At 46.9% G+C, this 57,671-nt stretch carries 37 protein-coding genes, 1 tRNA gene and 3 pseudogenes (1 of these 41 running past the window's edge); 5 read left to right on the plus strand and 36 right to left on the minus strand.

All coding sequences use genetic code 11. The features are described 5' to 3' along the window. Positions 1-86: 86 nt before the first annotated feature. The 8 genes from PPA03S_RS30100 to fabD form a co-directional block, all read right to left on the minus strand. Positions 87-608, minus strand: coding sequence for a MarR family winged helix-turn-helix transcriptional regulator (locus PPA03S_RS30100; RefSeq protein ID WP_062329524.1), 522 nt, complete (start codon positions 606-608; stop codon positions 87-89). Between the two features lie 57 nt (positions 609-665). Beyond that, positions 666-1,475 (minus strand): alpha/beta hydrolase, encoded by an 810-nt coding sequence (locus PPA03S_RS30105; protein ID WP_157284429.1) that lies wholly within the window; start codon positions 1,473-1,475, stop codon positions 666-668. A gap of 237 nt (positions 1,476-1,712) precedes the next feature. Further along, positions 1,713-2,957 (minus strand): macrolide family glycosyltransferase, encoded by a 1,245-nt coding sequence (locus PPA03S_RS30110; protein WP_062329526.1) that lies wholly within the window; start codon positions 2,955-2,957, stop codon positions 1,713-1,715. A gap of 33 nt (positions 2,958-2,990) precedes the next feature. Then, positions 2,991-4,250 carry a macrolide family glycosyltransferase gene (locus PPA03S_RS30115; RefSeq protein WP_167666120.1) on the minus strand — a complete coding sequence of 420 codons (1,260 nt, stop codon included), beginning with the start codon at positions 4,248-4,250 and terminating at the stop codon, positions 2,991-2,993. Between the two features lie 88 nt (positions 4,251-4,338). Next, positions 4,339-11,301: a non-ribosomal peptide synthetase gene (locus PPA03S_RS30120; protein ID WP_062329530.1), complete on the minus strand. Its 6,963-nt coding sequence runs from the start codon at positions 11,299-11,301 to the stop codon at positions 4,339-4,341. A 22-nt stretch (positions 11,302-11,323) separates the two neighbouring features. Continuing rightward, a complete protein-coding gene (locus PPA03S_RS30125; protein ID WP_062329532.1) occupies positions 11,324-22,846 on the minus strand; it encodes a non-ribosomal peptide synthetase in 11,523 nt (3,840 codons plus the stop codon). A gap of 18 nt (positions 22,847-22,864) precedes the next feature. Then, entirely contained in the window at positions 22,865-25,450 is a 2,586-nt protein-coding gene (locus PPA03S_RS30130) for an AMP-binding protein (RefSeq protein WP_062329535.1), read from the minus strand. Continuing rightward, entirely contained in the window at positions 25,443-26,681 is a 1,239-nt protein-coding gene (gene fabD / locus PPA03S_RS30135) for an ACP S-malonyltransferase (protein WP_217998979.1), read from the minus strand. The genes PPA03S_RS30130 and fabD overlap by 8 nt, the downstream gene beginning before the upstream one ends. A gap of 213 nt (positions 26,682-26,894) precedes the next feature. On the opposite strand from fabD, the gene PPA03S_RS30140 reads away from it, so the two are divergent. Further along, positions 26,895-27,545, plus strand: coding sequence for a TetR/AcrR family transcriptional regulator (locus PPA03S_RS30140; protein WP_062329539.1), 651 nt, complete (start codon positions 26,895-26,897; stop codon positions 27,543-27,545). Continuing rightward, positions 27,546-28,811: an MFS transporter gene (locus tag PPA03S_RS30145; protein WP_062329541.1), complete on the plus strand. Its 1,266-nt coding sequence runs from the start codon at positions 27,546-27,548 to the stop codon at positions 28,809-28,811. It begins immediately after the preceding gene. A gap of 101 nt (positions 28,812-28,912) precedes the next feature. On the opposite strand, the pseudogene PPA03S_RS34305 reads toward PPA03S_RS30145, so the two are convergent. From PPA03S_RS34305 to nrdR, 4 genes and pseudogenes are all read right to left on the minus strand, one after another. Continuing rightward, positions 28,913-29,309: pseudogene (locus tag PPA03S_RS34305) on the minus strand (FAD-binding protein); the annotation flags it as partial. Between the two features lie 40 nt (positions 29,310-29,349). After that, positions 29,350-29,818, minus strand: a pseudogene (tnpA, locus tag PPA03S_RS30155) (IS200/IS605 family transposase). Between the two features lie 188 nt (positions 29,819-30,006). After that, positions 30,007-30,079: transfer RNA gene (locus PPA03S_RS30160), tRNA-Ala, on the minus strand. Positions 30,080-30,251: 172 nt separating this feature from the next. Beyond that, complete coding sequence (nrdR, locus tag PPA03S_RS30165) at positions 30,252-30,719, minus strand: transcriptional regulator NrdR (protein WP_024629154.1); 468 nt, start codon at positions 30,717-30,719, stop codon at positions 30,252-30,254. A gap of 114 nt (positions 30,720-30,833) precedes the next feature. On the opposite strand from nrdR, the gene PPA03S_RS30170 reads away from it, so the two are divergent. Beyond that, complete coding sequence (locus PPA03S_RS30170) at positions 30,834-31,055, plus strand: alpha/beta-type small acid-soluble spore protein (RefSeq protein ID WP_017689472.1); 222 nt, start codon at positions 30,834-30,836, stop codon at positions 31,053-31,055. Between the two features lie 144 nt (positions 31,056-31,199). On the opposite strand, the gene PPA03S_RS30175 is transcribed toward PPA03S_RS30170, so the two are convergent. The 12 genes from PPA03S_RS30175 to PPA03S_RS30230 form a co-directional block, all read right to left on the minus strand. Beyond that, the gene (locus PPA03S_RS30175; protein WP_062329545.1) at positions 31,200-31,763 is read right to left on the minus strand and encodes a lytic transglycosylase domain-containing protein; all 564 of its coding nucleotides are present in this window, start codon (positions 31,761-31,763) and stop codon (positions 31,200-31,202) included. Further along, complete coding sequence (coaE, locus tag PPA03S_RS30180; protein ID WP_062329547.1) at positions 31,760-32,356, minus strand: dephospho-CoA kinase; 597 nt, start codon at positions 32,354-32,356, stop codon at positions 31,760-31,762. Before coaE ends, PPA03S_RS30175 begins: the two co-directional genes overlap by 4 nt. A gap of 9 nt (positions 32,357-32,365) precedes the next feature. Next, complete coding sequence (locus tag PPA03S_RS30185) at positions 32,366-33,139, minus strand: manganese efflux pump (RefSeq protein ID WP_062329549.1); 774 nt, start codon at positions 33,137-33,139, stop codon at positions 32,366-32,368. A gap of 153 nt (positions 33,140-33,292) precedes the next feature. Further along, entirely contained in the window at positions 33,293-34,123 is an 831-nt protein-coding gene (mutM, locus tag PPA03S_RS30190) for a DNA-formamidopyrimidine glycosylase (RefSeq protein ID WP_062329551.1), read from the minus strand. Positions 34,124-34,239: 116 nt separating this feature from the next. Further along, positions 34,240-36,894: a DNA polymerase I gene (gene polA, locus PPA03S_RS30195; RefSeq protein WP_062329553.1), complete on the minus strand. Its 2,655-nt coding sequence runs from the start codon at positions 36,892-36,894 to the stop codon at positions 34,240-34,242. 216 nt (positions 36,895-37,110) lie between these two features. Next, positions 37,111-37,770 carry a phosphate signaling complex protein PhoU gene (gene phoU, locus PPA03S_RS30200; RefSeq protein ID WP_062329555.1) on the minus strand — a complete coding sequence of 220 codons (660 nt, stop codon included), beginning with the start codon at positions 37,768-37,770 and terminating at the stop codon, positions 37,111-37,113. Between the two features lie 63 nt (positions 37,771-37,833). Next, complete coding sequence (pstB, locus tag PPA03S_RS30205) at positions 37,834-38,589, minus strand: phosphate ABC transporter ATP-binding protein PstB (protein ID WP_062329557.1); 756 nt, start codon at positions 38,587-38,589, stop codon at positions 37,834-37,836. Between the two features lie 232 nt (positions 38,590-38,821). Next, positions 38,822-40,000: a methyl-accepting chemotaxis protein gene (locus PPA03S_RS30210; protein ID WP_062329559.1), complete on the minus strand. Its 1,179-nt coding sequence runs from the start codon at positions 39,998-40,000 to the stop codon at positions 38,822-38,824. 152 nt (positions 40,001-40,152) lie between these two features. Beyond that, positions 40,153-40,881, minus strand: a complete 729-nt coding sequence (locus PPA03S_RS30215; RefSeq protein ID WP_062329560.1) for a response regulator transcription factor — start codon at positions 40,879-40,881, stop codon at positions 40,153-40,155. Positions 40,882-40,998: 117 nt separating this feature from the next. Beyond that, a complete protein-coding gene (gene pnpS, locus PPA03S_RS30220) occupies positions 40,999-42,828 on the minus strand; it encodes a two-component system histidine kinase PnpS (protein WP_062329562.1) in 1,830 nt (609 codons plus the stop codon). A 28-nt stretch (positions 42,829-42,856) separates the two neighbouring features. Continuing rightward, the gene (locus PPA03S_RS30225; RefSeq protein ID WP_245683768.1) at positions 42,857-43,204 is read right to left on the minus strand and encodes a cupin domain-containing protein; all 348 of its coding nucleotides are present in this window, start codon (positions 43,202-43,204) and stop codon (positions 42,857-42,859) included. A gap of 272 nt (positions 43,205-43,476) precedes the next feature. Then, entirely contained in the window at positions 43,477-44,346 is an 870-nt protein-coding gene (locus tag PPA03S_RS30230; RefSeq protein WP_062329565.1) for an SDR family oxidoreductase, read from the minus strand. A 416-nt stretch (positions 44,347-44,762) separates the two neighbouring features. Between PPA03S_RS30230 and PPA03S_RS30235 the strand changes: the two are divergent. After that, positions 44,763-45,953, plus strand: a pseudogene (locus PPA03S_RS30235) (sensor domain-containing diguanylate cyclase); the annotation flags it as partial. Between the two features lie 231 nt (positions 45,954-46,184). Here the strand turns inward: PPA03S_RS30235 and PPA03S_RS30240 are convergent. From PPA03S_RS30240 to citZ, 4 genes are all read right to left on the minus strand, one after another. Continuing rightward, entirely contained in the window at positions 46,185-46,610 is a 426-nt protein-coding gene (locus PPA03S_RS30240) for a hypothetical protein (protein ID WP_157284431.1), read from the minus strand. 140 nt (positions 46,611-46,750) lie between these two features. Next, positions 46,751-47,692, minus strand: coding sequence for a malate dehydrogenase (gene mdh, locus PPA03S_RS30245; protein WP_062329570.1), 942 nt, complete (start codon positions 47,690-47,692; stop codon positions 46,751-46,753). 15 nt (positions 47,693-47,707) lie between these two features. After that, a complete protein-coding gene (icd, locus tag PPA03S_RS30250) occupies positions 47,708-49,000 on the minus strand; it encodes an NADP-dependent isocitrate dehydrogenase (RefSeq protein ID WP_062329572.1) in 1,293 nt (430 codons plus the stop codon). Positions 49,001-49,150: 150 nt separating this feature from the next. After that, the gene (citZ, locus tag PPA03S_RS30255) at positions 49,151-50,263 is read right to left on the minus strand and encodes a citrate synthase (protein ID WP_062329574.1); all 1,113 of its coding nucleotides are present in this window, start codon (positions 50,261-50,263) and stop codon (positions 49,151-49,153) included. A 478-nt stretch (positions 50,264-50,741) separates the two neighbouring features. On the opposite strand from citZ, the gene ytvI reads away from it, so the two are divergent. Continuing rightward, positions 50,742-51,860 carry a sporulation integral membrane protein YtvI gene (ytvI, locus tag PPA03S_RS30260; RefSeq protein WP_062329576.1) on the plus strand — a complete coding sequence of 373 codons (1,119 nt, stop codon included), beginning with the start codon at positions 50,742-50,744 and terminating at the stop codon, positions 51,858-51,860. Between the two features lie 129 nt (positions 51,861-51,989). Here the strand turns inward: ytvI and PPA03S_RS30265 are convergent, their stop codons facing one another. The 8 genes from PPA03S_RS30265 to PPA03S_RS30300 all read right to left on the minus strand — a co-directional run. Then, positions 51,990-52,391 carry an FxsA family protein gene (locus PPA03S_RS30265; RefSeq protein ID WP_062329578.1) on the minus strand — a complete coding sequence of 134 codons (402 nt, stop codon included), beginning with the start codon at positions 52,389-52,391 and terminating at the stop codon, positions 51,990-51,992. Positions 52,392-52,397: 6 nt separating this feature from the next. Continuing rightward, the gene (locus PPA03S_RS30270; protein ID WP_062329580.1) at positions 52,398-52,904 is read right to left on the minus strand and encodes an acyl-CoA thioesterase; all 507 of its coding nucleotides are present in this window, start codon (positions 52,902-52,904) and stop codon (positions 52,398-52,400) included. A 129-nt stretch (positions 52,905-53,033) separates the two neighbouring features. Continuing rightward, on the minus strand, positions 53,034-54,461 hold the full coding sequence (pyk, locus tag PPA03S_RS30275; RefSeq protein WP_062329582.1) for a pyruvate kinase: 1,428 nt from the start codon (positions 54,459-54,461) through the stop codon (positions 53,034-53,036). Between the two features lie 104 nt (positions 54,462-54,565). After that, positions 54,566-55,597: an acetyl-CoA carboxylase carboxyltransferase subunit alpha gene (locus tag PPA03S_RS30280; protein ID WP_062329584.1), complete on the minus strand. Its 1,032-nt coding sequence runs from the start codon at positions 55,595-55,597 to the stop codon at positions 54,566-54,568. Continuing rightward, on the minus strand, positions 55,598-56,491 hold the full coding sequence (accD, locus tag PPA03S_RS30285; RefSeq protein ID WP_062329586.1) for an acetyl-CoA carboxylase, carboxyltransferase subunit beta: 894 nt from the start codon (positions 56,489-56,491) through the stop codon (positions 55,598-55,600). 2 nt (positions 56,492-56,493) lie between these two features. Then, positions 56,494-56,691, minus strand: coding sequence for a hypothetical protein (locus PPA03S_RS33125; protein ID WP_167666122.1), 198 nt, complete (start codon positions 56,689-56,691; stop codon positions 56,494-56,496). A 208-nt stretch (positions 56,692-56,899) separates the two neighbouring features. Continuing rightward, positions 56,900-57,088 (minus strand): hypothetical protein, encoded by a 189-nt coding sequence (locus PPA03S_RS30295; RefSeq protein ID WP_017689496.1) that lies wholly within the window; start codon positions 57,086-57,088, stop codon positions 56,900-56,902. 286 nt (positions 57,089-57,374) lie between these two features. Then, a protein-coding gene (locus PPA03S_RS30300; RefSeq protein WP_024629130.1) for a phosphatidylglycerophosphatase A family protein crosses the window boundary here: on the minus strand, positions 57,375-57,671 show its 3' portion. It continues 195 nt past the right edge of the window; the window shows 297 of its 492 coding nt (coding positions 196-492); the start codon falls outside the window, past its right edge; its stop codon occupies positions 57,375-57,377.

A 57,671-nucleotide genomic window follows, 5' to 3' on the forward strand; every position in this document is an offset into this window, starting at 1 on the left:
TCACCCTCAGGCTTTTCAGCCTGAGGGTGACTCTTTCGGTCGTGCGATAATGATAATGATATAAGCTTGTAAATTCAAAAATGAATTCAGTTATTACTATCATCCATTTTAATAAGCTTGCGTGGTTCCTGTTCTTTTTCACCATACCAGACGAGCACATCTGCGAGCAGATCCATAATGCGAATAAAACTCTCCTTGTTTGTCTCTGAGATTTGGTCTGCCTGCTTAAAAATGTCGTCAAAACAAAGCTTGCGGACAAATTCAGTGTAATTCGCATATACCTCACGGCCTTTGGCTGAAGGTTTTACGTAAATGTCTTTGCGGTTACCGCTTAAATGATATTTCTCAAGCAAGCCTTTTCCCATCAAGTTTTTCACGTTTTTGGAGAATGTACTGCGGCTAACACCGAGTCGTACAGCCATCTCCGACATTTTCTCTTCTTGATCCTCCGCTTCCAGAATATATTCGAGCGTCTGAATCTGTGAAGCAGAGAACGTCATATCTGTTCCGTAACTTCGCTGCAGCTTATAAGTGTTTGAGTATGCGTTGCCGTACTTGATGATCTTCTCAATAAGATCCCGATGGTCACCCATCCAATCTAATTTCATGCGTAATCCCTTTCACCTTCATATTCTCACGAGTTTTTCTCTTCTAATGTACTGAAATCAGATACGTTTTTCAATCCATACGATAGCTTCTTCGATGACTTCATCGCGACTGGGTTCGTTAAAGATCTCATGCATGAGATGCGCGTAGATTTTCAATGTTTTATCAGTTGAAGCGATATCCCCGTAAAAGTCACGAGAATCCTGTTCGCTCACCAGCCCGTCATTGGCTCCGTGCAGGACAAGTACCGGATCGACGAATTGTGTTGCATGTTCTTTCAGCCACGTTATCCCGCAGCCCAAACTATTAAACAGATCTACGGATATCTGTTTTTCTACCAATGGGTCGTTTGCGTAAGCGGATACAACTTCAGGATCACTGCATACGCCGCTCCCAAGTTCATTCGGAAAATACGTACCAGGCGGAAGATCAAGCGGTAGTTCACCAGCAACTTTTGTATGATAACGGGTAAGTGCTCCTGATAAAACAATGCCTTTCACTTTGCCTGGATATTTGGTTCCGAATGATGAAGTAGCAAAGCCTCCCATACTATGTCCGATGACATAAAGAGGGATGTTAGCGCTCTCTTGCAATGCCGCTTCGACAATAACATTCACATCTTCAATGATCTGATGAAAATCACTGTAAAACGCGCGCTGTCCTTCCGATCTGGCATGCCCCCGATGGTCAAAACGATATACGTTAAATCCGCGCTGGTTCAGCTTCTCAGTCAAATAATCGTAGCGGCTGGCATGTTCAGCTAATCCGTGTACAATAACGACAGCGGCCTTTGCATTGTCCACAGTATCCTTACTGAAATAAAGCTTCGTACCGTCAAAGGATTTGATCATTGTTTCGATGCTGTTCATAGTACATCCCATCCCTTAATCGTTTTTTTGATATTCGTTATGAACAATATTGTTTCTTGCAGAAACAATATATCATTCATCCGATACGTTTGTCTACGGTTCTTTTAAAGCGTTTACATTTTTTTGTAGGTATATAAATACGGAATCGGAATGCAGCATTTTTTTGTCGGACACAGCAAAACCTGTTAACACGTAAAATGCTTGTGTTAACAGGTTTTTAGATGAAGAACTTTTATGTCAAGAATGGTCGACGTACTCCAGAATTTTGCTCACCCCTTCTGACATACCTCCCGTTTCGAAAAAGCTGCTCCCCAACTTCACCGCTTGTGCTTTCATCTTCTCATTGTTCATCGTTTCAAACGTAATGCCACTCAGCTCCGAAGCGGAGATATTCATGTCTCTTACATACACCCCGACACCCAATTCTTCCAGCCTGGAAGCGATGGCAAACTGATCCGCCCCTTGGGGAAACAGAATCATCGGTACGCCAAATACAAGCGCTTCAGATACACTGTTATAACCGGCATGAGAGATAAAAACATCCGCTTTGCTCAAAATTTCCAACTGAGGTACAAACTCATGAACGGTCATATTTTCCGGAATTTCGCCTAAGGACGATGGGTGAATGCTTTTCCCTACAGACATAATGATTTGGGCTTCGCTAGATCTAAAAGCTTCGATGCATTTCCGGTAGAAATCCGGGCGATCTGTATAGATGGACCCAAAAGAAATATAAATCAGAGGAAGCTCATGATCCTGTTTCGTTCTTATCATCATGGATTGCAGCTTTTCAGCGCTGACATTAGGAAACTGGGGACCTATAAACATAAAGCGATCGTCAAACACATCCGAATGTGGCTGGAATGCTTTTGACGTATACACGAGATTTAATTCTTCATTCCCACTAAACGCATCAACCAGGCCGAAGCCTTGAATATGATGCTTTTCTGCCAAAGCTGCCGCAATACGGTTTAATTCGCTGGCCGTCGGTTCTACCTTCGCATAGCCTTCTTTGATTTTGAACACCTTGTGCATGAGAAAATCATGGTCTTTCTCTAGGAGTGCCTGATTAATTGCAAAAGTTAGGACATAACAAGCCACTGGCACTTCGAGCAGTTCTCCAATCAGTTTGCCCCAATGAGCGTCGCTGTCCCTGACAATGTAGTCGGGTTGCTCAGCCATAACATCAGCCAAAATCGCATTGAGAACCAGCCTGCTTTTCTGGATAACTCCAGGGACTAAATACTCAAGCATCGTCTGCGGGTTGCTCAGATAAAGGCCCAGGTCATTTTCGTCAACAAACAGCTCTCTCATATTTCCGTAGCTTCGAAAAGTCACATCAAAATCGGCAAACATTGCTCTATATTGTTCATCCGAATAATAAATCACTCTCTCTCCACGTGCCAGCAACTCTGCAACCAGAGGCAATGTTGGTTTAACATGGCTGAAAAATGGAAGGCTGAATATCATTACAGTAGCCATAGCGGACTCCCTTCATCATGTCCTACACAAGTATCATTCATTGGCAGCGCTTATCAGGGCTCCATCGATAAGATACGCAAATATAACATCAACGCCCAGCTTTACTCCGCCTTCATTACGTATCGCTTCCCCGACCCTCTTGCAAGACTCGGCATAAGTCGGATCATGAAGGATATGTTCGGTCATGGAAGCAATGTCCGAAGGTACACAATGACGGCTATCGCCAATGCTTCCTGCTCCCAGTGCCTCAATCCGGCTGGAAACAGCAAACTGATCAGCTGCTTGCGGAAACAGCAGCATAGGCACTTCATGGTAGAGCGCTTCATTGGTGCTGTTATGGCCTCCATGTGTAATGAAAACATCAACGTGTTTGAGCAATCTCCGCTGAGGCACATGGGATCGGATGGTAATATGATCAGGAAACTCACCCAGTTCTTCAGGAGAAATTCGCTGGCCGACCGACATAATCACGTTCCAACGACGTTCCTGGAATGCTTCAATACATTTTTGATAAAAAGGAAGACAGTCGTTGTATACGGTCCCCATGGATATGTAGATTAGAGGTAAATCCGGTTCAAATTCCGGCAGGTCTCCGCCCTCTTTTTCCTCTTCACGAATCATCGGACCCAGGAACAGATAGTTCGGACCAAACGACTCTGCAAATGGCTGGAAAGCCCGCGAAGTAAAAACAAGATTCAGTTCGTCCGCCCCGGAGAAGGCGTCAATTGCCTTAAACTCAACGGCATAAGGAATAGAGAGCTGCCTCGTATACTCATTCAGATATTCACTGAAACTTCCGGCCTCCGGAAGTAATGCCACACGTCCTGTGGTATTTCCGAAGACATTCGCAACGAAATATTCACAGTGAAGATCCATCATTGTTTCATTCAAAGCAATCGTAGTGATGTAACAAATGACAGGAATATCCATCATGATGCCAATCATTTTCCCCCAGTAAGACTCGCAATCCCGGATAATGTAATCTGGATCATCCGCCATCACCTGTTCGAGGAGCAAACGGACCATCTTCTGATGCTTATCCAGTTTGTGCGGAACAAGCTGCTCCAGAACCTTCAGTGGCTCTGTCGTATGAATAGGGATTTCTTCATCCAGCAATGGAAGCACATCCCCGTAACTTCGACATACCACACCTTCCATTTGTACATATTTCATATACGCATCAGTTGTGTAGTAATAGACTTGTTCACCTCTGTTTACCAGCTCTTGAACCAGCCCTACCGTAGGATTAACATGACCAAAATACGGATAACTGAACACAACGGTTGTACCCATCCATTCACCGCCCTTTCGTAAATAAAGCCTGAATGCCCCGGACATCACAATATGTCCTGAGAGTTCAAGCAAGCTCTATTGGTTTGAGCTACAGCACCTTGACCATTCCTTCGGTCATTTTCTTCTCCAGCTCTTCGGCACTCGTCTCGAATGGAAGGGCTATATGCACTTGCAGACTGGAGCCAACATGTCTAACGTAGAAATAGTTCCCATAATGATCAGCCACTTTTTCAAAAGAAGGACCTCCGGCAGGGATTGCATTATCTATTGCTTCCGCTTGTACAGCGCCAAAATAATTCAGCAGAATCCCCTCGCCTGTTCCATGATCCTCCAGATCGCTGAACCGGATATGATGAGTGGAAGTTGTGTGATTCAATTCTCTGATCTGCTGCAAAAGTTGCTCCGGCGGCGAATGGGTATCCATTACCCAAGGAATATAGTCCGTAAAATTGCCGACCAGATGGTAATAGGCCTGTTCTCCATACCGTCTTCCACTGCTGACCAATTGCACAGGCATCTGCTGCAGCTCAAGGTATTCCCGTCCAAAGACCGCTAACAATCCCAGCACCTTCATCCAGCCTTCCTCCGGATTGCCTTCCGTAAGCTCCCATTCCAGCGTGATTGCTGTGCTCTTCTCGGCCGGAAATTCTGCCAACTTATTGCTCAGTCCTATGAGAAGCTGACGATAGGTTGCCAGTTCAAAGTGACGCTCCAGTTCCATAAAGCTAATCCCGATCGGTCCTTCCTCCATCAGTTTTAGGTAGTCGCGATACCGTGTATGTGACTTCGCCACGTGAACCAACGATGACGGTGCAGTCAGTGCCTCAGCAATTAAACTGCAACTCAGCCCGTCCGATAAGGCATGATGTGAGGAATATACGAAAACTCTAGCTCCGGTTCTGCCATTCTCAATCAGCGCCATTCGGTACAACAAACTCTCCGATCCACTCTCTTCAAATCTGTCATAATACAATTTCGAAATCAGATGTTCCATCAGTGCTTCGGAATGGGCAGCCTCAACCTTGACATATGGCAGACTAAGCCGGACAGGCTGCTCACGCAAGCTCCAGCTGTTTGTCTGCTGGGCATTGTACAAACACCTCAACATCTCCTGCTCCTGCACCAATCCAAGAATGGCATTATGGATTTCCTCCGTTGTCTTGTCGGCAGGGAAATGCAGAACAACGCCAACGTTCTCAGCACGCCCAAGATGTGTAGCCTGGGAAGCCGTAAGGGGCAATATCGCCAATTCCGCCCCTGTGGACAGTTGTCTTCTGTAAACCTCTTGTTGGTCCGCAAATGTTGCAAGGGCCGCCTGAAGTTGCTTCAGATCCGTTTCATTCAAAGTCGTCTGCGCTTGCTTCTGCTGTGAGTCTGGTGTCTCTGTTCCATCTGACATATACTCCTGTGAACCTTCAGATACAGTTTGAGTTTGAAGTAGAACTTCTCCCAAAGCGACAGCAGATTGATGAACAAGCAAGTCTCTCACATCCACACCCACTCCCTGCTCTTTCAGCAAAAAGCTGGCTTTCATTGCCGAGATGGAATCTCCACCCAGCTCATGGAAGGAGTCATCTATCCCGATCCCTTGAACGTTCAACACCTGTTCAAACACACGAACGATCTTTGCCTCCAGTTCATTCTCCGGCATGCGAACTCGTTCCCCTGCTTCTTGTATCAGATTCAGACGCTCGAGCGCGGACTGATCCACCTTTCCATTGGATGTCACAGGGAGCGTGTCCAACTTCACCAAGAATGAAGGAAGCATATAATGAGGAAGAACGGCGGTAAGTTTGATCTTCAGTTCACGCGGCGCAGGTACACTGTCCCCGGTGTAATAGGCAACTAATGAATTTTCATTTTCCTGCAGTCTAGGCAATACAACGGCTTCTCGAACGCCAGCTATCTGCAGTAGTTGTGCCTCTATCTCGCTTGGTTCGACGCGGTAACCTCTAATCTTGATCTGGCTGTCGATTCTGCCCTGGTACATGATTCTGCCATCCGGCAGCAGTTTGGCCAAGTCCCCGGTTCGATACATGCGCTCAAACCCTGGCATGTCTGAAGAGATGAACTGTCTCGCTGTTATTTCTGGCAGGTTCAGATATCTCCGGGCCAATCCGGTACCTGCGATGCATAGTTCTCCAGGTACCCCGACAGGCAGTGGATTCAGATCTGCATCGACAATGCAAAGTCTGCTATGAGGGACGGGGAATCCGATGGGTACTGATAACAGATCGGCTTCTTCTTCATATTCCCATATCGCTGCACATATGGATGCTTCAGTCGGTCCGTAAGCATTCACACAGCGCATATGTTGCCTCCATGTAGACAGCATGGCCGGCGATGGCTCCGAGCCAGCCGTGATCATCAGGCGCAGACCAGGCAAACGCTCAGGTTGCAATCGGGCCATATAGGCTGGAGGAAGCGTCATAACCGTAACATTAGTCTGTTCCACGTACTGCTCGAAGTGGAGCGGATCAGCGATGGTCTCTGCCGATACTAAACAAAGTGTTCCTCCAACGGTAAGTGTCATGGCAAACTCCCATATAGAAGCATCAAATGAACATGAAGCAAATTGAAGAATGCGGTCAATAGACTTTACTCCCAATGTGGAGATAAAGAGGGCCGACAGATTAGCGAGACCTGCATGTTCTAGCGCCACACCTTTGGGCCTGCCCGTAGTACCCGAAGTGTAGATAACATAAGCCAGGTTGTTGTTTTGCGGTTTAAGCGATGAAGCGTTTGTTTTTTGGCACGTAAGATAGATTTCCCGGGTCAGATATACAGGCATATGACTTGCGAGGTCCTGTGCATCATCCTTATCCGTAATCATCAGCACTGCTCCGCTGTCTTGAAGCATATACGACATGCGATCTACCGGAAACACCGGGTCGATCGGCAGATATGTCGCTCCGGTCTTTAGTACCGCCAGAAACGCGATAACGAGTTCGAAGGAACGTTCCAGTCTGACGGCTATGACATCTTCGAGGCCTACTCCCTTCGAACTTAGCCAGTTAGACCACTGCTCTGACAGTGTGTCCAGCTGTTCGTAAGTCATTTGCGACTCACCAAACAATAGGGCTTCCTTGTCGGGGGATCGTTTGGCGTGCAGGGCAAACTGCTCCAGTAAAGTCAGCTCAGGTGGATCGCATGGGCTCTTGCTGTTTAGTTCCATCCATGTTTCATGCAGTCTCTCTTGGGGGAGCAGCGTCATATGCGATACAAGCATCTGCGGATGGTCTATAACGGTCTGCACAATATGCATAAAATAGTCCACATAACGCAGCACAGTTTCCCTCTGGAAAAGACATGTACAGTACTCCAAATCGAAATACATTACGCCATCCCCGCCCTCAAAGCCGGCTAAAGTAAGATCAAATTTGGACACGGTTTGCTCAAAACCAACATGCGAGAAATGTAGTCCTCTAAAATCAAAGCGATTCTCCGCCATGTTCTGAAGTACAAACATTGTGTCAAAGATGGGATTACGGCTGGGGTCTGGAGTATGTCCCAAGTCCCTAACCAGTTCCTGATATTGAACTGCTTGATTCTCGAACGCACCCAGCACCGTATTTTTCACTTGGTTCAGGAGCTCGGTGAAGTGCAATTGTGGTGACACATGGGCACGGATGGGAACCACATTCACAAACATGCCCATGGTCTGTTCCAGATCTGCGTGCGTTCTGCCGGAGACCGGTGATCCAACGACCAGTTCCTTCTGTCCGGAAAGCTTGGAGAGCATCGTCTGATACATTGTCAGAAGCAGCATGAAAAGAGTGACTCCATTTTCAGCGGCCAACTTCTTGAGAGAAGATGTGCGATTGGCATCAACGGTAAAAGAAATCCTGTCGCCTTCCAAGCTTTTAAGCTTGGGTCTGGGGTAATCGTACGGCAGACTTAAAACGGGAACTCCGTTTCTGAACTGATCCATCCAGTACTGCGCCTGAGGCTGGAATTGATGATTCTCTTTCTGTTTATACTGCCATACCGAGAAATCTTTGTAATGGAGTCTGATGGCTGGTAATGAATCCCCATTATAGATGCTCGCCAGCTCCGAAATGAATATGCCGATCGAGGCACCGTCAGCTACGATATGATGAAGATCAATCAGAAGCAGATGTTTTCTGGACTCTATTTTGGTTATCCCTGCACGAAATAACGGCAAGCATGCCAGATCAAAGGGCCGGATAAATTGTCCTATCGTCTCTTCGAGACCCGTTGACGCTTGCTCGGAATATTCAAGTGAAATAACGCTCTCAGCGTGAACTGCCTGTACAGGTTCCCCATTGATGGCATAAAAAGTGGTACGAAGAATCTCATGCCGCTTCGTCAGTTCCTCAAGCGCAAACCGCAGCCGCTGATGGTCGAGATCCCCTTCTATAATAAGTGCCTCCGGCATGTTATAAGCGGTTGAATGTGGATCATTACAGAACAGCGTATACATCTGTTTTTGGGTAAGAGATAACGGATAACTTGCTGCATTCTCAGCAGGTGTAATCGCGAGATAGACACTGGTTTCTTTTTCAGCAATCACTTCAGCTAACTCTTTGACGGTTTGCTTCTCAAAGATATGATCCACACTGACATCTACTCTAAATTCTTTCTGAATTCTGGACATCAGCATGGTTGCCTTGAGAGAATGTCCACCTGCGGCAAAAAAGTTCTCATCTGCGGATACACGCTTTAATTGAAGAACATCGGCAAATATCTCGCATAACTTCTGTTCTGTTTCATTTTCAGGCTCCCGAAATTCAACATCCAGATTGATGGACTCCATGGAGGAGATTTCCTTCTTGTCCAGCTTTCCGTTTTCGGAAAGAGGGAGCTGAGGCAGTCGATAATAGCGGGCCGGAAGCATATAAAACGGTAACTCTCTTGCCATGTACTCACGCAGTTCGACAGCCTTTATGTCGTCGGTTTGGAGATAAGCAATCAGTCGCACCGGAATGCCATCCTCCTCCTCACAGACAACTGCTGCTGCCTGAACCCCTGGATAGGCTTGAAGTCGCTGCTCAATCTCTGGCAGCTCAATCCGGTACCCTCTTAACTTAACCTGAGCATCCTTGCGTCCGAGACAAAAGATTTCCCCCTCTTCCGTCCATTTCGCCAGATCGCCAGTTCGATACAGACGCTCACCTGCAACAAACGGATTCGGTACAAATGCTTGATCTGTAAGCTCAGGCTGGTTAAGATAACCCTGGGCCAGACCCGGACCTGATAAACAAAGTTCCCCAACGGTACCCGGTGGCACCGGCTCATTCCAGTTATCAAGAATGTATGCTCTCATGTTCGATATAGGACGGCCAATAGTCACCTTCTCTTCCTGTTCCACATCTCTTTTACAAAGTGCGACTATGCTGGATTCGGTAGGACCGTATTCATTAAAAATCCTCACATAAGGAAGCCGTTCCCTACTTTCCCGAATGAGTGCCGGTGAGACGCTCTCTCCGGCTAGTGTAATGCTGTGAAGAAACAGTTTGTCCTCCGGTCTAATCTGCTCCAGAAGCAGACGATACAAAGAGGGCACGCATATAAAATGAGTAATTTGATATACGATAAGCAGTTGCTTCAGACGCAGCGGGTCTTTGACCTGAATTTCAGCGGCAATAAAGAGACTCGCTCCGGACACAAGCGGGGTCAGAAACCCTGTCATGAATCCATCAAATGAATAGGAGAAGAGCTGAATTGTGTTGTCTTGTCTTTCCAGTGAGTACTCTTCTTTTCTCCACGAGATTGAATTGACTAGCCCCCGATGATCTACAACTACACCTTTGGGATCGCCCGTAGTTCCCGAAGTATAAATGATGTAAGCTGGCAATTCAGCCGTTATGGAAACCAGTGTCTCACCTTCTTCATTGGAAGCATCCAGGTCTTCACAAGCAAGCAATCGTTCCACGTCTGTAAACAATGGAAGATTAGCATACCGGGCATGTGTAAGCAGACGAGTTACCCCAGCATCCTCCAAAATGAATCGAACACGCTCCTCGGGGGTCTGAACATCCATTGGCAAAATACATGCCCCTGCCCTCCACACTGCTAAGATCGCAACGGCCGTCTCCAGACTTCGGTCAAGGTAAAGTCCAACGATATCCCCTTGCTTCGTTCCGTCTTTGACTAATGCGGCAGCCCAGCGTTGCACTCTTGCATCCAGCTCTGCATAACACATAGAGCCATCCGATGTCATGATAGCCATAGCCTCCGGTGTCTGGCGCACCTGTTCCGCAAACAGGGCCGTTACACTGGAACCGTAGGTCCGACGCGTCCCTGTTGCATACTCATCCAACAATCTGTGGCGCTCCGGTCCAGCAAGACCACCGCTGGCTTCCACCGGGCGATCGGGGTTCCCAATTAAATCTTCAGTGATAATGCAGTATTGTCTCCCAAAACGCTCCAGTTCAGAGGCTGAAAAAAAGCGTGTGCGGCCCGCTAACACACCACAGAGTTTGCCCTCGCTCCAATACATATGAAGACGCATACCAAGTGTCTCGCTCTCGACATCCGTTACGCTGGACATCTCCTGAAAGGAAAAACGAATATGATGAAGAAAAGCGTAATTTCGGTCATGGACCACCTTCATATCCTCTACAAGACGTTCCATGGGATAATCACTGTTTTTGACAGTCTCGATATAAGTCGACTTGAGTTCATACAGCCACTCTCGGAATGAACGGCCGCTCGGCGATTTGTCGATGAGTGGTACCCAGTTTGACTCGTGCGAACGTTCACCCGTATCTTGCAGCCTGGTCACCGGATAAGCCACCGTAATTGAATCACTGCTGGTATGCCTGTGCAGAATTGTTTTTAAGGCAGTCAGCAATATTAAAAACAAAGCTTCATTGGACTCACCACTCATGGAGCGCAAACGCTCGCTCACATCCTGACGCAACTCAAACGGATAGGTTTGAACAGTGGACTTCTTATTCTGAGATGTAACGGATAACGTGAACAACGTTTCCTCCGTTTGAAGTGCCAGCATTTTTTTTACCCAGTACTTCTTTTGCAATCTCAGTTCCTGTGCGGAAACAGCCTCTTTGTGCGACGTTTGGTCCATTTACCTTCATCCCCCTGCTTGTCTAGAAATGGAATTTAATTAGACTTTCTCCTTCATCCGGACTCGTTGCAATTTCATTCGGGAAAAGCTCTTTCAACAACACATTCGGGTTTTCGCTGATTTGATTGAGCACAAGGAAAAGACAGTTCATCCAATCTGCCATTTCTTCCGCTCTATATGCGACATCATTGTATACAAAACGGACGAGGAAGCCCTCATGCGGCTCTACGATCAGGTTAAAATCATAGCTTGTATACTCTTGCAAATCGTAATCTGCCATTTCCAGACCGGAAGGTAGCTTCAGCTCTAGCGGATAATTTTCAAACACTAGAATATGATCCAGTACTGCCCCACCGCCTGATTTCTGGATCGCAGACAAGGGAATATGGGAATACGGCTCTTTCTCCAGCTGTTCCGATTGAAGTTGTGATGCAAGTTGCAAAAAGGTAACCGATGCAGATTTGATTCGAACAGGAATCGTATTAATGAACAGACCGATCATGCTGTTGATCTCTTTCACCTCAACACTCCTGCCCGATACTACTGCTCCAAACAAGATATCTTCAATTTCGCTCAGATTCTGCAGCACCGCTGCCCATGCAGCCTGAAACAATATATTCAGCGTCAAACCATATTCAGCGGATAATTGTAGAAGTGCATGCTGTAGCGCTTCAGGTAAATTACGGGTTAATTCATCTCTGTTATACTGACCACTTGTTTCCTTTATGCGTGGCAGAACACTTTTGCTTCGGTATCCAGCTAAATAAGTCTCCCAGTACGCTTCAGCCACAGACGGATCTCGTTGTTCAAGCCACTGGATATACTCACAGTATTGCGCCGCTGGGACAAACGATTGTGTGGCAGACGGTTCGGCATACAGATCGAAGATGTTGCTAAGAAGCAAACCTACACTCCAGCCATCCAGCAAAATATGATGGAAGTTCCAAACCAGACAATACGAGTTCGCATCTGTTCGAATGAGAGCCACTCTCAGAGGTACCTCACCAAATAGGTTAAAGCGCCGGTCACGGTTTTGCTGAAGGTATTGTTCCAGCTTCTCTGATTCACATCCGCCATTCTCGCCTGTCCAATCCATGAACTCAAATGGAAGCATCCAGGACTTCACCACTGCCTGAAGCGGCCGTTCTAGCTCCCGTAAGGCAAAAAATGTACGAAGAATGTCATGTCGGTTCACCACCTGCTGAAAGCAATATCTCAGCCGTTCCGGATCCACATTTCCCTGCAAATGAATGACACACTGCTCTTCATAAGCCGTGGAATCGGGGAACCGGAGATAATAAAACAACATACTTTCCTGCATCGGTGACAGTGGATACGCCTTGAGCAGTGGCAACGGTGCTGTCTGTTGAAGAATAGCCCGATCGGCGGAAGGCACAAGCTGAAATCCCTCATTCTCTATATTGGTAAACACCGGTCTTTCACCGGCATACATGATGGTTTCCCAACCGCTTAGGAAAGCTTGCAACATTCTCTGGATGATTTCCTCACTGAACTGTTGTTTATTGTAATCAAACTCAATCAGCATCCGTCCGTCAGACAAAAGCACATTGCAGGTGATCACAAATGGGCGATCCGCATCCGGACTTTCGGTTCCGTGCATGGGAAGCTGCGAAAGCCGAAACAGATCTTGGTAACGACTGTCATCCATTTCACCGAGATAATTAAAGCAGATCTGTGGCTCAATTTCATACGCATTGAGTTGTCTGGACTCCTCTTCCGCAAGCATGTACTTGAGTACGTTGAATCCCGCCCCACGGTGAGGGATACGCTGCAAATTACGATGAAGCTGTACAACATACTTGTCCGGCGTTTTCGCTGCTGAAGTATCCAGATAAATCGGGTAGTGGGATGTAAACCAGCCAACCGTCCGCGAATAATCCGCAGCTTCACCGAAGCCTTCCCGGCCATGCCCCTCCATATTTACCCAGAGACCATCCGGGATACCGACGGCCTCCATTGCAGTGCCAAGTGCGGCAAGCAGCAAGGACGATGTTTCCACCTCGTATCGCTCGGTTGCCGATTGCATCAGGGCCTTAGTGGCTTTTTGTGTAAAATGAAGGCTTGCCACTGCACAATCTCGAACCTGACCCTTCAAGTTTATCCCGTCTCCATTGAGCGGCGAGACTTGGCGAGTCAATTCCTTCTTCCAATAACGCAGCTCATGCTTCCATTCCCCGACAGCAATATACGCACGCATTTTCTGTACATAATCAAGGTAGGAATCGGATGAGGAAGGCAGAACCGGCCTGATGTCCTGTTTGAGAGCAAAGTAGATATCATAAAAGTCATCCAGTAAAATGCGCCAAGATACCGCATCAATGACCAAGTGGTGAATGATAAGTATCAACTCGTCTCGATCTCGTCCGCGAATGAGGCCCACCTGTACTAATGGTCCATGCTCCATATCCATTGCTTGGTGCATGTCTTCTGTCATTCGTTCCGTGATGGCTTTGAACTTGTCGACGTCCATCCCATCCATCTCCTCGGCAACATGGAAGGCAAATGCCTGCCGATCCGCATTATTGCAGGATTGCTGAATGTGGTTGCCGTCTCGCTTAAACGTCATTCGCAGTGCATGATGATGAACGGTGAGTAATCTGAACGTTTCTCTGACAAGCTCATCATTGAACCTTGCAGCACCAATCAGCGTCACACTGTTATTCCAATAATTCATTTGGGCAAAATCTTGCCTGAAAAACCAGTGTTGAATAGGCGCAAGAGGCACATCACCCTCTAAAAGCTCTGAAGCTCTGTGAGGCATTGCCTCATCCATAGGAATAAGAAGCGGGGCAATGCTGCTCACCGTTTTCCAACGTAAAATGTCAGCCGCCTCCAGCCGGTAGCCACACTTTTTCATGCGAGCCGCAATCTGGATAGCCTTGATCGAATCCCCGCCAAGTCGCATAAAGTGATCATCTCTGGCGGCGTCTGGCGCTCTCAGTATCTCGCGCCAAGCTTGCAGCAAATCCGCCTCACCAGGCGTGTCCACCTGAAGTGGAAGCTTTGACTGAATCGGCTCTGCCGAGATAACTGGCAGCTTCTTGATATCGACCTTGCCATTAGCAGACAGCGGGAGTCGATCCATAGGAATATACTCGGCCGGCAACATGTATTGAGGCAAATATCTTGAAAGATAGCTCTCTAGTTCCCCTGTCTCCAGCTCTGCCGCAGAGACATAGAAGGCGCACAGATGTTTCTCGCCGCTTTCAGTCTCTTTGACGAGCAACGCTGCTTCACGAATCGAAGGATAGTCCAGCAACAGATTGCGAACCTCTCCCAATTCGATTCGATAACCCCTAATTTTAACTTGCTCGTCGATTCTTCCTAAATACTCCATCCCGCCACCTGGCAGCCAGCGCACCAGATCTCCGGTACGGTAAACCCTGCCGGGTTCCTGAAACCAGTTCGAGACGAACTTCTCAAGAGTCAGCTCCGGCTGGTTCGCATATCCTCTGGCTACACCAATACCAGCAATGCACAGTTCTCCAGGCAGATGTTTCGCCTGCAAATTCCCTTTTTCATCGGAAATATATAACCTCATATTATCAATCGGCCAGCCAATCGGTACCTGACTGTATTTTTCATCCGAATCGTATTTATGAATCATACAGCCTACTACAGTCTCGGTAGGTCCATACTCGTTATAAATTTCAACATGCGGACCGAACAGCGAAGTAATGTCTGAAGCAGCAGAGCTCTCGAATGCTTCACCACCCACGATAAACCGCTTTAAACTTGAGCCTTCCGTGTTATAAAGAGACAGGAGCTTCAGATGGGACGGCGTTAATTTGATGATATCGACTTCATCCTCTTCACAGATCCGCTCCAGCGCAAACTCCACATCTTCTGGGTATATGATGATCTGGTTCCCCGACAACAGCGGTGTAAACATTGATGTTACTGTCAGGTCAAAAGAAATGGATGAATACAACGGAAAACGAATGCGATCGCCGCGCACATAGGTTTGATCTGCCCAGCGAATGTAATTGGTCAAGCCCTGATGTTCCACCATAACACCTTTGGGCTTGCCCGTAGAACCTGATGTATAGATAATGTATGCCAGATCGTCAAGCTCGGCAGACCGCTCCGGGTTCACGGAGGTTAATGGCGCGTTGCTGTATACTTCTTCAGCCATAATCAAACACCCCGTAAAATTGGACACCTCCTCATAGGCTGCATCGGTAATGACCCACTGAGCCTTGCAGTCGGTTAATATATAACCAATACGATCCTTCGGATACGATGGATCGATAGGCACATAATAGGCACCCGCTTTCCAAGTACCGAGAATGGCTGCAAGCAGATCGGGTGATCGCTTCATAACCAGTCCAACTGCCATCTCGCGAAGCACGCCTTGCTCCTTCAGAACCTGTGCAAATCGATTGGCTCTCATGTTAAGCTCAAGGTAAGTGAGCTGCACACCTGCACAGGATATCGCAATTGCATCAGGTGTACGTTGCACCTGTTCCTCAAATAATGCAAACATCGGTTGATCAAGCAGAAGCTGGCTATTCGTTTCATTACATTCATGCAGAAGCTGCCTGGTTTCTGAAGCATGAAGCAAGCTGATTTCCGAGATAGAAACGTCCGGTTGATTGGACACAACTTCCAAAATGGTACTCAGGTGTCCAGCCATGGTTTTTATGGCTTCAGGGTGAAACACTGCCGTACTATATTCGAGATCCAAATGCAATTCATCAAATCCTTCTACAACTTCCAGTGTCAGATCAAACTTAGCAATCCTGTTTTTGTACTCGGACACTGTAAATCTGGCGTCACCGCCGATTTGCGGATCGATTGAAAGAGCCTGATGTTGATAGACATAGACCGCACCTAACAATGGATTCCAACTGGAATCCCGCTCCACGTTCGGGAGAGCACTCAATCGATCCAAAGGATATTCCTGATGCTCAAACGCCTCCACCGCATTGATCTGTACCTCATGGATCAGTTTGGAGAACCATTGGTCTCCTATGAGATGGCTTCGCAACGGAATGGTGTTGACGAACATGCCTGGGATTCGTTCGATACCCGAATACTGCCGACCGGACGCCGTTGTTCCAACCATGATGTGCTCCTGAGCAGAATATTTGAATAACAGCACTTTATAAGCGGCCAGAAAATAGCTGTATAACGTGACCTTCTCAGCTGCAGCATATTCCTTGATGCGTGCCAAGGTTTCGGCAGGAAGCTGGAAGCCGTATCTTTCTCCTTCAAAACTGCGTACGGCAGGCCGCTGATGATGTATTCCCCAGTCCATACGTGGAATACCTTCCTTGAACTGCTGGCTCCAGTACTTTTCACTTTCCCTCATATAACCTGCGCCAAACCGGCCCAGCTGCCATTGAGTGAAGTCCTTCATATGCCGCGTGACCACCGGCAAACTTTGGCCGTCATACAACCGGATAAGTTCTTCAAATAGAAGATTGGCTGAAAGCCCATCAGCAATTAGATGGTGCATATCCATCAGAAGATACTGACTTCCAGATTCCTTCTGTTCAGTCCAATATTCCATACGCAGCAGCGGCGCTTGTTCCAGATCAAACGGCCGAATGGTGCTCAGAATTGTCTCTTCCGCCGCGTCACTGTCCAGCAAATGTATGGGAATCTCCATGACTGCCTCGCTCGCCACACGCTGCACCGGCTCATCTTCATCCAGATGAAAGGAGGTCCGTAAGCATTCATGTCTCTGCACCAGCAAGTTGGCCGCTAATTCCAATCGCTGCAAGTCAAGCGTACCTTCCACCACAATTAGTCCAGTGACGTTATAAGCCGTACCTGCTCTGCCCAGTTTCTCTACAGCAAAGATTGAACGCTGTGAAGTCGACTGCGGATAGAACTCGGCTGACGTCGCCTTCGGAATTTGTATGAAATCAGACGCTGGCACAGCTTCTAATACCTGTGCCAGCTCGGCAATCGTTGGATGGCGAAACAACAGACTCAGAGGAACCTTGCTTCCTAATTCCTCTTGAAGTCGGGCAGTAATTACCGTAGCTGCAAGAGAATTGCCACCCACCGTCAGAAAATGGTCATGAATGCCGACGTTACCCAGCTTCATGATTTCAAGCCATATGGTATGAATCTTGATCTGCATTTCCGTAACCGGAGGGGCAAACCTTTGATCCGGATCGTTTGAAGTTGTCGGGGTACACTCGGCAGGGATATCCGTTCTATACGAATTACGGGAAACAGCATGAAGCTCGGATAAAACAAACGATGATGTTGATAACGAAGTATGTATTTTGCTAAACCGAGAACTTGATTCCGCCTCGCCTTCCTTCCAGACTCTGTACACAACAGCTGCAAGTGACAGAGTGTATATTTCAAGCCAGGATTCAGCCTCCTCCTGTGCACACACCTCACTTCCAACATCCAGTTCCAAAATCAACTCTTGATCCAGTTCCAGAACATTCATGCTGATCGGATATTTGAATACCGTTGGCAGAACAGACTCAAGTTGAGCTGTGAGGCCTTCGAATTCAAACGCAGGCGCTTTGTCAAAATTAAATATAGTGCTGATGACCGGAGGATAAACAGGCTGTCCTTCCATAACTAGCGCCGTAACGATATCCACATAGGAGCAGCGCTGGTGCTCCAGCAGCTCGAGCATTTCATCTCTTACTTGAGCAGTGTAATCAGACAGTTCTGCCTCATCTGGCAGCCGACTTGAAAAGGGAAGTAAATTTACGCATTGACCGACCAAATGAGGGACCCCCATCTGAAGTTGTCCAGCCACAGGGATGCCGACAGTAATCTGCCGCAGCCCCGAGATTTGGGATAGCAACACGTTGTATGCCGCAAGCATCAGCATAAACAAGGAAACGCCCTTTTTTTTGCCAAAAGCTCTTAACTCCTCTGTGAACTCAGCATTCAAGCTTCTGCTGAGACGCATTCCTGGATAGGGTATAACAGGTTCGAGGGCGAGATTAGCTGGCAAAACCAATTCAGGCACTGGATTGGAAAGTCGTCTAGTCCAAAACTCGCGCGCAAGCTGCTTCTCCTCCAACGGCAGACTACGCTGCCACTGTGCAAAGGCAGAGAATAATACAGAATCAGACGCCTGAAAACGATTGTGCATTGTGTAGTATCCGGCAATCTGCTTCAGGATCTGAATAAGTGACCAGCCGTCGGCCGCAAGATGATGAGCTTGCATGATAAACCGGTATTGCTGATGCCCGAAATGTAGCAGACCGAACCTGATTAATGGACTTTCTGACAGATCAAAACCTCCGGTTAATTCCTGTGGAATAGAATCCGGCAAATCTTTCGGCACATCCAACCGTTCCGCCTCATAAAAAATGATTTTGGAAGCTACGCTCTCAAACGGCTCTGTGTAATACAATCCTTCGTCGTTAGAGAAACGGGTTCGCAGCATCCCGTTCTTTTGAACTACATGGCGAATGGCTCCCCGTAACCTTTCAATATCCACTGTTCCTTCCAGGCGAAGCACGACAGACTCCACATAAGCGTGGTTAATATCGTCATTTGCCTGAGATGCGAACCATAGTTGTGTCTGCTCCGCCGTAAGCGGGTGAATCTCAGCCTGATCAGCAACTTCTGCTGCCGATGTTTCAACTGGTTGCATTCTCCCGCCCCCCGGCGAGGTAGGTGAACTCGGGGGCAGGAACCCGGCACTCCGCAATTCCTCCACACTGTCCTGTACCGCATACACGATACGATCAATATCTTCCTCTGTATGCGCTGTTGATAAAAAGCAGTTTCGGCCCTCCCAAATATATATTCCTTTCTCGATTAACAGGTAGTACAGGAGCTCTAGGTCTGACTTTTGCACAAAACGAAACAGTGAACCAAAGTGAACAATTTCCAGTGGCACCTGCTTCTCTGCAAAATAATGGTTGAGTCTGTCTGCCAAAACCGCCGTTTTTTTGTTCAGTTGCTCCTGAAGGACAGGCCCTTCCTTCTGTATACGACGCAGTACTGCTAGAGCAGCATTCATAGCCAACGGATGCTGGCAAAACGTCCCGGCTACAAAAGTTCTCCGCTCTTCATGGGGAGGAAACGAGGCATCCCCAAAAGACCACATCCCTCCATCTATGCCGTCCAAATATCGTTCTTTTCCAGCGACGATGCCAATCGGTAACCCTCCACCGACGACCTTGCCATATACCACCATATCCGCTGCGATGCCGAACCATGCCTGCGCACCTCCAGGATGAATCCGGAAGCCCGTGATGACTTCGTCGAAAATCAGAGCGATGCCGTTTACAGCGGTTAACGAACGCAACTCCTTCAGAAAAGCGGTCGGCTGAATATCCGGCCTGCGACTCTGTACCGGCTCCACCAGCACTGCTGCCAGTTCTCCGGCATGCCGCTCAATGAACCGCAGGGATTCGGGATGATCGTAATTCAGAACGATGAGGTCATCAACCATACCTTGCAGTATCCCCGGAGCAATCGGCGTGCTTATTCCTCCCAGTCCTGCGCTCATCGCCAGAACACCATCGTAAGTGCCATGATAAGAACCCGAGAAAATGACTATTTTTGTTCTATTCGTGGCCGCCCGAGCCAACCGCATGGCAACCATAATCGCTTCTGTCCCGGAATTGAAAAATGCTGCACGCTCTATACCCGTCAATTGATGCAGGGCAGACGCAACCTGCCCGGCCACTGCATTGATGGGGCCAACACACATTCCCTTGTGCACAGCCTCTTGTACCGCTTCGTTAATAAAAGACACCTGATGGCCGAACAGGTTTACACCAAAGCCCATCGTCAAGTCAATATAGTTGTTACCATCTATGTCGGTAATCGTAGAACCCTGCGCATGATCAACAACGATCTGATAGACCATATCTTTCCAGTAGGGACGATAACCTGCCACATTACGATTGTTAGCTACCACTTTACGGAAAGCTTGTGTATGCAGCTGGGATTGGACCGTTTTTGTGGTGTATCTCGAGATAAATTCGTCTATAAAACGCTCTTGTAGAGGGTGTAATCCTGTCTTCGAGTGCGTTTCAAGCGTCTGGAACGGGACATAGGGGCGATCAGGCTTTTGCCGTTCTTTTATCAGTACAGACGGTTCACGCTGACTGTTCCCCAAAGTGTAATGATGCTCCGTTTCCAGCGGGGTATTCTCATGCACTGAAGTCGCCGCCGACAAGCGAGCAGCAGAAGCTTCCGATCGCATAGAGCCCCTTTGCAGCATGGAAAGTTGGAGAGACATCAAGTCCAGCTGCTTCTGTACGATTCCCTCCAGACCTGTACCTGTCACTAAGAAGTTGCTCTGTTCGGTTTCCTCCCCTGAAGTCGCCGCATACGGATGGATATTCGCACTTTGCACAAGTGCTTCATCCTGCTCTTCTCTAAGCTTTGTCGGGCCGGTCTGTATGGAAGACTCTGGAAAATACGAAGATTGGCTGGCAATATACTTCCCTACTTCAGCAACAGTAGACATTTTTTCAAAGAACAGATGCATCGGAATATCCACGCCAAAATGATTTTTGATTGCATGTTTGGCATTGACAAGCAAAATGGAATCCATGCCGAGCTCCATGAAACTTCGGTTTACACCGATATCTTCTGGAGAATATCCTGAAATATTCGACATGATTTCCTGTACCACACTTGTGAAGGGATGGTTGTTTGCGTCCTGAATAATACGATTTTCCATCGTTAGCTTCTCCTTTTTTTCCTCCGTTTTGTGGAAAACTACCCTGCTGCTCTCTGCAACCATCACAGGCACAGCCCAGTGCCTATGTTGATCGAATGCATACGTCGGGACTGAAACGACACGCCTGCTGTAACCAGCATGGAGACCTTTCCAGTCAATGAATTGGCCACGAACATATCGGCTAGCCGCCTTTTCCCAGACCATATTGCTTTCCAGACTCTGCGTTGCAGCAGCCGATTCGGAAGAATTTGGAGGTTCCACATGTTCAGGTCCGCCGAACCAGATTCCCTCCGCAAGTTCACCGTATTGCCCGGTGAAAGTCTCATGTTGCAGCAAAGCCAGCTTGCCCCTTAACTCTTGCGAGTGTAGTGCTAGTACTGCCAGCCTGTACTCATAAATGCCTCTACCAATATTTGAGGTATAACAAATGTTTTCGAAAGATAGTGGATCAGCTGTAAGAAGAAAAAGTCGATATTTATCGATCAGAGACCGCAAAGAGGTCAGCGTTCTGGCAGATAAAGTTAACAAGGAAGGTACGTACTCTGCATTGACCGGAAGAGACACGCTTCTGTCTCTTGTCTCTTCCAAAACAACGTGGCAGTTGGTGCCACTCATACCAAAAGAACTCACTCCACATCGGCGTACATCAGCGCTCCTTTTCCAATCAGATAAGTGAGCATTGACATATACAGGAGACTTCGCAAAGTCAATTTGAGGGTTAGGTTTCTCGAAATGGATGGACGGAGGAAGCTGCTCATGATGAAGTGCCAATGCTGTTTTAATGAAACTAATAATGCCTGCGGCATGATATAAATGTCCGATATTGGGCTTTAGTGATCCGATTGCACAGAACTGGACTTTATCGGTATACGTGCGGAACGCATTATGAATCGCACGAACCTCAATCGGGTCGCCTATTGGTGTGCCTGTGCCGTGCGTTTCGATGTACGACAGCGAAGCTGGATGAATGCCTGCACGCTCCCAAGCACGAATAAGGAGCTGCTCCTGAGCTGCCCGGTTAGGCGATGTAATGCCGATCGATTTACCATCCTGATTGGAGACACTACCTTTAATTACGGCGTATACAGAGTCATTGTCGGCAATAGCACGTGACAAGGGCTTGAGCAGAATTGCTCCCACGCCCTCTCCTCTTACCGTCCCGTCAGCCCCTTCATCAAACGCCCTTACCGTAGATGAAGGAGACTCTATGCCTATTTGGGGCTGTTCGGCTTGCGGGTCAAGAATTAATTGAATACCTCCCGCGATGGCCATATCACATTCGCGTGCCAACAGCGCTTGGCACGCCAGATGAACGGCGATTAACGATGAAGAGCAGGCCGTATCAATCACCAGGCTGGGACCTCTCAAATCGAGCAAATAACTGATTCTGCTCGCTATAGCCGAGGACATGTTTCCTACTGCGGCTGCCGATAAGAGCTCTGCATTGTATGAAGCAATCATTTGCTTATACTCATTTTCATGTCCTGATCCGACATACACACCGGTCCGGCTTCCTTTTAACCGATCTCCGCCATATCCCGCATCCTCAATCGCACTCCAGGCAATCTCAAGAAACAACCTTTGATATGGGTCCATCAACGCTGCCTCTTTTGGAGGGATACGAAAGAAGAATTCATCAAACGTGTCGATCTCTGACAAATAACCGCGCCGTGCTGCTTTTGGCCTGCCTTCCGACGTTCTGGCCTTAGGAGCTTCCCTAACCCAATCTTCGCCCCGGCACAGGTTGCTCCAGAATTGGTCCAGTGAATCAGCCCCAGGGACTTTGAGTGACATGCCGATCACCGCTATATCCTTGCCTGACTGCTCCTCAATTACTGCAGCTGGAGTATTATCCTCCTTCGTACGGCGAGGTAACAAACTTTTTTTCATCGGCTCTCCCCTCCCCACTCACTGTGATACCGATCTGTTGGAAACAATATCAACACTCAGTAAAGACTCTAATGAGTCCGCGATCGTCTGGAACAGCCCTTTCATAAGAACCCCGTTCATTCTGGAAGGGTTATAGCGGAAAAATAGCTCTACTGAATCTGTCATATCCTGCCACTCCATGATCATATCGAATACGCCATGAAGGGCATCCTCTGTATGTAACCAACCCTTCCGTACGAACAGACAGCGGGCATATCCCGGTTCAATGCGAGGCACATATTTCTCAATATCTCTCTTGTGGTACACCTCTGCTTCGCCCACTTTTTTCTTCACACCTGCCAATAAGAGCAGATCTTCTATCCTCTCTACTTCTGCAAAATCCACGTTAAAAGGCACAATCCAGCCTTTGCCGTCCATCATAGTATGAACAGTCACTTTAGAGTCGATCGATATGTCATACATGGCGTTGGAAAGAAGGGCAAGCCATATTGCTTCCTCGGCAATCTGCAACTCGAGACAAAGTGTTTGAAAACGACTTCGTTGCGCCGGGTCTACCGCCATGCGATACTGATTCTCTGCTCCACTCCACACCGCTTCGAAGTACGGTGCTTCCAATTGTACCGCCTGCAGCTGCAGCTTCTTTCTTGGCAATTCCTGCGAGCCTGAAATCAGTTGTGCAAGCTGTGCCACTGAAGGATACGCAAAAATATCGGTTAACGTGATGACATCCGGATATAGAAGGTCCACTTCCTCAAGCATCTGCATCACGAGAATGGAAGTTCCGCCTATCTCAAAAAAGCTGTCATTGACCCCAACATGTTTCTTGCCAAGCAGCTTACACCATATGTCAAACAACGCTTGCTGCGTCTTGTCCTCGGGTCTTTGTACCAGTACTTCCTGTTCCCGAAGTTCCTCCCATTTTGTTAATTCGTCTTCTACGTTCCGAAATGCTCCCTCTTTGTATTTCTCAATATATTTATAACGCTGCAGTTTGCCACTGGTCGTTTGATGTATTTTCGAAATCGGCAGGATAACGGAAAGATGGATACCCATCACTTGGTTCACATGTCTGCGAATCTGATCCGCGTAACGTCCGAACTCTTCCAGCTTGTCCCTGTACAAAACAAACAGTGCTGCTTCTTCCGTCCCTGTATCTTCTCTGTATATACCACAGGCAATCATGCGTTTGATTTTCAAATCCGTGCATTCCTCTGCGATTCGTTCAATATCATAGGGGTAATAGTTGGAACCGTTAATAATGATGATATCTTTGGTTCTCCCCGTAAACACCAAATGGTTATTTATAAGAAAGCCAAGATCACCTGTATGGGCCCAACCGTCCGGAGTAAACAGATTGTTGGTCGCTTCTTCATTGTTATAGTATCCATCCGTAATATTAGCACCCTTGATCTGGATAAATCCGACATAACCTTTGGGGAGAGTTCGACCTGAATCGTCACATACTCTCACCTGACTGCTTCGTAGCGGGGTTCCCGTTCCAGAGAGTGCCAGGCCTGCTTCATCCTCACTTGATAGAAAATGAGCCTGGTCCCCGACATTGAGACTATCCCTGCGGACATAATACGTCGTAAATGCTTCGTGCTGCTCCTGAATACACACCGCCACACAAGCTTCAGCCATGCCATAGCCCATTTTCATCGTTTTCCCATCAAGCCCATAAATGGCCATCTCGTCTAAAAATTGTTGACAGGCCTCCACATCAATAGGTTCCGCACCATTCACGACAGCCTTGATCCGGCTTAAATCCAAATCAAAGTAGCGCTGATTCGCAGCTTTATGATACGCATTCAAAAAATACTTGATTCCGAAATTGGGCGAAGCAAGCATCGTTGCCTTGAACTGGCTGGCCAACTGTAACCAGAGTACAGGCCTGCGGATGAAAAGCCAGGTTGGCATCTGATATTGGTTCAAACCGGCAACCAGCGGGAGCAAGTGGAACATAATCATGCCGAGGTCGTGAGTCAGGGGCATCCAATTCAGAAAAGCATCCTCTGAGGAGGCTCCCAAACGCTCTTCGAGATCATATATGTTCGCGAGAAGCTTGCGATGTGTCAGCTTGATACCCTTGGGCTCTCCCGTTGTCCCCGAAGAAAACTGAATAAAAGCAATATCGTCAGGGCGAGCAAGAACAGGTTTCTCATGATGTTCAACGGTCTGGTTCATCAGGTTCTTGACGTCCAGAAGAACACAGTTTCGATCTGGAAAGCAGGACAGACGCTCACGAAGCTCGGCGAGATGGCGCGATTCCGCCACGATAAAGGGATGCTTCAACACACCGGTTACACGCAACGTTTTTGCCAGCGCTTCTTCATTTTTACTCACCGTCAAAGGAACAGGGATGATGCCGCCAAGCAGACAGGCCCAGAAAATAACCAGGAAATCACGGGTGTTATCCAACTGCAAAATCACTTCAGATCCTTCACTTACTCCGTTCTTTCTTAGCAGATGCACGGCAGACATCGAGGACTGATAGAGCTCTGCAAAGTTGCAAAACTCGCTTTGGAATTCCCCCTCAACAAAGGTGATACCTCGCTCTTCCAATTCAGTGTGACGACACAAGGCTTCATTGAGCGTACTAAACATGCTGAACCACTCCTTCTTCAGCTATATGACTGAGAATATCTCCCCGTTGTGGAGCAGGAGTCATCTTACAATCCAAAATGTGTTTTAAGGCTTTGAGAGCTTTATCATTGCCGCCTGCAAACTCCTCCGACTTAGCAAGCCGCTCTAACTCCCGAAAGGACCCCGCAACCTCTTCCAGATAGTCCGAAGTTTCAACGTGAATGTTGTGGTTTCTGGCACAAAGTGCAGCCTTTAAATAACGGGCATATGGCGCATTTTCAGTTCCCTTCGGAGCCCTGTCCTTCATGAGCTTCTGCCAGTCCTCCTTCTTGTCTGTAGGATGAATCAGGCATGATTCAGGTCTCTCTCTTCTCAGCATGTTACTTAACACACTACCTGGTCCAACCTCGATCAGGTTGTTAATCTGCCTTTCCATAAGGAATTGGACGCACCCCTGCCAGTGAACTTTCTCTACCATCTGTTCTGATAAAAAGGAGGGTATGCAGGTCTCGGAAGGATACGGAAGCGCCGTAACATTGGAAAGAACCGAGTACCGCATGGGATGAAAACGCATACAACTAAGTTCATCATACAATTTCATTGCTGCATCCTTCATCAATGGACTATGGAAAGCACCGCCCACCTGAAGAGGTGTAACGTAACCTCCCAGCGCGACAAATCGGTTTTGAATCATCGAGAGCGCATCCATATAACCTGAAACGACTGTTTGACGGCTGGAATTCAGATTGGAAATGACCACTTGACCCCGGAATTCAGGCTCACGACATTCCTTCTCAATGACTTGTGAGCTAAGACCATGAACAGCGAGCATTGAGCCGGCTCTCTGCATCTGAGCATCCCGCATCAACATGCCTCTAAGACGCACGAGACGAATGGCATCCGCAAAATGTAAGGCTCCCGAGGCGGTCAGTGCAGTGATCTCTCCAAGACTATGTCCGGCCAAATAGACTGGATTGAGTTCCGTCTTCTCCATTAACACACGAAAGGCAGCGATACCAACCGTCAAAATGCACGGCTGTGCGTACTCGGTCCGGGTTAACTCTGCCAAATCCCCTTGAAAACAAAGTTTCGATACGCTGTTTCCCAATATCTCTGATGCCTCTTCAAACGTTCTTCTGGCTAATAGGGAACTGGTGAACAATTCCTGCCCCATGCCTATGTATTGTGATCCCTGACCCGGAAACAGCAGTGCGGTCTGCATAACATCCCCCCAAAACCATTTGTTCGACAATATTTGATATTAGAGATGCGTTGTTACACGATTTTTTTCGTATTTTTGTTGAAAAATAAGGATTTAAATACAAATATATTACATTTAAACACATTATATCAGCAATTACTTAAACAGTTCAATTTATTTTTTAGGTCTATTGAAAATGAATCCAGTGTCATTTATAATATAATAAATCGCGATTCATTTTAGGGAAAAGGGGGAACCGATCAGATGTCTCCGAAGTTATCCGACGATCAAAAAGAGCAGCGAAATCTGCAAATTCTTGAAGCAGCCAAACGTGCATTTGAACAAAAAGGTTATGGGGCGACTACATTAAAAGACATTGTTGAAGAAGCTGGAATGAGCAGAGGATGGATTTATTTGTATTTCCAAAGCAAGGAAGAAATCTTCGAAGCATTACTTCAGTGGCAGGACCTGCAGCATAAAGATCATGTGGATGCGTTAATTGATTCTTCATTATCGATCTGGAAAATCATTCTCGACCTATATTCACAGCAATTGGAGGAACTACTCCGTTTCCCGGATGCCGGACTGCAGTCCGCATTCTATGAATATTCCCTGATTGGCTCACGGGATGAAGAACGCCGGGGCTTGCTGATGGAACGTTACAATTCAGGTGTTGCTCAATTTGCAAGATTAATTCAAATCGGAGTTGAGCGGGGAGAGTTCTCACCAACGATGGACCCTATGGACATTTCCAGACTCGCAGCATCGTATCAGGAAGGTATTATGACCCACACCATCACTGTAGGTACCGAAAAAGCAAAAACCAGTATGCAGTTTGAAGCGTTGACCACGTATCTGAGAACACTGCTGCACCCAGCGATAATTTACAAACCTGAACATTCGGAGGAAAACTAAATGAAGGAACTTTTCCGTAATCCTACCTTTCTAAAACTCTTTCTGGCGACCTTTACTTCACAGTTGGGAAATGTCGTTGGAAATATGGCCTTCGCTTATTATATGGTGGATCGCTTCAGTAATCAGCCATCGTTAGCCAGTATGGCAGAGCTTATGTATTCACTTCCAACCTTGGCCGTGTTCTGGGTAGTTGGTGTCATTGCAGACCGTTTTGATCGCAAACATATTGCCACATACAGTGACTGGATTAGGGCGCTCTTAACCTTGTTGCTGCTGCTTTTTGTTCACTATGACGTGCTGTTCATGTGTTTTTTGATCCTGTTTCTCCGCAGTTCAGTCTCCAAGTTTTTCGGACCGGCCGAAATGGGGCTTCTCCAAGGCAGTATTGGTCAAGATCAGTACGTTCACGCTTCCGGGTTAATTCAGGTTATTTCAGGAGTATTCATGCTCTTTGGACTGAGTCTGGGAGCAACAGCTTACCATTTTATTGGTATTGAGGGAGCCATTATTGTGGATTTTTTCAGTTTCCTCTTGTCTGGTTCACTCCTCGCCTGGGCCAATTTCCCAGAACATGCACGTATGCCAAACGGAAAGAACCGTGTACGAGATCTTCGCTTCTCTCATGTTATTAAAGACTTCTGGCAGGGGCTTCGATATATTATACATAACCGGCTTCTGCTTATTTTGATTAGCGGATTTATGTTTTTTGGTATTGTTAACGGTGTATTTTCTGTCCTCCCTATTTTTTCAATGAAGTACAAACTCAGTCCAGATCAGTATGTTGTCCATTCATCACTAGTCACCGTCTTTATGGGAGTTGGCTTTTTGATTGGCAGCATTTTGGGCCCCATTCTGATCCGACGTTACACAAGAACGCCGATCCTTATCACTTGTCTATTTTTGGCAAGCCTGCTCTTGGCGGGATTGGGTCTCGCAACTCGCGTAGAGCTCTATTTCGTTATTATTCTGTTCGCGGGAATCGCGATTGCTCCCATCAACATAGCACTGGGAAGCTGGCTTCCGGAGCTTGTTCCGCCTCAGACAATGGGACGGGTGAATTCACTCATTGAACCCGTTATGATGCTCGGCCATTCATTAGCACTAGGGACAATTAGTTTGGCTTTCCCTGTATGGATCAACGTGACATGGCTTCATCTTACACTGGCTATTTGTACTGTTGCCGTAAGTTTCTTCTACTTAAAGTCTCTACCGGCTCTGGTTCGCCAAAAAATGGCTCCTGTAGCAGCAGAGCAAGCCGCCCCTTAAACTTTTATTCAAAACAAAATACCCCCCTTGGGATTCATCGGAGACATGGCAGGTTTATCTCCATGTTGTTTCCAAGGGGAGCACTACATCAATCTACATTTCTACATTTCTTTATTTACATTCTCTCCATCATTCATCTCATCCACAGCATTCTTACCAGCGATTCGTCCAAAAGTAAAGATATCCGTGAAGGCATTACCGCCTAAACGATTGCCTGCATGTATCCCTCCTGCCACTTCTCCAGCGGCATACAGGTGTGCTATGGGCTGACCGTTTTCATCCAAAACTTTTCGTGTCGGCCTTGATACCGCCCATCGTATGGTGAACTGCAGGTTTTCTAGGTGTAGCGTAGAATGGAGCCTTCTCGACTTTTAAGCTAACCGTATCCTTATGGAACTCCGGATCAAAACCCGCATCCACATAGGAGTTCTACTTATCAATCGTCGTTCTGAGAACCTGAGGGTCCATATTGATTTGCACTGCCAGCTCTTCGAGGCTCAGTGTTATTTGTCACTTTCACTTACCAGTTAAACTGGTTTTACTTCTTTTTGCTCCTATTATTGCTGAATGGATCTTCGTATTCTTTTGCACTCAGCTTATCTACCGCTTGATCATGCGCTTCTTGCTCACGAATATACTTTCTCACCGTTGCTTCATTTAGACCTACTGTACTCACGTAGTACCCTTCTGCCGAAAATTTTCGATTTCCGTATTTATACTTGAGCTGGGCATGTTTTTCGAATATCATGAGCGACCTTTTTCCCTTTAGATATCCCATGAACGTCGAGACTGCCATTTTCAGTGGAATTGCTACCAGCATATGGACATGATCGGGCGTGACCTTTTATAATCTCTACTCCCTTGTACTTACACAAACGTTTGAATATTTCGATTAAATCTCTTCTTACTTGATTATAGATTTCTTTCCGTCTATATTTCGGGGTGAACACAATATGGTATTTACACATCCACTTTGTGTGAGCTAGGCTGTAGCTCTTGGTTGCCATTGATGACCATTCCTTTCTTTTGAGCCTGAACATCTCAATTTTATTAGAATGGTCATGGTGGTCAAACCCGGGGTCTCTCCACCCGCATAGCGGGTGTTTTTTTTGTTTCGCGCGTTTCACACACTCAACTGGCTAAAGCCATAACGAAAAGAACGCCGTCACATAATGTGACGGCGTTCTTTTCGTTATGGAGCCTAGGGGGATCGAACCCCTGACCTCATCGCTGCCAGCGATGCGCTCTCCCAGCTGAGCTAAGGCCCCTTACTAAGTTGTCCTACTTTGCAACATTCCGTAGGCGACTCCTATATCATATAAAATACAGCTTTCGCTGTCAACCACTTTTTCATGAAATGAAAGTGATTGGAGAAGAACAACCTTTAACCTGGAACAGATGACCGTAACCCAGACTGCTCTTCTCCCCTTATGCACTCCATTAATCCTCGATGTCTTCTTTGGACAAAAGGGATTTTAATTCTTTCATAAACATATTAATGTCTTTGAATTGACGATACACCGAAGCAAAACGTACATAAGCTACTTCGTCCACCGGAAACAGCTGTTCCATCAGCAGTTCGCCAATTTGGCGGCTCTCGACTTCAGCATCGGCTGTATTCCGCAAAGCCTTTTCCGTTTCGGATACCATCATCTCCAGTGTCTCTACCGAGACGGGACGTTTCTCACAAGCCCGGATCAGTCCACGGAGAATCTTGTCCCGGCTGAATTCCTCCCGACTGCCATCTTTCTTGATCACGATCAGCGGCGTTTCTTCCACCATTTCAAAAGTTGTAAATCGTCGGCTGCATTGTTCACACTCCCGACGACGACGAATCGATTTCGATTCATTGGCTGGCCTTGAATCAAGCACTTTTGTGCCCAGATACGCGCAATAAGGACATTTCAATTCAGATCACTTCCCATGTTTTACTTTTACCACAAATTCCCTGTACCTATTTAGTTATGAAAATCGCATTGCCGACACATAATACTTTTACCAACCGCGAGGAGGTGAACAGCAATGGCCCAAAGCAATGGTAACTCCAACAACCTGGTGGTAACTAAAGCCTCCGCAGCTCTCGAGCAAATGAAATATGAAGTTGCTCAAGAACTCGGAATCAGCATTCCACAAGACGGATACCAAGGTAACATGACTTCTTACGAGAACGGTTCGATCGGTGGATACATCACGAAGCGTCTGGTAACAATTGCAGAACAGCAATTGGCAGGTCAATACCAATAATATCTTCTTCATTGTAATACGGTAACACAGAGGAGCATGGGGCGGCCGGTGAATAACCGGCCTGCTCTGTGCTTCTACTTATTTTAGACAACGATAAGTACATTTAAAAATCCATCCAAACCTATATCAACTGAAATGTCTACCTTAGAACGTATTATAGATCTTTACATATTGATTATAATAATAAATGACTCGTTGTACATAGTGCCGGGTCTCACCAAACGGAATATCCTTGACCGTCTCGAATGAGCCGTCCCAAACACCATCCCTTAGCCATGAATTTACTTTGCCTGGACCTGCATTGTATGCGGCAATCATTGCCGCTTCATTTCCATTGAATTGGTCTGACAGATTGCGTAGATACCACGTACCTAACTGAATATTTCTTTCAGGTTCATGCTTCAATTCTTCCAGCGATGTGCCCGGAATTTTGCCTTGTTCCATAATCCAGTTCGCGGTGTCCGGCATGAGCTGCATCAGCCCAATGGCACCTCTCTTTGATTCCTTGCTCGTCTTAAAATTGGTCTCCACCTTGATGATGGAAGCGATGAGAAACGGATCGACCTCATAACTCTGTGACTGGGCACGAATCTCTTCCTTGTAATGAATGGGATAGAACCAGGCCATCCAATTCGTATTCAGGAACAGGACCAAAACAAAAGACACAAACATCAACAATAAAACCCGTTTCTTACGCAGCAATCTCATAATAAGCCCTTACCATGCAAAAATGAAATGATTTGTTTCTCCGTCTCTGACCATAAGCCGCTGTTATCGATGACAATGTCTGCACGCTGCTTCTTGTCTTCAATGTCCATCTGCACGTCCATCCGGGCCTCAGCCTGTTCCGCCGTCATTCCATCCCGGCTCATTAGCCGTTCCCGTTGTACAGATCTCGGGACGTACACAACCATCACTTCTTCGAAGCCATCCTCCAGCCCAGACTCGTACAATAAAGGGATATCCGATACAACAAGCTTGTCCGGATGCTCCAGCTCATATGCAGCAGCACGCTCACGCATCTCCTTACGGATCGCAGGATGCGTAATAGCCTCCAATGCTTTCCGTTCTTCCGGACTCTGAAAAACAATACTGCCCAGCTTCTTCCGATCCAATGTTCCGTCCTCATTTAGAATGGCTTGTCCGAACCGCTGAACAGCCGCAGTCAAAACGGGATGCCCGGGCAGCATCACTTCCCGGGCAATAACATCTGCATCAATGAGCAACGCTCCCTTACTGGCGAGAAAGGCGGACACACTGCTTTTGCCTGTCGCGATCCCGCCGGTTAAGCCAATATTCATGATTTCACCTCACAACAACTTCATTATTCCCATAATCATTAATAAAAGTGCTGGCAGTACAGATAATCTTCGCATCCAACGCAGAGCAGCGAATCGCAAGCCAACCTTCATACCCAGTAACAGAAATGCCCCGCTAAACAATGCAATAATTAATGCCGTCCACAACGTGGGAAATCCAAGTAATGCCGCTCCCAGTCCTGCACCAAAAGCATCCAGAGACAGAGCTATACCAAGCCACATCGCTTCCTGTACGGAAATACTCCCCGAGTTATCCATATCCGCCTTCGAGGGGCTGCGCAGGATCTGAATCACAACACCCAATTTTCTCAGCTCGATTGTAAAGACCATTCGTTCCAGAGATCCACCGGAGGCAGATTGCTCCAGATCAAGCGCAAGCACCTGATTTCTACCGTTTAACAGAGCCTCCGGTGCTGCTATACTTCCACCTCGGATCATTCCTGCTTCTGCTCCCTCATCCAATCCATTGTCTGTCTCCAGTTGTTCCTTGCCCTGTTTTCGAAGAAGTTGCAGCAACGACCATGCGCCAATACCGATCAGAATGACTGCCCCAACCATCGAAGCCACATCCGGAGATACCACATGAGACAGAAGCACCCCCACTTGCATGGATAACGCAATAACCAGACCCGAACAGATAGAAATGACGGCAATGGATAACACCGGAATTTTGGTTCTCCGCAGCCCATATGTAATCCCGACTCCAAAACCATCTAAACTAAGCGCCAAAGCCAGCGCCAGCAATGAAATAAAATGATGCAGCACCCCGGATTCCTCCCCTGTGCGAACTCGTTCCAACCGACAGTTGCCAGTATGGGTATACGCCCGCTTATTTCTGCCATATCAGTATATGGAGGGAGGAATCCAAGGGTGCTACAATTTGACGATTAAAATCATGCTACCGTGCCTGGTACCGATTCATCGCAGCGGTTGACACTTTGGACAATAATGTGTGCCCCTGCCGCCTACTACGCTCTTCTCGATTAATGTACCACACGTTGCACAGGGTTCGGACTTGCGTCCATATATTTTCAACTGATGCTGAAACATCCCCATCTCGCCTTGTCCATTCACATATGATTTGATGGAAGATCCACCTGCATCCACCGCATCCTGAAGTGTAGCCACAATCGCTTCATGCAATACGGTTAACTGGGCTTCTGATAACGTCTTGGCAATGGTCTCCGGATGAATGCCTGCGCGGAATAAAGCCTCGTCCACATAAATATTCCCGATCCCGACCACATATGCCTGATTTAACAGCACAGCCTTGATTTTGGTTGTCCGCTTGCCAACAGCTTCCCGGAATGCATCTACTGTAAAGGCAGGATCCAGCGGTTCCAACCCCAGCTTTAACAAAGGTTTGGACACCAGTTCCTCGCCTGCGCTGAATAGATGCATTGTACCAAACTGGCGAACATCCTTATAACGTAATTCTGTACCATCAGTAAAGTGAAAGATAACATGGGTATGCTTCTCCACTTCCTCATGCTGCTGGTACACCCCGTACCTACCTTCCATCCGCAGATGGGAGACAAGCACCAGCCCGTCCAGCAAAATACGCAAAAACTTGCCTCTGCGCTCCACACCCATAACGGTATGTCCCGCAAGTTCCAGTGCAAATGCATCTATGTCGTCCGGCCGCTGAATAATCCGCGGCAAGCTAACGGTAACTGAGTCAATGGTCTTGCCCACAATAAGTTGATTCAATGTTCTTCTGACTGTTTCGACTTCCGGTAATTCCGGCATGATGTTCTCACCTCCCTTATATTATAACGGAAGATGGCGCCCAGCGGGACCCCTTCTTGTGTCGAAAGCAATTGAAGGGCATATTGTAAAATAACGGGAAACCCGCTCAGAGCCTGCTATTTGGCTTCGTACCAGTTTTCCCCGTAGCTGACTTCCGCTTTCAGCGGTACAGACAGCTTTAATGCTTTTTCCATCACTGAAGGTACGAGCTCTTTCATGAGCTCCAGTTCATCGGCAGGAACTTCGAAAACAAGCTCATCGTGTACCTGAAGCAGCATACGACTCTTCAGCTTGCGTTCACGCAGCGCTTCGTCCATCTGAACCATGGCCAGCTTGATAATATCTGCCGCCGTTCCCTGAATCGGTGTATTCATTGCTGTACGCTCCGCAAAAGAACGAAGGTTGAAGTTGCTCGCATTAATCTCCGGCAGATAGCGGCGACGTTCCAGCATCGTTTTGACATAACCATCCTGACGCGCTTCCTTCACAATATCGTCCATATATCGGCGAACGCCCTGGAATACTTCGAAGTATTGATCGATAAACTGCGCAGCCTCTTTACGGGTAATATGCAAGTTCTGGGACAAACCGTAATCGCTTATTCCATAAACGATACCGAAGTTAACCGCCTTGGCTGAACGGCGCATATCTCCATCCACTTCCTCAGGCTTCACTCCAAACACATCCGAAGCGGTCTTCGTATGGATATCCATATCGTTGACAAAAGCTTCCTTAAGTCGTTCGTCGTCCGAAATATGTGCGAGAACACGCAGTTCAATCTGTGAATAGTCTGCTGCGAGAATGGACCACCCAGGTTCGGAAGGAACGAACACCTTCCGGATTTTGCGGCCTTCCTCCATCCGAATCGGAATGTTCTGCAAGTTCGGGAATTGACTGCTCAGACGTCCTGTTGCCGCAATCGTCTGACGATAAAACGTGTGAACCTTGCCATCTTTATCCGAGATCTCCTTAAGCAGCCCTTCTACATAGGTGGACTGCAACTTGGCAAGCTGACGATATTGCAGGATCAGCTTCACCACATCATTATAAGGGGCCAGTTTCTCCAATACTTCGGCATCTGTCGAGTAGCCTGTCTTGGTTTTCTTCACCACAGGCAGACCCAGTTTATCGAATAAAATCTCACCCAGTTGTTTCGGTGAATTCAGATTGAATTCCGTACCGGAAAGCTTGTAGATTTCCGCCATCAATCTGCTGATATTTTCTTCGAACTCACTACCCAAAGCTTTCAAATCTGCCGTATTCGCTTTTATCCCCTGTTTCTCCATATCAGCAAGAATACGTGACAACGGCATCTCCAGTTCATGGAAAAGAGAATTCATCTCATTGCTCTCCAGCGCCTGCTCCTGAAGTGGAATAATGGCTGCTACGGCTGCCGCTTTGCGGCACAGGAAATCTCCCAGTATATCTTTGTCAGGTACCTTGTATTTTGCCCCTTTGCCGAGAACGGTATCATCCTCCACCAGGGAAGGCAGACCATATTTCGTGGTTAAGCCACTGATGGTCTGATTGGCTTCGGTTGGATCGAGCAAATACGCAGCCAGCTGTGCATCGAAGGATGCTCCTGCGAACTCGATACCATGCGCATGCAGCGCCAGATCGACACGATGCAGATCATATCCGCGCTTGGGCCGTTCCGGATTGCCGAGCCATTCCCGTACCGGAGCAGCTGCACTGGACTGAAGCAATTCGGGTGACAGGAAGGTGTAGTTTCCAGCTGAACCCACTGCAAGTCCAATCAGTTTCGCCTGATGCGGGTTATCGCCATGTGTCTCCACATGCAGCACATCAATGGATTCAAGTGAGCCAAACAGCTCTCCAATCGTTTCCTCTGTGGCGATGGAGGACTCTACCTCGGCAGCGGGAACAGCTTCCTGCTCAGAGACGATGCTTCCACGGAATGAAAGACGTTCGAGCAGAGACTTGAATTCGAGCTTGGCCAAAGCCGGACCTGCTAATTCCTCTTTCAACCCGGCAAACTGCATATCTTCCCAAGTTTTGTCCAACGGAACTTCTCGGTGGATCGTGGCAAGCTGCTTGCTCATCCGTGCATCTTCGGCATGTGCCTCGATCTTTTCTTTCATTTTACCTTTCAGCTCGCTAGTGCCATTCAGAACGTCCTCTACCGATCCGAACTGATGAAGCAGCTTCAGCGCCGTTTTCTCGCCAACACCGGGAATGCCCGGAATATTATCGGACGTATCGCCCATCAGACCTTTGAGGTCAATGATTTGTAGCGGAGTCAAGCCATAGCGCTCCTTGATCTGAGCAGGATCATACAGTTCAATCTCGGTGACCCCTTTGCGCGTCAGGCCGATATGAACATGATCCGAGGCGAGCTGCAACATATCTTTGTCGCCCGATACAACCAGTACCTGTCTTCCCGCTTCATCGGCACGTTTGGTTAACGTTCCAATAATATCGTCCGCTTCGAATCCAGCAAGCTCAAACTGGGCAATACCGAAACCCTGAAGCAGTTCTTTCAGCAGCGGAAATTGCTCAGACAGCTCCGGCGGGGTTTTCTCCCGACCACCCTTATACTCCTGATAACCTTCGTGACGGAACGTGACTTTCCCCGCGTCGAATGCCACCATCACATGTGTCGGTTTGTGTTCTTCCAGCAATCGCAGCAGCATCGTCGTAAAACCGTATACCGCATTGGTATGCAGACCTTTCGAATTGGTCAGGGGCGGCATTGCAAAAAACGCCCTGTAAATAATGCTATTTCCATCTATGAGAATAAACTTGTCCATTCCAGCACCTCGCGTATCGTATGGTCAAACCTTCAATTACATCTACTCTAATGATACCATATACACCAGTTACAACAAAAAGATTAGACATCTTTTCATATCATTTCTTACCAGCAAAAAAAGGAACCTCCTCCGCGATAGCCTGTGCACAGGCTGCCGGAAGAAAGCTCCTTGATTTCGAACAAACGATTCTTTAATTATACTGTACTTCCTTAACTACTGATTGAGATCCGGGCGTTTGCCTGTGACCAGATACACTGTACTTTCACCAATGTTCGTGGCATGATCACCAATCCGTTCGATATAACGTCCAACCATCATTAGAAGCATGGCCTGGGACGCTTTATTTGGATGGTCTGTCATGAATGAGTAGAGGTCGCTTATCATATGACTGTACAATTGGTCAACCTGGTCATCCGTCTGAGCCATTTTGTAGGCGAGATCCGTATTTTCCTTCAGGAAGGATTCAATCGATTCATCAATCATCGCCTTGACGATTTCCGCCATTCTTGGAATGTCCACCAGAGGTTTAATAAGCTCCTGTCCCTCCATACGAAGTGTCACCTTCGCTACATCCAGTGCGAGGTCGCCCATCCGTTCCAGATCACTTGAGATTTTGAACGCAACGATAATACGTCGCAGATCCTTCGCTACCGGCTGCTGTGTAATGATGAGCTTGGAACCCAGTTCCATAATCTTGTCTTCCAGGGCATTCAGATTCGCATCATTCTTGATGATGACCTGAGCTTTCTCTGCATCCATCGTCCGTAAACTTTCAATGGCGCCATCCAGCGCCGTTCCTACATGCTCACCCATTTGCCGAAGCAGTGTGCGCAGTTCCTCTAGCTCTTGATCAAATTCTTTTCTGCGAATCATTGGTTTCATGTCCTCCTTATCCATCATCTCCGGACACACCGGGATCGTTCGAAATTGGCTTGATTATCCGAACCGTCCGGATATATAATCCTCGGTCCGTGAATCCTGCGGCGTGGAGAACAAGGTTTCTGTATCCGCTGCCTCGACCACTTCCCCATTCAGGAAAAACACAGTACGACCCGATACCCTTGCTGCCTGGTGCATGTTATGTGTTACCATCACAATCGTGTACTTATGATGCAGCTCCTTGACCAGCTCCTCAATTTTGAGCGTCGAGATCGGATCAAGTGCAGACGTTGCTTCATCCATCAGCAGAACGTCTGGTTGCACGGCCAAGGCTCGTGCAATACAAAGACGCTGCTGTTGTCCGCCAGAGAGACTGAGCGCCGACTTTTTGAGTACATCTTTCACTTCATCCCACAGGGCAGCATGCACAAGACTTTGCTCAACCAGTTGATCCAGTTCTGCCTTTTGGGTCACCCCATGGAGTCGTGGTCCATAGGCGACATTATCGTAGATGGATTTTGGAAAAGGGTTAGGCTGTTGGAACACCATACCGACCCGCTTGCGCAGCGTCTCGACTTCAATCTCATTGCTATAAATGTCGGAGCCGTCCAACATAACTTGTCCTTCCACACGCACACCTGGAATCATGTCATTCATCCGGTTCAATGTACGAAGCAAGGTAGATTTACCGCAACCTGATGGTCCGATAAACGCAGTAACCGTTCTCTCGGGCAGGTCCATCGATATATTTTTAAGTGCGTGATGCGTATCATAGTATAAATTTAGTCCATCGATATGAATGAGGTCCTTCATGGATGTTCACTTCTCCTTCGCTGCAGGGACAACCAGACTCCCTTTACGTTAACCGATGCCAATGATCGAACTTGGCTCTTGGCCATCTATAACATCCTACCTTCTCATTGTAAAAACAGTATCACTTTCATGTTAACGGAATGTAAAAAGACATCTTTCACAGCTATCCCTGATTGATTCAATCACGGATGATGAATGATGTCTGAACCCGTTCCCGCAGGATATGCAATGGTTACGAATCAGTTACCATATCCTGAAGCTTCCTGTTAATGTGTTCCGCCATTTCCCCGGCTTTCTTGCCTTCAGTGACAATCCCCTCTGCAATGCGGGACATGCCAGCCACTGAAGTGCTCAGTTGTTTAAAGGCCGTCCCTCCTGCGGTTACATGAACCGAACTGTCGGCAATTTCAGCTGAGCTTGCTCTAACCAGTTCCACAGTCTGTTGGGTCAATTTACCTATATTTTCCAGCAAGGTGGACATATTGCCCGCAATCTCTCGGGTTTGTTTGGCCAGAGCACGTATCTCCCCTGCGACGACCTGGAATCCAAGTCCATACTCACCCGCATGAGCGGCCTCAATCGAAGCATTCATCGCAAGCAATCCACTCTGATCAGCGAGAGAGCGAATGGAACGCGCCATCCCGGCTCCTGTTTCAATCGAAGTCAACATCTCACCTGCATGTTGGCGTTGTCCTTCCATATGCTCATGTACGCGGTTATACGAAGCCTCAACCTGCAACAGACTCTTCTCCCCTTGCTCTGACCATTTCATAATCTGTTGGGCTTCTTCTCCTGCATTCCTTGCAGCCTGTACGAGATGGGAGATCGAATTATTAATTCCGGAAATCTCCTGCCGACTGTTTGTAATGGTATGTGTACGCTCTTCACCAGCCTTGTGCTGAAGTGTTCGAGACAAGGACATCACATCCCGCATCGTCAGCACGCCCAAAACCTTATGCTCTTCCGTCAGGATTAAACAATCATAGAACTGCTTCTCGCTTCGAGACAGAGCAATATCAATAATACCTAAAGCATCCATGCCAATATCTACAATAACCGGGGATGAATCGGAAATACGCGAAATAGGTTTGTGATAAAACAAATCGGCTGCAAAGCGCCCATTCAAAATCTTGTATAATGTTTCCCGCATTAATAGACCAAGCGGGTGCATCTGGTCGTCACATAGTACAATACATGGATACGCCTGATCCTTATTGAGCATGCCGGCCGCTTCCCCACAGGTGGTGTGAATCCCAACCATGGGTACTTTACGACAATAGTCCTTTAAGTGAACTTGACTTTTTATATCAACTGCTGTCTTTTCCTCTTGACCCAATCTGCTTGCTATTACTTCTTGCGTATATATCGTTTCTTCTCGTTGATCAGGCTTTTCTTCGAGCAACATGGGCATAAATGCGCAATCTCCTTTACGTATGAGCTCCGTCCTGAGATGGGATATGTAGGTCCAAAGTATCACTCAGACAGCTTCATCCTACTCCTTATACGTAAAGGAAAATAATTCTTTATGTTAACAGAATGTAAAATAAAACTCCCCGATCATTGTTAGGTTGAATGATGGGGAGTTTTTCTTTTCACAACCAATTTATAACCTACACCGCGAATGGAATCGATATGAACCGATTCAGGGTCCAGCTCCAGCTTCTTCCGCAATGAACTGACGTGAACGTCCACCGTTCGTTGGCCACCGATATAATCGAAGCCCCAGACCGCATTCATCAGATCATCCCGTGTTAGTACAACACCGGGTTTCTTGGCAAGATAGAGCAGAACTTCAAACTCTTTGGGACGCAAACTTATGGATTGTCCACCTAGTGTAACTTCATATTTCAATGGATAAATCTCCAGTTCCCCCAGTATAATCCGGGAACCGTCTTTATCCTCGGGTTGTGGCAGATCCTCACCATTCGAATAACGTCTTAACACGGCATCCACTCTGGCGAGCAATTCGGATACACCAAACGGTTTGGTGATATAATCATCAGCACCTGATTTCAGACCTTGCACAACCTCGGCTTCACCATTTTTGGCAGTCAAAATAATAACTGGTGTGCTGACACCCTGAATTCGTAACTTGTTCAGAATGTCCAGACCATTCATTCCAGGAAGCATCAGATCCAGCAAAATCAGATCAAATTCCTGGGACAAGGCCCTGTCATATCCTGCAGATCCATGATCTTCGGCAATAACGTCATATCCTTCTTGTGTCAGGTTGTACGTAAGCAATCTTGATAATGTTGGTTCATCTTCAATAACGAGCAAACGCTGCGCCATGATACCCCTTCTCTCCTCATAGGTTGTCTGTTGCCACAACACTTTGTTTATCATAGCACCTAATTGTTAACGCTGTGTAAAACAGTACATTCCTTTTACATTTCTGCTTCCATCGCACTAGATTTCTTCATCCTGAATGAATGGAAGGATAACACGAAACGTTGTCCCCATGCCAAGTTCGCTCTCTACAGAGAGCTTGCCATGATGCAATTCAACCAGATGTTTCACAATTGAAAGTCCAAGTCCAGTTCCACCCGAATTACGGGATCTGCCTTTGTCCACCCGATAGAAACGCTCAAATATCCGCGGCAAGTCTTTCTTTGGAATACCTATTCCTGTGTCTGAAACTGCAAATACAACTTGTTCTTCGTCCTCGTTATGTTCAACCATCACTTGTAATTTTACCCGCCCGCCCTCAGGGGTATAGTTAATGCCGTTGGATAAGAGATTAATAAAAATCTGCTTCATCTTATCCTCATCAGCTTCAATATATAATTCTTCGGGAACATTCATCTCCAGACGAATATCTTTCTTCTCCGCCACCTTGGACAGAGTACCCAGAACCATCTCGAAGAACGAATGCACATGCACAGGTGAACACTGAAGCGGAGCACGTTTGGATTCGATTTTGGATAACTCCAGAATATCACCAATTAATCGATTCAGTCTGTCACCCTCATCGTATATAATCTGCAGAAATGAACGCTCTGTCTCTTTATCCTGAACCCCGCCACTGAGAAGGGTTTCAGCAAACCCTTTGACTGCAGCCACAGGAGTCTTCAGTTCATGAGATACATTGGCTACGAACTCACTGCGCATCGTCTCCAGCCTGCGGATCGCTGTCACGTCCTGCAAAAGGAAGAGCATCCCCCGATACGCACCATCATCTTCCGACATGGGTACCCCGTCAATACGAATCAATTTTTCCACCGGATTGAATACACTTACTTCTTCGTGCATGGGCTCTCGCATGGCAACACTTTCTTCAATGGTACGGGTCAGCTCATAATGCCGCTTCAATTCAATATACGGCTTGCCAGTCACCCGGTCTGCCTGAATGCCAAGCATACGCTCTGCTTCCCGATTGACCAGCGCAATGGATTGACCTGCATCAATCATGACAATTCCGCCTGTCATGTTGGCCAGGACGCTTTGCAGCAGGGCTTCATTATCCCTGATCGTTTTCAGCTGCATCTGAAGGCTGTCTGCCATCCCGTTAATGGCAAGTCCCAGTTGGCCAATCTCGTCATTTCGGGTTACATCCACTCTCGCATCATAATCCAGCTTGGTGATCCGATGGGCCACCTTCGTAATATGTTCAATGGGTGACGTTAATCCTCGTGCAACCCTATAACTGACCAGAGCTACAATCAGGAACAGAAGTCCCAAGGTGAAAAACATCAAAATCCAGCCCTGTTGAAGACCTTGATCTACAGCCTCAAGGCTCATGGACAGCCTAATGTATCCGTCAAATTTTCCACTGGGCAACTCGATCATGTCGCTTTGATCCGAATTCACAGGAAGCGCCACATACAGCATGTCCTGCCCCAATGTTTCACTATAACGAATGGAATGACCATAATTTTGCTCACTGGCTTCTTTAATCTCCTGACGGTTCAAGTGATTATCCATCGTATTGGGATCGCTCTCCGAGTCTCCAATGACCATTCCATCTTTGTTAATAAAAGTTACCCGTGAATCCGTCAGTCGATCCAGCTCAACTGCTCGGTCTGAGTAATATTTCTGTGTGGCTGCATTCGTTGGATCGCTTGCATCATGAAACGGAAACGTCGCTTTCAGCAAATTGATCTCACGCACCATCGTCTGTTCCAGTGCATTAATGTGGGTCGTCTTAAACACTCTGCCCATCGTATAACCCGCTATAATGACGGAGATACCGATCAGCACCATCATAATGATGGCAAGGCGAATTCGAAACGGTCTCATGTATATCTTCCTTTGTTATATATAATATTTATGTATCCAGTTCTGTTCGATCACCGCGGGTACCTGGCTGGGAAATCACCAGAAACTCAACCTCTGCTCTGCCACGATTCTGCATCTGATGCGGCATTCCCGGTGCAATTTCTATTCCTTCATGAGACTCCAGAATATGCTCTTCTCCGTCAAGTTCCATACAAGCTTCTCCACGGAGGATGAAAAAAAACTGACGGCTTATGGAATGATAATGCCGAGATTCAGTCGTTCCTGCAGGCATTTTTTCATGAATAACGCTTAAGGTTTCGTTTTGAACGAGATGCCAACCATCACAATTTCCGCCCCATATGTAATGTGCTGCATTCTCCTTGCTAATCTTTTTCACGTGGAATCCTCCCGATAGATATATAGATACATATCTTGTTCCATATATCATATCACAGATCCTATAGGGAACTCGCCGTTTCTCGTCGGCACACCATAATCATTTCATCATCAGGTTAGACAGTTACTTTCATAAAATATCATGTAAATATGAATTTGGATCCCGACTTATGTAAACGGACCATTGAATCACACAAAAAGACGCTTCGTCCAGTCCTGCTGGAAACGAAACGTCTTTGTTTACTCTTCATAACCTTTTTATTTTCGTCAATTCTATCCGTTAACCACTTCGCCGCCATTGACATGCATGACCTGTCCACTCACGTAGGACGAATCATCAGAAGCGAGATATACGTATGCCGGAGCCAATTCATCCGGTTGACCTGGACGTTTCATCGGCTGAGTAGCGCCAAATTCACTCACCTTTTTCTCATCAAACGTGGATGGTATGAGCGGTGTCCATATCGGCCCAGGCGCAACGGCGTTCACACGAATGCCCTTCTCTACCACATTCATCGACAGTGAGCGGGTAAATGAAGTGATGGCTCCTTTTGTCGATGAATAATCGATCAACGTTGGATTACCACGATATGCGGTAATGGACGTCGTATTGATGATTGTACTGCCTTTCTTGAGATGCGGCAGCGCAGCCTGTGTAATATAAAACATGCCAAAGATATTTGTACGAAACGTACGCTCCAGCTGTTCTGGTGTAATATCTTCGATCTGCTGCTGAGGATGCTGCTCTGCTGCATTGTTCACGACAATATCCAGCTTGCCCAGTTGATCCACGGTCTGTTGTACGGATTTCTTGGCAAATGCAACATCACCAATGTCTCCGGCAATCAGTATGCATTTACGGCCTTCCTGTTCGACCTGGCGCTTCGTCTCTTCCGCATCCTGATGTTCGCTCAGGTATACAATCGCTACATCGGCACCTTCTTTTGCATACGTAACGGCAACAGCACGTCCAATTCCACTGTCTCCACCCGTAATCAATGCAACCTTATCCAACAATTTGCCGGCTGCTTTATATTCAGGTTTCTCAAACTCCGGCTTGGGGTGCATCTCCGATTCAATCCCAGGACGCTGATTCTGTTGTTGGGCTGGCATTGTCTTTTTGTTTTGTGTATCGGTTGACATCTGGCATTTCTCCTCTCAAAATGAATTTCTGTTCTAGTCTCATTCTGTAGGATGTCATGAACAGTACAAATTATTCCCAAATTCGACTGTCATTCTCCAAAGTTGCTGTCTGTTTTCTCGATACTTACTTACCACTCTCCTTGGAAGATCAAACAAAAATATCTATTATAATAAGTTCGAATTTTATTCGAAAAACGGACTGATTCAGCGCCTGAATTGTATTCCTATGCTGTATGGGCTGATGTACAATGTACAGTATACAGTAACATTAACTCTGATTTCCTAAGTTAGAATTAATCGTTACCAGGCATCTCAACTCAACAAATATTCTGAACGAATATGGAGACCTAACCTATGAAATCGCACATTAATTCGTATATAACTCTTGTAGCCACTTCAGCTGTGCTCACCTTTTTTATAAAAGGGTATGGCTGAGAGAAAACAGTGCCGTGCCTCTGATGGATATTGCCATTGGGCAATGGTACGTTGTTCACGGGGCTTTCACCTTTTCCTGTCTGTTATGTGCCTGCCTGATTCTCATCAGACAGTGGAGACACACCAAAAAAATGTATCGTCGCCAACTACTCACACTGATTACCTCACAGATCATTCCGATGGTAGCGGCTTTTGTTTATTTGCTAGGTCTGACTCCGAATGGAATGGACCCCGTTCCGGTTCTCATGTGTATTACATCTGCCATGTACATATGGGCCATTCTATCCACTCGTCTGTTAACAATCGTGCCTATCGCCAAGGATCATATCTTTGAAAGCATGCGTGAAGGGGTTATCGTGTTGGATAGCTCCCAGCGGCTCGTCGATTATAACAAGTCTTTGCGCAATATGCTGCCAGAGCTGGAATGGAGCATGGTGGGCCAGCATCTGAATGATATTTGGCATGCGCTGGCCGGAAAGCCTTTCCCTGTGGAATATGATCGAGAAGGTCTGCAAAAGGATTTGTATTGGCAGTTAAATGACGAAACGGTCTGTTACCAAGTCAGAACATCTTATGTTTATAACAAGGATGGACAGGCCGTCGGTACTCTCATTATGCTGATTGATATTACCGAGCAGCGTTTCCTGCAAGAACAACTGAAACAAATGGCTTATTTCGATGGCCTCACCAAAATATACAACCGTACACAATTTTTGCACAAAGGCCGGGAAATTTTGAGTGAAGCCCAGCTTAACCTGCGGCCCGCTGCCTTTATTTTATTTGATATTGATTATTTTAAAAGGATAAATGACACTTATGGACATGACGTTGGCGACCAAGCCATCATTCATGTGGTCTCTGTGTGTAATCGGTATCTCAGTCCGGAGATGCTGTTCGCTCGGTATGGAGGAGAGGAGTTCGTAATAGCTGTGCCCCATGCAACACTCAAGGATGGCGAGTAGCTTGCCGAGAAGTTACGCGTGGCTTTGTTGAATGACCCGCTGGAGGTACAGGATACTCGTATTCCACTGACTTCAAGCTTCGGAGTGGCACAATATAATGGAGGGTCCGATTCTCTGGAATCCTTGCTACGCGATGCGGATACAGCTCTTTACGAGTCCAAGCGTAACGGCAGAAACACCGTTTTCGCCCATGCTCTCAGTTTGAGTTGAACATACCATACAGCCTGTAAATATGCGAAGTCCTATATGCTCCTAACTCAACCTTATTACCTTGTGCTGCTGATTGGCAGACAGCCTTCTGAATGAAGGCAAAAAAATAGACAGCCTCTGGGCTGTCTATTTTTGTTTCGTATTCACTTTTTCCTTACATGGCTTGTCCCCGTATCTGGTGTGCAAACGCTTTACGTTTAGTCCTCAGATAGATTGCATGAAGACTGTTTTCTAGATAACCTGGTTATTTACCATCAGGTATACCATGATGAGCAGGAACACGGCAAGCAGTGTGCTGAATGTACGAATCTTGCTTTGCTCCGGACCAACATCACGGTTGCTCTTCACAGCCTCTGCAGCCAGACGCAGCGGTTTACCCATAATGCCACCAATTGCCGCAATAGCAAGCAACAGAACGACTACTACGCCCATCCACAGATAGGAATACTCACCCTTGGTCATTAAGTAACCGCCCGTAAGAAGCTGAATCACAAGTCCATACTGTGCGATACGGTTCAATGAACGGAGCGACGCAAATGCTCCTTCTTGGGCTGCAGCACTCAGGGTACGGATTTTGCCAACCACGAATGGCAAGATCAGATAGAAGCCCATAGCCAGCGCTCCAATAATATGAAGCAGATACATAATCATTGTCAAAATTTCCATCCTCCTCAAAAATTTCAGTTCAGTGTGTTATACATCACATCCCATTATACTGGGGAACTTATCCAAAGAAAAGAAAACCTCCGGAGTTTCCGAAGGTTTTCGCTTTGTTGCTGTTCAAAAAGTTTTCAAACTTAGATATTTACTACTGAAATAACGTTACGAACCGAATCCGCAGATTTGTCGAGTCCTGCTTTTTCTTCAGCAGTCAGTTCCAGTTCAAATATTTTTTCGATTCCGTTACCACCCAGAACAGTTGGCACACCAAGGAACAAGTCGTTGTAGCCATATTCCCCTTCAAGGAAAGCAATTACCGGAATGATTCGTTTTTTGTCTTTCAAAATGGCTTCGGTCATTTGCACCAATGAAGCTGCCGGTGCATAGTATGCGCTGCCGTTTCCAAGCAGGTTTACGATCTCACCGCCGCCAACCCGTGTACGTTGTACGATGGATTCGATGCGATCTGCCGGGATGAGGGTATCGATTGGAATACCGCCGACGCTGGAATAACGAACGAGTGGTACCATATCGTCTCCGTGGCCACCAAGAACGAACCCACGGACATCTTCAACCGATACATTCAGCTCTTGTGCAATGAATGTGCAATAACGTGCAGTATCCAGGACACCGGATTGACCGATTACGCGGTTTTTAGGGAAACCAAGTGTCTGATAAGCTGCATACGTCATTGCATCTACCGGGTTACTTAGAATAATGACAATGGAATCAGGGCAATATTTTTTCACATTTTCACAAACCGACTTCACGATTCCTGCGTTCGTATTGACCAAATCATCACGGCTCATACCCGGTTTGCGAGCAATACCAGCTGTAATGATAACAATCTCTGAACCTGCAGCATCCTCGTAGTTGGAAGTACCGATAATGTTGCTATCAAAACCCTGAACCGGGCTGGCTTCCATCATGTCGAGTGCTTTACCTTTTGTCGGGTTTTCCAATTGAGGAATATCAACCAGTACAACATCCCCGAGTTCTTTTTGGGCAAGCATCAAAGCGGTTGTAGCTCCGGTAAATCCGGCGCCGACTACTGTGATTTTTTTGCGCTGAATAGTCACGATTCACATCTCCCCTTACAGGTTTTTAATGATTTGATCAGCAAATTCAGAACATTTCACTTCAGTAGCGCCGTCCATCAGACGTGCAAAGTCGTAAGTAACGGTTTTATTGTTAATGGAAGTTTCCATACCTTTGTAGATCAGGTTAGCCGCTTCTTGCCATCCCAAGTGCTCAAGCAACATAACACCAGACAGAATAACGGAACCAGGGTTCACGACGTCTTTGTCCGCATATTTCGGTGCAGTACCGTGAGTAGCTTCGAAGATCGCATGTCCTGTTACATAGTTGATGTTCGCTCCTGGAGCGATACCAATTCCGCCAACTTGTGCAGCAAGTGCATCGGACAGATAGTCACCATTCAGGTTCAACGTTGCAATAACATCGAACTCGCCTGGACGAGTCAATACTTGTTGCAGAGCGATATCGGCAATTGCATCTTTCACGATGATTTTACCAGCATCTTCAGCTGCTTTTTGAGCTGCATTTGCTGCATCCGTACCGTCTTTTTCCTTGATGATATCGTATTGTGCCCAAGTGAACACTTTGTCAGCGAACTCTTCTTCAGCAACTTCATAACCCCAGTTTTTGAAGGCACCTTCAGTAAATTTCATGATATTGCCTTTGTGAACCAATGTTACGCTCTTACGGTTGTGATCGATGGCATATTGCACTGCTGCACGTACCAGACGCTTGGAACCTTCAGAGGAAACTGGCTTGATACCGATACCTGAAGTTTCAGGGAAACGGATTTTGTTTGCACCCATCTCTTGTTGCAAGAACTGGATCACTTTTTTCACTTCTTCGGAACCTTCTGCATACTCGATACCTGCATAGATATCTTCAGTGTTCTCACGGAAAATAACCATGTCTACCAGCTCGGGACGTTTAACCGGTGAAGGTACACCATCGAAGTAGCGCACAGGACGCAAGCAAGTGTACAGATCCAGTTCTTGACGCAGTGCCACGTTGAGGGAACGAATTCCGCCGCCGATTGGCGTAGTCAATGGTCCTTTAATCGCTACGATATACTCGCGAATGGCTTCAAGCGTATCGTTTGGCAGCCACTCCCCGTATGTATTGAATGCTTTCTCACCAGCAAACACTTCGTACCAAGCGATTTTTTTGTTGCCATCATAAGCTTTTTCAACTGCTGCATCCAATACGCGCTTGGAAGCTTTCCAGATATCACGGCCTGTACCGTCACCTTCAATAAATGGAATGATCGGGTTATTAGGTACTTGAAGTGTACCGTTATCAATTTGAATTTTTTCGCCTTCAGTTGGGTGAGCAAATTTTTCTAATTTCATTAGTATAATTCCTCCTTGGGTTCGTATATGCAGTATGATACCATACCGCTTGTCTTATGGGAGGAAAGGGTGTCGACATGTGGCAAGTTGATAACCAGCAAGTTTATCCCCTTCATCCCGTCCTTATTTATTATACTGGTTTTGATGCCTTTAGCGAAGTTCAATCGAAACGTACTTCTGATCTGTTGGACCTGTATACTCGGCACGCGGACGAATAATGCGGTTATCAGCAAGTTGTTCCAGAATATGAGCGGTCCAACCTGATACCCGGCTAATTGCGAAGATCGGTGTAAACAGTACCTCTTCAATACCCAATTGGGTATAAACGGAGGCGGAATAGAAATCAACATTTGGCCTCAGACCTTTTTGTCCTGTCACCAGTTCTTCGATCTTCACAGACATTTCATAAAGTCGTGTATCATTGTTCATTTCGCCCAGTTCCTTGGACATCTTTTGCAGATGTTTGGCACGTGGGTCTCCATTTTTGTATACGCGGTGTCCAAAGCCCATGATCTTCTCACGGTTGTTCAATTTTTCCTGAATAGCTGCCTCCAGCCGCTCAGGTGTACCAATCTCATTCAACAACTTCATAACGGCTTCGTTAGCACCGCCATGCAATGGCCCCTTCAATGCGCCAATAGCTGAAGTTACACCAGAATAGATGTCAGACAATGTGGCTACCGTTACGCGTGCTGCAAATGTAGAAGCGTTCAACTCATGATCTGCATGCAGGACCAGAGCCTGGTCAAGAGCTTTAACAGCCGTTTCGGATGGTTCTTCACCCGTCATCATATATAAAAAGTTTTCCGCGATGGAAGCGCCTTCTTTTGGAGTCACAGGTTCCTTGCCCTGACGGATACGGGCTATGGCTGCAACAATCGTTGGCAACTGAGCTTGCAGCTTAACTGCTTTGTTCTCATTTGCTTCCACTGTCATTTCATCAGCCTGTTCATCGTACAGAGCCAGTGCGGATACTGCGGAACGCAGTGCTGCCATGGTACTCATGTTTTTCGGATACAATTGGATTTGTGCAATCAACTCGCTCGGAATCGGCGCGTAATCGCTCAGGCTTTTACGAAGGGATTTCAGTTCATCCGTAGTCGGCAATTTACCAAACCAAAGCAAATAGGCAACTTCTTCAAAGCTGGCGTTTTCAGCCAGATCATCAATATCGTAACCACGGTATGTAAGCACACCGTCTACAATAGAGCTGATCGAAGAGGTTGTTGCAACGATGCCTTCCAGACCTTTGGTAGCTGTCATATTACATCTCTCCTTTAATAAACGAAATCAAGAACTCATCCAGAGTGCCATCAACATGTTTAACGCACTCGTCCTTCTTTTGTAACCATTTACATTTTGAAATGAATAAATATCACAATGTCCGGTTTTCATATCTGTCAATCGGCATTTTCTTATCTCATCATACTGGATTTTGTCGTTTATGTGAACATAAAGCAAGGTCATTCGCACATCAAACTTCTTTATCAGACTGATAAAGCATTTTTGAAAGCCTTTACAAGAACAAGGTTGACATTTTATTCTTTTTATACAATTCCGTGCTATTAATCAAGTATCTATTGCTATATTTTATACACATGAGGCATACTCTAGGCAAAAGAAACGAGATCATTCGATGACATCCTCGCGTTTCAAATCACTGTATTTGCTCTATATTAACTAGATAGCCTGTTTGTTTCTTTCTTGAGTAGGCTTGAAAAGGATTAAGGAGAGTTGATGCTTGGATAGAATCATTATGAAACGCTTATTGCGCGGCTTATGGGTGATTATTGCCACCCTTCTGATTGCCGTTGCCATATACTTGCTGTTCCCGCTGTTATATCCCTTTGCCATCGCATGGATTATCGCCTATGCGATGAACCCCTTGGTAAAGCTGCTTCAGCATAAGGTCCGATTTCCGCGCTGGTTAGCCGTCACCCTTTCACTAATCGTATATTGCGGGGCTATTGTTGTCGTGTTATCCGCTGCTGTAACTCGCATGGTGAAAGAAGTCATTTCCTTGACGACAAGCTTTGATCTTCATGTCGATGAGATCAAGGCAACGTTCGTACGCTGGACTCAGAATGATACGATTCAGAGTTTGATTGGACAGATCAATGAATTTTACAAGGAAAATCCAAATTATCAAGAAACTATTAACAGCAACATTAGCAAAACAACCGAGACGGTAGGTACAGCAGTCACGGATCTGGTCACTGGATTTTTCAATATGATTCTGAACCTGCTGACCTCCCTCCCTAATATGGGAGCGGTACTCATCGTTGTCCTTCTGTCGACGTTCTTTATAAGCAAAAGCTGGGCTCGGCACAGCATTACCGTATCAGGTTGGGTTCCTTCATCCATTCGTAAGCCGATAAGTGATATCTGGAACGATCTGAGAAAAGCGTTGTTTGGCTATGCACGGGCTCAATTGATCATGATCTCTATCACGGCACTCTTTGTGATGATCGGATTGCTTATTTTACAGGTGAAGTCTGCTTTCACGATTGCTTTGCTTATTGGCCTTGTGGATCTGCTTCCCTATCTCGGCGTTGGTCTCGTCATGGTTCCGTGGGCGGCATATTTGTTTATGAACGGTGACCTGTACCTGGGGATTGGCATCAGCGTTGTATATCTTATCGTGCTGATTGCCAGGCAGATCATTGAACCCAAAGTACTTGCCAGCAGTGTTGGCCTGGACCCACTGGCCACTCTGGTTGGCATGTTTGTCGGATTGAAACTGTTCGGTGTGCTCGGTTTGATCATCGGACCTGTCAGCCTCGTTATTCTTGATGCATTCAATCGTGCAAATGTGTTTCGTGATCTGAGAACATACATTATTAACGGCCGCGTCCGATGAGATCCCGTAAAAATGCATGATTTCTGATTTCTGTTTTCTGTTATCCACCTGTAATCAAGATTAGAAAGGCACCGCTCATCAGACTGAATCTGGTGGTCGGTGCCTTTCTTTAACTGATTCTGGTATATCTTATCGTTTTGGACCGCGGTAAAACTTGATACTACCATTTCTCATTTTTTTCTCCAGCCAGCCCAGGAAGAACAGACGATACACCGAACGTGTTAACGGAAACAGCAGTGTAAAACCGATCAGATCTGTGATGAATCCCGGAATCAGCAGCAAGAAACCTCCCACAAAAATGAAAAGCCCATCTACCATTTTTCTTCCGGGTACCTTACCGCGCTCCATCTCGGATTTGGCATCAATGAGAACTTTACGCCCTTCAAATTGCAACATTGCTATACCAATCAAGGACGTGAGAATCATAAGAAGCAGCGTTTTTCCGGCTCCGATCCAGTCACTCATAAGGATAAAACCAAATAGTTCAATCACCGGAATGATTAAGAGCAAAGCCCACATCCATCTTCGCATTACGTATTACCCCTTTCCTGAAAGCCACACTTTCTCAAGCGCGCTGTAGAGCTCAGAAGCTGTCTTATCCAGCCTGACTGGCTTCCAGTCCCCATTAACCCATACATGTTGGGTAGAGCCTGTGACCAATCGTTCACCAGGAAGGGACTCTTCGGATGACCATACCCGCTCTCCGATACCCAACTGCCCATCAAGGTCTGCAGTCATACGCCTAATGTCATACTCATAGTTCAATCTCAGACCGCTAAACGCAGCAATTCGGGTGAAAATGATGATTTCATCATCATACCGGGCAGGTTTATGATACTTCACATCCAGTCCGGTTACGGGAAGCAGTAACCCCTGCTCCTCCATTTTACGATAGGTATACCCCATTTGGCGAATCATCTCGGTTCGACCGATTTCAAACCAATTCAAATAATTGGCGTGATAGACCACACCCATCTGGTCGCTCTCTTGATAACGCACGCGAAGGCGTGCCGTGTACCAGCTTGCATTGCTTGGTTGTTGCATGTTGCCGGCCCCCTTCGATATACCAATCAGTACGTATGTAACTGCTAAAAAGTGTCATAAAGATGGAAAAAAGCAACGGGACACAAACGCCCCATTGCTTCATTCCTGTTGCTTCTCATCCAAACGAGATTACGCGTTATTTGGAATTTGGCTTACTTTGATCAGGTTCGTGGAACCCGAACGTCCCAAAGGTACACCTGCTGTAATGACAACCAGGTCTCCCTCTTTCACTAGTCCGGATTTCACGCCGCCTTCAATTGCATTTTCAAACAAAGCGTCAGTGGAATCAACAAGTCTTCCTTTGACTGGTGTTACCCCCCAAGCCAATGCAAGACGACGGGAAGTTCTGTCTTCCGTTGTCACTGCGATGATTGGAGATTCTGGACGATATTTGGAAATCATGCGTGCTGTATGACCGGATTCAGTCGAAGTAATGATCGCTTTAGCGTTCAGATCTTGAGCTGACAGGGCTACAGATTGGCTGATTGCTTCAGTAACCGTTGTTTGTTGAGCAACACGTTGTTTCAGATACAATTCTTGATACGGCAGAGCAGATTCTGCTTTTTCGGCAATACGGGACATGGTCAGAACGGATTCAACCGGGTATTTACCCGCAGCTGTCTCACCAGACAACATGATTGCATCTGTACCGTCAAAGATCGCATTGGCTACGTCACTTGCTTCTGCACGTGTTGGACGCGGGTTGCGCTGCATGGAATCCAGCATTTGTGTAGCTGTGATAACCGGTTTGCCTGCAACGTTACATTTTTCGATCATGCGTTTTTGTACCAATGGTACTTCTTCCGCAGGGATCTCTACACCCAGGTCTCCACGAGCAACCATCAGACCATCGGACACTTCAAGGATTTCATCCAGGTTGTCGACACCTTGTTGGTTCTCAATTTTGGAGATGATTTGAATATGTCCGGCATTGTGTTTCTCAAGCAATTCACGAATCTCAAGTACGTCACTTGCTTTACGAACAAAAGAAGCCGCGATGAAATCGACACCTTGCTCGATACCGAATACGATATCGTTGGCATCTTTTTCAGTGATACCCGGCAGAGAAATGGCAACGCCCGGAACGTTAACACCTTTTTTGCTTTTGATCGAACCACCGTTAACGATACGGCATTTGATCTCGGTACCTTGCACTTCCACCACAGTCAGTCCGATCAGACCGTCGTCGATCAGAATTGTAGATCCCGGTTCAACATCATTCGGAAGATCGGCATACGTAATGGAGAGACGTTCTTTGGTGCCCAGAATTTCTTCTGTTGTCAAAGTGATGTACTCGTCCTGAACCAATTCAATCGGTTCAACTTCTAGTTTACCTGTCCGAATTTCCGGTCCTTTGGTGTCCAGCAGGATCGCTACTGTCTTGTTCAGCTCTTCGCATGCTTGGCGAATTGCTTTGATCCGTCCGCCGTGCTCATCGAAATCACCGTGGGAGAAGTTCAGACGGGCCACATTCATGCCGGCCATAATCAATTTTTTGGTATTCTCCAGAGATTCACTGGATGGACCGATCGTACATACAATCTTCGTTTTGCGCATTTTGGGTTTCCTCCGATTTTAAAGGTCTATCTTATATCTCTTTTTCTTTTTCCAACTATTAAATTTACTATACTTTTGCTTATTTGTATAGGAAATTTGTCACATCATTCAGCATTTCCCGACAAATTACCCGCCGTATCGACTTCCACGGGCACTAGAGGGACTTCAACCGGCACCTCAGGTTCAAAAGTGACAGATCCAATTTTACGGAATTTCTCATAGCGATCCTGTTTCAATTGGTCTGCACTCCAGCCCTTCATCTCATCTAGATGACGAGCCAGAGCTTCACTGATCGCTGCCGCAGATGCTTCATAATCCCGATGAGCACCACCACGTGGCTCAGGGATAATCTCTTCGATGACCTCCATCTCCAGAAGGTCTTTCGCCGTTATTTTCATTGCTTCAGCCGCCTGATCTGCCTTGGATGCATCTTTCCATAGAATCGATGCAGCCCCGTTCGGAGAGATCGCAGAGTAGATCGCATGCTCCAGCATCAACACACGATTACCCACAGCCATGGCTAGGGCACCGCCACTTCCCCCTTCGCCGATGACCACAACAATAACTGGCACCGAGAGCTTCGCCATTTCCAGCAAGTTACGGGCAATAGCTTCCGATTGACCTCTCTCTTCAGCAGTATTACCCGGATACGCCCCTTTAGTATCAATAAATGTAATAATTGGGCGACCAAATTTGTTCGCTTGCTTCATGAGACGCAGCCCTTTCCGGAAACCTTCCGGATGAGCGCTCCCAAAAAAGCGGGCGATATTATCCTTCGTATCTTTCCCCCGCTGTTGACCGATGACCGTTACTGTTTGTCCGTTCAGCTTCGCAAGTCCGCCAACGACCGCCAGATCGTCTCCGAACATGCGGTCGCCATGCAGCTCAATGAAATCCGTAAAGATCAGCTGGATCAGATCCAGTGCTGTCGGACGCTGCTGATGCCGTGCCAGATGCATTTTCTGTGCGGCTGTTATGCCAGTGTAAATCTCTTCTTCGAGTCTATGGTAACGTTCTTCCAGGCGGGCAATCTCGTCCGTAAAGTCGATGCCTTTTTCCTGTCCAAACTGTACGAGCTCTTCAATCTTTTTGCGCATCTCAACCAGAGGCGCTTCATATGGCAACTCACCCGCCATTCAGACCCCTCCTTTTTCACTATGCATATCCAGAAGCTTGCCAAGGGTGGTTCGAAGTTCCTTACGGTGGACCACCAGATCCAGCTGGCCATGCTGCATATTAAATTCCGCCGTCTGGAAATCATCAGGCAATTTCTGACGGATCGTTTGCTCAATGACAATTCTGCCGGCAAAGCCAAATACAGCTCCCGGTTCAGCGATATTGATATCACCGAGACTCGCAAAACTGGCAGAGACTCCACCTGTTGTTGGATCAGTAATGACCGAAATATATAACCCGCCCTGTTCATCCAAACGGGACAGAGCTGCGCTTGTTTTCGCCATTTGCATCAGACTCAGAATACTTTCTTGCATCCGGGCACCGCCAGATGTGGAAAAAATAATCAACGGCAAGCGTTTCTCCGTCGCTAGTTCGACCGCACGAGTAATTTTCTCCCCTACAACCGAACCCATGCTTCCCGTGAAGAAGTCGAAACTCATGACTGCAACAACGACAGGCAGGCCTTCAATCGTTCCCTCGCCTGTAATTACTGCTTCCTTCAGCCCTGACTTCAGGCGCTGTTGTTCCAGTTTGTTACTATATCCAGGGAAACCAAGCGGATCAACCGATATCATATCAGCATCATGCTCCACAAACCCTTGCTCATCCAGAACCATGGCAATGCGTTCCATGGCGTTCAGACGCATGTGATAGCCACACGCTGGACATACTTTCAGATTTTTTTCCAATTCCTTGCTATATTGAATCGTGCCGCATTTGCTGCACTTGTTCATAAGTCCTTCGGGTATTTCACGTTTTGGACGTTCTCCAGCTTCCTGACCTTCGCCACGAAGCGCACGCTCGGAAGGTATGGTAGCGTACTTCCGTTTTTTTTGGAATATATCTTTGAACACAACTACACCTCTCCAGCCGTTGATTTGATGGCCGCAACCTGCAGTTTGTTGCCTAAAGCAACTTCACCCGCGAGCTGCGGTAAACCGCTTACGACCCATACGCGCTGCCATGGGCCTTGTCCAGCATTCACAACAAAAAAATCCGCCGGTATAAGGCAAAGATCAGCGGCTTCTGTCAGCACGATTGATGTTACCTGCAATAACCGAAAGATTGTTGCGCCGATGATTGAGTAATCTGTCTTGGTAGGGTCTCTGCGAGCAACCTGGTCGGTCCTTGTCCTAACAAAAAAAGAAGGAAGGACAGCAGTATACAAAACATGCAAGTCGATTCCTCTTTCCGCTTACGCGGTCAGTCCCTTATGTACCGATGGTAATTCTTCCTCTGCCAAGGCACGTCTATCGAAGGAATCAGGAATGCAGAATCGAATTCAGCACTTCCTGAACCTCTTCCAATTCCCCTGAAGGGACGCGAATCTCAAATTGCTGCTTGGATAAACTGATGGGACGGGTCTGTACCAGAAAACCTTCTTCCGAAAGCTTGGTCTTGATCTTGTCCGCAACCTTTGCTGTCGGTGCAATGTAAATCACCGTCCACATGCCATGTCCGCCCCCTAAGCTAATGTTCAGAGCCCGTATATTGGACTAATGATAACATACCTCACTTTTTTTCTGCAAGGAAGGGTTCGGGACCTTTGGGGAGAAATCGGGATCTAGAGGGACATTTGTCCCACAAGGATAACTGATACGGTTGATGCAATGTTCTTGGGTCTGCCTCTCTTAAAAAGGAATTCCAGGCCCCTCAGGGCAGCTGCAGCCGCCCTTGCTGACCTTCAATTGAACAATTCAACACAACAAAAATAACCAATAAAAGTCATTGAGAGGATCAGATATCCGATGGATATTTTTTAGCTTTAATATTTTTGTGCGCAATTCGGGCAGAAGCAGCCGCGGCGAGCCCGGCAACCAGGTCGTCCAGAAAAACATGTATGGCCGGTCCTGCCTCGTTCAGATCGTGAATGACACCTATCTTTTCTTTATCCAGATAACCAAAACTGGTTAAACCGATCATACCATATACATGGGTAATGCCAAGCGCAAGAGTCTCGTCCACTCCATACAGGGATTCATCCGCCTCCATGATGGCCTGCAAAGGTTGTGGCAAAAGGCGTTTTTCAGCAAG

The sequence above is a fragment of the Paenibacillus pabuli NBRC 13638 genome, from assembly GCF_001514495.1.
GTDB classification, from domain to species: domain Bacteria; phylum Bacillota; class Bacilli; order Paenibacillales; family Paenibacillaceae; genus Paenibacillus; species Paenibacillus pabuli.

What these genes read in the sequence shown, in the direction of transcription:
- PPA03S_RS30100 (WP_062329524.1), bottom strand. Translation starts at nt 608, where the DNA reads ATGAAATTAGATTGGATGGGTGACCATCGGGATCTTATTGAGAAGATC.
- PPA03S_RS30105 (WP_157284429.1), bottom strand. Translation starts at nt 1,475, where the DNA reads ATGAACAGCATCGAAACAATGATCAAATCCTTTGACGGTACGAAGCTT.
- PPA03S_RS30110 (WP_062329526.1), bottom strand. Translation starts at nt 2,957, where the DNA reads ATGGCTACTGTAATGATATTCAGCCTTCCATTTTTCAGCCATGTTAAA.
- PPA03S_RS30115 (WP_167666120.1), bottom strand. Translation starts at nt 4,250, where the DNA reads ATGGGTACAACCGTTGTGTTCAGTTATCCGTATTTTGGTCATGTTAAT.
- PPA03S_RS30120 (WP_062329530.1), bottom strand. Translation starts at nt 11,301, where the DNA reads ATGGACCAAACGTCGCACAAAGAGGCTGTTTCCGCACAGGAACTGAGA.
- PPA03S_RS30125 (WP_062329532.1), bottom strand. Translation starts at nt 22,846, where the DNA reads ATGAAAAAAAGTTTGTTACCTCGCCGTACGAAGGAGGATAATACTCCA.
- PPA03S_RS30130 (WP_062329535.1), bottom strand. Translation starts at nt 25,450, where the DNA reads ATGTTTAGTACGCTCAATGAAGCCTTGTGTCGTCACACTGAATTGGAA.
- PPA03S_RS30140 (WP_062329539.1), top strand. Translation starts at nt 26,895, where the DNA reads ATGTCTCCGAAGTTATCCGACGATCAAAAAGAGCAGCGAAATCTGCAA.
- PPA03S_RS30145 (WP_062329541.1), top strand. Translation starts at nt 27,546, where the DNA reads ATGAAGGAACTTTTCCGTAATCCTACCTTTCTAAAACTCTTTCTGGCG.
- PPA03S_RS30170 (WP_017689472.1), top strand. Translation starts at nt 30,834, where the DNA reads ATGGCCCAAAGCAATGGTAACTCCAACAACCTGGTGGTAACTAAAGCC.
- PPA03S_RS30175 (WP_062329545.1), bottom strand. Translation starts at nt 31,763, where the DNA reads ATGAGATTGCTGCGTAAGAAACGGGTTTTATTGTTGATGTTTGTGTCT.
- coaE (WP_062329547.1), bottom strand. Translation starts at nt 32,356, where the DNA reads ATGAATATTGGCTTAACCGGCGGGATCGCGACAGGCAAAAGCAGTGTG.
- mutM (WP_062329551.1), bottom strand. Translation starts at nt 34,123, where the DNA reads ATGCCGGAATTACCGGAAGTCGAAACAGTCAGAAGAACATTGAATCAA.
- polA (WP_062329553.1), bottom strand. Translation starts at nt 36,894, where the DNA reads ATGGACAAGTTTATTCTCATAGATGGAAATAGCATTATTTACAGGGCG.
- phoU (WP_062329555.1), bottom strand. Translation starts at nt 37,770, where the DNA reads ATGATTCGCAGAAAAGAATTTGATCAAGAGCTAGAGGAACTGCGCACA.
- pstB (WP_062329557.1), bottom strand. Translation starts at nt 38,589, where the DNA reads ATGAAGGACCTCATTCATATCGATGGACTAAATTTATACTATGATACG.
- PPA03S_RS30210 (WP_062329559.1), bottom strand. Translation starts at nt 40,000, where the DNA reads ATGCCCATGTTGCTCGAAGAAAAGCCTGATCAACGAGAAGAAACGATA.
- PPA03S_RS30215 (WP_062329560.1), bottom strand. Translation starts at nt 40,881, where the DNA reads ATGGCGCAGCGTTTGCTCGTTATTGAAGATGAACCAACATTATCAAGA.
- pnpS (WP_062329562.1), bottom strand. Translation starts at nt 42,828, where the DNA reads ATGAGACCGTTTCGAATTCGCCTTGCCATCATTATGATGGTGCTGATC.
- PPA03S_RS30230 (WP_062329565.1), bottom strand. Translation starts at nt 44,346, where the DNA reads ATGTCAACCGATACACAAAACAAAAAGACAATGCCAGCCCAACAACAG.
- icd (WP_062329572.1), bottom strand. Translation starts at nt 49,000, where the DNA reads ATGAAATTAGAAAAATTTGCTCACCCAACTGAAGGCGAAAAAATTCAA.
- citZ (WP_062329574.1), bottom strand. Translation starts at nt 50,263, where the DNA reads ATGACAGCTACCAAAGGTCTGGAAGGCATCGTTGCAACAACCTCTTCG.
- PPA03S_RS30265 (WP_062329578.1), bottom strand. Translation starts at nt 52,391, where the DNA reads ATGCGAAGATGGATGTGGGCTTTGCTCTTAATCATTCCGGTGATTGAA.
- PPA03S_RS30270 (WP_062329580.1), bottom strand. Translation starts at nt 52,904, where the DNA reads ATGCAACAACCAAGCAATGCAAGCTGGTACACGGCACGCCTTCGCGTG.
- pyk (WP_062329582.1), bottom strand. Translation starts at nt 54,461, where the DNA reads ATGCGCAAAACGAAGATTGTATGTACGATCGGTCCATCCAGTGAATCT.
- PPA03S_RS30280 (WP_062329584.1), bottom strand. Translation starts at nt 55,597, where the DNA reads ATGGCGGGTGAGTTGCCATATGAAGCGCCTCTGGTTGAGATGCGCAAA.
- PPA03S_RS30295 (WP_017689496.1), bottom strand. Translation starts at nt 57,088, where the DNA reads ATGTGGACGGTGATTTACATTGCACCGACAGCAAAGGTTGCGGACAAG.